The 57,262-nt window shown below is 58.6% G+C and carries 56 protein-coding genes (1 of these 56 cut by a window edge); 34 read left to right on the forward strand and 22 right to left on the reverse strand.

The genetic code is table 11. The annotated features are described in order from the left end of the window. The 7 genes from Q0721_RS12370 to Q0721_RS05840 all read right to left on the reverse strand — a co-directional run. The coding region (locus Q0721_RS12370; RefSeq protein WP_366519195.1) for an AbrB/MazE/SpoVT family DNA-binding domain-containing protein at positions 1–116 on the reverse strand (116 nt) is incomplete at its 3' end. A 233-nt stretch (positions 117–349) separates the two neighbouring features. Then, entirely contained in the window at positions 350–1,804 is a 1,455-nt protein-coding gene (gene gatB / locus Q0721_RS05815) for an Asp-tRNA(Asn)/Glu-tRNA(Gln) amidotransferase subunit GatB (RefSeq protein ID WP_299026762.1), read from the reverse strand. Continuing rightward, positions 1,801–2,736: a DUF4870 domain-containing protein gene (locus tag Q0721_RS05820; protein ID WP_299026765.1), complete on the reverse strand. Its 936-nt coding sequence runs from the start codon at positions 2,734–2,736 to the stop codon at positions 1,801–1,803. Before Q0721_RS05820 ends, gatB begins: the two co-directional genes overlap by 4 nt. 30 nt (positions 2,737–2,766) lie before the next feature. Continuing rightward, positions 2,767–4,365, reverse strand: coding sequence for an amidase family protein (locus Q0721_RS05825; RefSeq protein WP_299026768.1), 1,599 nt, complete (start codon positions 4,363–4,365; stop codon positions 2,767–2,769). Positions 4,366–4,374: 9 nt separating this feature from the next. Then, positions 4,375–4,698 carry an aspartyl/glutamyl-tRNA amidotransferase subunit C gene (locus Q0721_RS05830; RefSeq protein ID WP_299026771.1) on the reverse strand — a complete coding sequence of 108 codons (324 nt, stop codon included), beginning with the start codon at positions 4,696–4,698 and terminating at the stop codon, positions 4,375–4,377. A 114-nt stretch (positions 4,699–4,812) separates the two neighbouring features. Continuing rightward, on the reverse strand, positions 4,813–5,226 hold the full coding sequence (locus Q0721_RS05835) for a hypothetical protein (protein WP_299026773.1): 414 nt from the start codon (positions 5,224–5,226) through the stop codon (positions 4,813–4,815). A 145-nt stretch (positions 5,227–5,371) separates the two neighbouring features. Next, complete coding sequence (locus Q0721_RS05840; protein WP_299026776.1) at positions 5,372–6,226, reverse strand: EamA family transporter; 855 nt, start codon at positions 6,224–6,226, stop codon at positions 5,372–5,374. A gap of 35 nt (positions 6,227–6,261) precedes the next feature. On the opposite strand from Q0721_RS05840, the gene Q0721_RS05845 reads away from it, so the two are divergent. Further along, positions 6,262–7,293 carry a L,D-transpeptidase gene (locus Q0721_RS05845; protein ID WP_299026780.1) on the forward strand — a complete coding sequence of 344 codons (1,032 nt, stop codon included), beginning with the start codon at positions 6,262–6,264 and terminating at the stop codon, positions 7,291–7,293. A gap of 97 nt (positions 7,294–7,390) precedes the next feature. Further along, positions 7,391–8,530, forward strand: coding sequence for a LysM peptidoglycan-binding domain-containing protein (locus Q0721_RS05850; protein ID WP_299026783.1), 1,140 nt, complete (start codon positions 7,391–7,393; stop codon positions 8,528–8,530). A 98-nt stretch (positions 8,531–8,628) separates the two neighbouring features. Here Q0721_RS05850 and trxB read toward each other — a convergent pair whose 3' ends face one another. The 3 genes from trxB to Q0721_RS05865 all read right to left on the reverse strand — a co-directional run bounded on the left by trxB (position 8,629) and on the right by Q0721_RS05865 (position 11,711). After that, a complete protein-coding gene (gene trxB, locus Q0721_RS05855; RefSeq protein ID WP_299026786.1) occupies positions 8,629–9,600 on the reverse strand; it encodes a thioredoxin-disulfide reductase in 972 nt (323 codons plus the stop codon). A gap of 88 nt (positions 9,601–9,688) precedes the next feature. Further along, a complete protein-coding gene (locus tag Q0721_RS05860; protein ID WP_299026788.1) occupies positions 9,689–11,038 on the reverse strand; it encodes an aminotransferase class III-fold pyridoxal phosphate-dependent enzyme in 1,350 nt (449 codons plus the stop codon). Between the two features lie 70 nt (positions 11,039–11,108). Then, positions 11,109–11,711, reverse strand: coding sequence for a Crp/Fnr family transcriptional regulator (locus Q0721_RS05865; RefSeq protein WP_299026791.1), 603 nt, complete (start codon positions 11,709–11,711; stop codon positions 11,109–11,111). 154 nt (positions 11,712–11,865) lie between these two features. On the opposite strand from Q0721_RS05865, the gene Q0721_RS05870 reads away from it, so the two are divergent. The 21 genes from Q0721_RS05870 to Q0721_RS05970 all read left to right on the forward strand — a co-directional run bounded on the left by Q0721_RS05870 (position 11,866) and on the right by Q0721_RS05970 (position 30,866). Then, positions 11,866–12,300 (forward strand): hypothetical protein, encoded by a 435-nt coding sequence (locus Q0721_RS05870; RefSeq protein WP_299026794.1) that lies wholly within the window; start codon positions 11,866–11,868, stop codon positions 12,298–12,300. A gap of 14 nt (positions 12,301–12,314) precedes the next feature. Continuing rightward, positions 12,315–13,091: a hypothetical protein gene (locus tag Q0721_RS05875; protein ID WP_299026797.1), complete on the forward strand. Its 777-nt coding sequence runs from the start codon at positions 12,315–12,317 to the stop codon at positions 13,089–13,091. Between the two features lie 178 nt (positions 13,092–13,269). After that, the gene (locus Q0721_RS05880) at positions 13,270–14,754 is read left to right on the forward strand and encodes a hypothetical protein (protein WP_299026800.1); all 1,485 of its coding nucleotides are present in this window, start codon (positions 13,270–13,272) and stop codon (positions 14,752–14,754) included. After that, positions 14,751–15,683, forward strand: coding sequence for an SUMF1/EgtB/PvdO family nonheme iron enzyme (locus tag Q0721_RS05885; RefSeq protein ID WP_299026803.1), 933 nt, complete (start codon positions 14,751–14,753; stop codon positions 15,681–15,683). Before Q0721_RS05880 ends, Q0721_RS05885 begins: the two co-directional genes overlap by 4 nt. A gap of 24 nt (positions 15,684–15,707) precedes the next feature. Continuing rightward, positions 15,708–16,574: a heme o synthase gene (gene cyoE / locus Q0721_RS05890; RefSeq protein ID WP_299026806.1), complete on the forward strand. Its 867-nt coding sequence runs from the start codon at positions 15,708–15,710 to the stop codon at positions 16,572–16,574. Positions 16,575–16,577: 3 nt separating this feature from the next. After that, positions 16,578–17,183: a hypothetical protein gene (locus Q0721_RS05895; RefSeq protein ID WP_299026809.1), complete on the forward strand. Its 606-nt coding sequence runs from the start codon at positions 16,578–16,580 to the stop codon at positions 17,181–17,183. 38 nt (positions 17,184–17,221) lie between these two features. Further along, positions 17,222–17,926, forward strand: a complete 705-nt coding sequence (locus tag Q0721_RS05900) for a hypothetical protein (RefSeq protein WP_299026812.1) — start codon at positions 17,222–17,224, stop codon at positions 17,924–17,926. Positions 17,927–18,170: 244 nt separating this feature from the next. Beyond that, complete coding sequence (locus tag Q0721_RS05905) at positions 18,171–19,136, forward strand: MerR family transcriptional regulator (protein WP_299026815.1); 966 nt, start codon at positions 18,171–18,173, stop codon at positions 19,134–19,136. A 115-nt stretch (positions 19,137–19,251) separates the two neighbouring features. Then, positions 19,252–20,217, forward strand: a complete 966-nt coding sequence (locus Q0721_RS05910; RefSeq protein WP_299026818.1) for a MerR family transcriptional regulator — start codon at positions 19,252–19,254, stop codon at positions 20,215–20,217. Positions 20,218–20,226: 9 nt separating this feature from the next. Next, on the forward strand, positions 20,227–21,441 hold the full coding sequence (locus Q0721_RS05915) for an MFS transporter (protein WP_299026821.1): 1,215 nt from the start codon (positions 20,227–20,229) through the stop codon (positions 21,439–21,441). Positions 21,442–21,465: 24 nt separating this feature from the next. Then, positions 21,466–21,915 carry a hypothetical protein gene (locus Q0721_RS05920; protein ID WP_299026826.1) on the forward strand — a complete coding sequence of 150 codons (450 nt, stop codon included), beginning with the start codon at positions 21,466–21,468 and terminating at the stop codon, positions 21,913–21,915. Positions 21,916–21,925: 10 nt separating this feature from the next. After that, entirely contained in the window at positions 21,926–23,413 is a 1,488-nt protein-coding gene (locus Q0721_RS05925) for an NAD(P)/FAD-dependent oxidoreductase (protein WP_299026830.1), read from the forward strand. An 89-nt stretch (positions 23,414–23,502) separates the two neighbouring features. After that, positions 23,503–24,996: a phytoene desaturase gene (locus Q0721_RS05930; protein WP_299026833.1), complete on the forward strand. Its 1,494-nt coding sequence runs from the start codon at positions 23,503–23,505 to the stop codon at positions 24,994–24,996. 13 nt (positions 24,997–25,009) lie between these two features. Next, positions 25,010–25,942, forward strand: a complete 933-nt coding sequence (locus tag Q0721_RS05935) for a squalene/phytoene synthase family protein (protein WP_299026836.1) — start codon at positions 25,010–25,012, stop codon at positions 25,940–25,942. Positions 25,943–26,140: 198 nt separating this feature from the next. Then, on the forward strand, positions 26,141–27,406 hold the full coding sequence (locus Q0721_RS05940; RefSeq protein ID WP_299026839.1) for a diaminopropionate ammonia-lyase: 1,266 nt from the start codon (positions 26,141–26,143) through the stop codon (positions 27,404–27,406). A 151-nt stretch (positions 27,407–27,557) separates the two neighbouring features. Then, complete coding sequence (locus Q0721_RS05945) at positions 27,558–28,118, forward strand: 2'-5' RNA ligase family protein (RefSeq protein ID WP_299026842.1); 561 nt, start codon at positions 27,558–27,560, stop codon at positions 28,116–28,118. 34 nt (positions 28,119–28,152) lie between these two features. Then, positions 28,153–28,983, forward strand: coding sequence for a hypothetical protein (locus Q0721_RS05950; protein WP_299026845.1), 831 nt, complete (start codon positions 28,153–28,155; stop codon positions 28,981–28,983). A gap of 126 nt (positions 28,984–29,109) precedes the next feature. Then, the gene (locus Q0721_RS05955; RefSeq protein ID WP_299027124.1) at positions 29,110–29,505 is read left to right on the forward strand and encodes a YlbF family regulator; all 396 of its coding nucleotides are present in this window, start codon (positions 29,110–29,112) and stop codon (positions 29,503–29,505) included. Positions 29,506–29,531: 26 nt separating this feature from the next. Continuing rightward, positions 29,532–29,909, forward strand: coding sequence for a YlbF family regulator (locus Q0721_RS05960; RefSeq protein WP_299026848.1), 378 nt, complete (start codon positions 29,532–29,534; stop codon positions 29,907–29,909). 38 nt (positions 29,910–29,947) lie between these two features. Next, positions 29,948–30,223: a thioredoxin family protein gene (locus Q0721_RS05965; RefSeq protein ID WP_299026851.1), complete on the forward strand. Its 276-nt coding sequence runs from the start codon at positions 29,948–29,950 to the stop codon at positions 30,221–30,223. Between the two features lie 13 nt (positions 30,224–30,236). Further along, positions 30,237–30,866 (forward strand): hypothetical protein, encoded by a 630-nt coding sequence (locus tag Q0721_RS05970; RefSeq protein WP_299026854.1) that lies wholly within the window; start codon positions 30,237–30,239, stop codon positions 30,864–30,866. Positions 30,867–30,874: 8 nt separating this feature from the next. On the opposite strand, the gene Q0721_RS05975 is transcribed toward Q0721_RS05970, so the two are convergent. The 8 genes from Q0721_RS05975 to Q0721_RS06010 all read right to left on the reverse strand — a co-directional run bounded on the left by Q0721_RS05975 (position 30,875) and on the right by Q0721_RS06010 (position 42,091). Next, positions 30,875–32,146 (reverse strand): PQQ-dependent sugar dehydrogenase, encoded by a 1,272-nt coding sequence (locus Q0721_RS05975; RefSeq protein WP_299026856.1) that lies wholly within the window; start codon positions 32,144–32,146, stop codon positions 30,875–30,877. Positions 32,147–32,245: 99 nt separating this feature from the next. Beyond that, complete coding sequence (locus tag Q0721_RS05980; RefSeq protein WP_299026859.1) at positions 32,246–33,187, reverse strand: ADP-ribosylglycohydrolase family protein; 942 nt, start codon at positions 33,185–33,187, stop codon at positions 32,246–32,248. A 51-nt stretch (positions 33,188–33,238) separates the two neighbouring features. Further along, complete coding sequence (locus Q0721_RS05985) at positions 33,239–34,432, reverse strand: glycosyltransferase family 4 protein (protein WP_299026862.1); 1,194 nt, start codon at positions 34,430–34,432, stop codon at positions 33,239–33,241. Next, positions 34,423–35,577: a glycosyltransferase gene (locus Q0721_RS05990; RefSeq protein WP_299026865.1), complete on the reverse strand. Its 1,155-nt coding sequence runs from the start codon at positions 35,575–35,577 to the stop codon at positions 34,423–34,425. Before Q0721_RS05990 ends, Q0721_RS05985 begins: the two co-directional genes overlap by 10 nt. Then, positions 35,565–38,129 (reverse strand): SMC family ATPase, encoded by a 2,565-nt coding sequence (locus tag Q0721_RS05995; RefSeq protein WP_299026868.1) that lies wholly within the window; start codon positions 38,127–38,129, stop codon positions 35,565–35,567. Before Q0721_RS05995 ends, Q0721_RS05990 begins: the two co-directional genes overlap by 13 nt. Further along, complete coding sequence (locus Q0721_RS06000) at positions 38,126–39,451, reverse strand: hemolysin family protein (RefSeq protein WP_299026871.1); 1,326 nt, start codon at positions 39,449–39,451, stop codon at positions 38,126–38,128. The genes Q0721_RS05995 and Q0721_RS06000 overlap by 4 nt, the downstream gene beginning before the upstream one ends. A gap of 32 nt (positions 39,452–39,483) precedes the next feature. Next, positions 39,484–40,749, reverse strand: coding sequence for an exonuclease SbcCD subunit D (locus tag Q0721_RS06005; protein ID WP_299026874.1), 1,266 nt, complete (start codon positions 40,747–40,749; stop codon positions 39,484–39,486). 13 nt (positions 40,750–40,762) lie between these two features. After that, positions 40,763–42,091, reverse strand: a complete 1,329-nt coding sequence (locus Q0721_RS06010) for a C39 family peptidase (protein ID WP_299026877.1) — start codon at positions 42,089–42,091, stop codon at positions 40,763–40,765. Positions 42,092–42,251: 160 nt separating this feature from the next. On the opposite strand from Q0721_RS06010, the gene Q0721_RS06015 reads away from it, so the two are divergent. The 5 genes from Q0721_RS06015 (at position 42,252) to Q0721_RS06035 (ending at position 47,418) form a co-directional block, all read left to right on the forward strand. Next, complete coding sequence (locus Q0721_RS06015; RefSeq protein ID WP_299026880.1) at positions 42,252–43,838, forward strand: aldehyde dehydrogenase family protein; 1,587 nt, start codon at positions 42,252–42,254, stop codon at positions 43,836–43,838. A 76-nt stretch (positions 43,839–43,914) separates the two neighbouring features. Next, complete coding sequence (locus tag Q0721_RS06020) at positions 43,915–44,823, forward strand: CoA-transferase (RefSeq protein ID WP_299026884.1); 909 nt, start codon at positions 43,915–43,917, stop codon at positions 44,821–44,823. Position 44,824: 1 nt separating this feature from the next. Beyond that, positions 44,825–45,586, forward strand: a complete 762-nt coding sequence (locus Q0721_RS06025) for a CoA-transferase (protein ID WP_299026887.1) — start codon at positions 44,825–44,827, stop codon at positions 45,584–45,586. 26 nt (positions 45,587–45,612) lie between these two features. Beyond that, entirely contained in the window at positions 45,613–46,635 is a 1,023-nt protein-coding gene (locus tag Q0721_RS06030) for a D-2-hydroxyacid dehydrogenase (protein WP_299026890.1), read from the forward strand. A gap of 9 nt (positions 46,636–46,644) precedes the next feature. Continuing rightward, the gene (locus tag Q0721_RS06035) at positions 46,645–47,418 is read left to right on the forward strand and encodes an HAD family hydrolase (protein WP_299026893.1); all 774 of its coding nucleotides are present in this window, start codon (positions 46,645–46,647) and stop codon (positions 47,416–47,418) included. On the opposite strand, the gene Q0721_RS06040 is transcribed toward Q0721_RS06035, so the two are convergent. Then, the gene (locus Q0721_RS06040) at positions 47,415–48,506 is read right to left on the reverse strand and encodes an alanine--glyoxylate aminotransferase family protein (RefSeq protein ID WP_299026896.1); all 1,092 of its coding nucleotides are present in this window, start codon (positions 48,504–48,506) and stop codon (positions 47,415–47,417) included. The two genes, Q0721_RS06035 and Q0721_RS06040, sit on opposite strands and share 4 nt — an antisense overlap. A 478-nt stretch (positions 48,507–48,984) precedes the next feature. Further along, positions 48,985–49,971, reverse strand: coding sequence for a hypothetical protein (locus Q0721_RS06045; protein ID WP_299026898.1), 987 nt, complete (start codon positions 49,969–49,971; stop codon positions 48,985–48,987). A 300-nt stretch (positions 49,972–50,271) separates the two neighbouring features. On the opposite strand from Q0721_RS06045, the gene Q0721_RS06050 reads away from it, so the two are divergent. The 3 genes from Q0721_RS06050 to Q0721_RS06060 all read left to right on the forward strand — a co-directional run bounded on the left by Q0721_RS06050 (position 50,272) and on the right by Q0721_RS06060 (position 52,215). Continuing rightward, complete coding sequence (locus Q0721_RS06050) at positions 50,272–50,430, forward strand: hypothetical protein (RefSeq protein ID WP_299026901.1); 159 nt, start codon at positions 50,272–50,274, stop codon at positions 50,428–50,430. A 27-nt stretch (positions 50,431–50,457) separates the two neighbouring features. Next, the gene (locus Q0721_RS06055; RefSeq protein WP_299026904.1) at positions 50,458–51,192 is read left to right on the forward strand and encodes a hypothetical protein; all 735 of its coding nucleotides are present in this window, start codon (positions 50,458–50,460) and stop codon (positions 51,190–51,192) included. A gap of 123 nt (positions 51,193–51,315) precedes the next feature. After that, on the forward strand, positions 51,316–52,215 hold the full coding sequence (locus tag Q0721_RS06060; protein ID WP_299026909.1) for a prenyltransferase: 900 nt from the start codon (positions 51,316–51,318) through the stop codon (positions 52,213–52,215). Between the two features lie 96 nt (positions 52,216–52,311). On the opposite strand, the gene Q0721_RS06065 is transcribed toward Q0721_RS06060, so the two are convergent. Together Q0721_RS06065 and Q0721_RS06070 are read right to left on the reverse strand one after the other, a co-directional pair. Continuing rightward, the gene (locus Q0721_RS06065) at positions 52,312–52,908 is read right to left on the reverse strand and encodes a DoxX family membrane protein (RefSeq protein ID WP_299026912.1); all 597 of its coding nucleotides are present in this window, start codon (positions 52,906–52,908) and stop codon (positions 52,312–52,314) included. Positions 52,909–53,023: 115 nt separating this feature from the next. Continuing rightward, complete coding sequence (locus Q0721_RS06070; RefSeq protein WP_299026915.1) at positions 53,024–53,698, reverse strand: TetR/AcrR family transcriptional regulator; 675 nt, start codon at positions 53,696–53,698, stop codon at positions 53,024–53,026. Between the two features lie 110 nt (positions 53,699–53,808). Here Q0721_RS06070 and Q0721_RS06075 point away from each other — a divergent pair, with 110 nt between their 5' ends. The 3 genes in view from Q0721_RS06075 to Q0721_RS06085 are tightly spaced (at most 12 nt apart) and all read left to right on the forward strand, a layout consistent with a single transcriptional unit that may run on beyond the window. Beyond that, positions 53,809–54,537 (forward strand): ABC transporter ATP-binding protein, encoded by a 729-nt coding sequence (locus Q0721_RS06075; protein WP_299026918.1) that lies wholly within the window; start codon positions 53,809–53,811, stop codon positions 54,535–54,537. 12 nt (positions 54,538–54,549) lie between these two features. After that, positions 54,550–55,623, forward strand: coding sequence for an ABC transporter ATP-binding protein (locus Q0721_RS06080; RefSeq protein WP_299026920.1), 1,074 nt, complete (start codon positions 54,550–54,552; stop codon positions 55,621–55,623). Continuing rightward, positions 55,620–57,262, forward strand: the 5' portion of a protein-coding gene (locus tag Q0721_RS06085; protein WP_299026924.1) for an ABC transporter permease. Its footprint extends 766 nt past the window's final position; only the first 1,643 of its 2,409 coding nucleotides appear in the window; it begins with the start codon at positions 55,620–55,622; its stop codon lies beyond the right edge, outside the window. Before Q0721_RS06080 ends, Q0721_RS06085 begins: the two co-directional genes overlap by 4 nt.

Genomic DNA, 57,262 nt, shown 5'->3' on the forward strand with positions numbered 1-57,262 from the left:
TCGGCAACCTCCACACGGAGCAGGTCGCCATCAGAAAGCCCCACCTGACGACGAATAGAGTCTGGCAGGGTAATACGCCCATTGCTTGCTATTCGTACGACCTCATTTGCGGTCATCGAGCACCTCCGTTACCCCATTGCCACCACGCCTCCAGCCCAAATGGTGCAAGTAATTACAACAGGAAATGAGGGTTTCAGGACGCCGCCGAGTTCCTGACAAAACATAGTGCTGTAAAGCTGCCACGAGGCCCCTCATCTATAAGACGGCACGTTCTCCAGGCTAAAGAGACCGGTCCAATCACTCATCGGACGCCCATCCCCGCCTCGAGCAGCGCTCTGCGGAACCCCGCTCACTCTCCCTTCAGCAATTCCTCCAGGATCTGGCGCGCTAGGGTGGGGTCGGCTTTGCCGCGCATCTTCTTCATCACCTGGCCGACGAACCAGGCAATCAATGTGACCTTGCCCTTGCGGTAGGTGGCCACCTCGTTGGGGTTCTCGGTGATGACCTCGTGGCACACCGCACGAATAGCCTCGGCATCACTGACTTTGGCCAGCCCCTCAGCCTCAACAATCTCACGCGGCGAGCGCCCACTTTCCTCAACTCTTTGCAAGAGGGCCTTGGCGGTCGAAGTGTTGATGGTGCCGGCATCGGCCAGTTTGAGGATCTCCGCCAGGTAGGCCGGGGTGAGGCGCAACTCGGCGGCGCTCTTGCCACTCTCGTTGAGCATGCGCAGGATATCGTTCATTAAGTAGTTGGAAACCTTCTTGGGATCGCCGCCGTAGGCCTGGACTGCCTGCTCAAAGTAATCCGAAAGCGCCCGTTCGCCGGTCAAGATTTCGGCATCGTACTCCGGTAGCCCGTAGGCCTCGATGAAACGCTGGCGGCGCTCCAATGGCAGTTCCACCCGCTGGGCCAGGATAGCCGCCTTCCAGGCGGCATCAATGCGCAGAGGTAGCAGATCTGGCTCTTTGAAGTAGCGGTAATCGGCCTCGGTCTCCTTCGAGCGCATCTTGCGTAGCACGCCGGCGTCCTCGTCCCATTCCAGCGTCCAGGCCTCGATAGCATGCCCGGCCTCTACCTCGCGAATTTGGCGCTCAATTTCATGCTGGATGGCATCGCGCACGTTTTCAATGGAATTGACGTTTTTGATCTCGGTCTTGGGATTAAAGTAGGTGGCGCCCTTGGGGCGGATGGAGACATTGGCATCACAGCGCAGGTGGCCCTTCTCCATATCCGCCTCAGAGATGCCCAGCCAGCGTAGCAACTGACGCAAGCGAATCAGATACTGCGCCGCCTCATCAGCGGAGCGCAAATCCGGTCCGGTGACCATCTCCACCAACGGCACGCCGCAGCGGTTGAAGTCAATCCAGCGCCGCCCGTTGACGTTCTTCGTCTTACCCGCGTCTTCCTCGATATGCAGTTTGATGATGTTGACGCGGCGCACGTAGGCTGGGCGCTCGGGCGTAGCGGGCATGGGAACCTCCATGTAGCCGCCCGAGGCAAGTGGGCGGTCGTACTGCGAAATCTGATACCCCTTGGGCAGGTCGGGGTAAAAGTAGTTCTTGCGGTCAAAGTAAGAGACCTCATTGATCTCGGCATGCATGGCCAGGGCGAGTAGGGCAGCCTTCTCCACCGCGGCACGGTTGAGCACCGGGAGCACGCCGGGCAGGCCGGTGCACACCGGGCAGATGTTCGTGTTGGGCGGGTCATACCACGAATCCGCCTTGCAGGCGCAAAAGATTTTGGTCTGAGTATTCAGTTGGATGTGGGTCTCCAGGCCGATAATGGCCTCGTAGTCGGTCATGCGTGCAAACCTCCGGATGCAGATGCGGGGATGTGCAAACGTCGGCGCAGCCAGTGCCCTAGCCCGGGCAAGGTCACCTCATGCCCTTGCGCGAGGCGCAGGCCGGCCCACAGCCCTACGACCGTGTAAAGAAGGGAAAAGGCCAGAGTACCAAGCACCAACAGCCCGTAGGGAACGAGGAAAAAAGGCACCCAATGAGCGGCGGTGCTCTCGACTAGAGCCAGCAGGAATATCAACGGGAACACGGTTGCCGCTAGCATCAGGTTAAGGAAGAACAGTACCAGGTTACCAATGGCCTGATAGACGAATGATTGCAAGGCCTGAAAGCGTAATAGAGCCGAGCGCTCTTTTTGCGTCAGCCACACGATGAGCGGGATCAGCCAGCCGTAGAGGTTGATTAGCACGCCAGCGTAGGTTAGGGCGGCCATCCACCTGGCCTCGCGCTCGGGGTGAAGCGTTGGCGCGATTTCAGAGGTAGCCTCGGTCAACAGGGCGCGCTCCAAGCGTTCGCCCAGCAGGGGGTAGCGCACATCCTGCCCGCTTAGGCACAGGATGGCGGCAATTACCCCACCCAGTGTTAGCAGCCCCCAGGCAGCAGCCAGGCTGCCAAAGAAGAAGATGTTCGCAAGCACAAACAGCCCACTGCTCACATCCTGGGAGACGAAGGCCGAAAGCAGGGACAGGAGTATCGCCCCACCGGCATAGAGCCCACCCAACCCCACCCCTAACACGGCCAACACGATCAACTGTGCCACCTGGTAGGTGAGTGCTTGCAGGGATTGGAACGAGAGGTAATCCCCGCGCCGCGGGTGCGCCGCCCATAGCGCCGTAGGCACAAGCAACCCCCAGCCGGGGAGCAGCACCGCCGCATGCGCCAGCGCCGCCAGCCTACGCTCGCTGTTGGTGGTGGGAGAAAGAGAGAGATGTCTCATGGTGAGGTTCCTGAACAGGCGTCAAAAAGGTCACGCTACCAAGCGCTGCAGTACCTCAGGCCGCGCGCGGCGCCAGGAGGCCTCTTCAGTGGCGCGCTCAAACGCCCGCGCGATGCGCAACAGCAGCGCCTCACTGAAATCGGGACCAAGGAACTGGATGCCAATGGGCAACCCCTCATGATCCAACCCTGCTGGGATGGAGATACCGGGGATGCCAGCGTGATTGGCCGGGACGGTGAGTTGGTCAGCGTACTGCATCAATACCGAATCGCCATACACGGCGCCCACGGGGAACGCTGTGGTCGGCGTAGTCGGCGTAAGCAGAGCGTGCAAGCGGTATTTGCCCTGGGGATCAAACGCCTGTTCAAAATCGCGGCGGATGAGCGTGCGCACGCGTAGGGCACGTTGGTAGTACTGCGCGCTGTACTGGGCAGCACTGACATACATCCCCATTAGAATGCGCAGTTTGGGCTGCAGTCCAAACCCCTCATTGCGCGTTTTGCGGTACATCTCGTGCAGGTCCTGCACGGGTTGCGGGGTACGGTAGCCGTATTTGACGCCATCATAGCGGTGCAGGTTCGAGGCGGCCTCCACCCGGCTAATCACAAAGTAGGCCGGAATGCCATAGCGGGTGTTGGGCATGGGCACATTCTCGACAATCTCGGCCCCTAGATCAGCCAGGATATCAGCAGCACGGCGGACCGCCGCTTCAATCTCACCGGGGATGGGCTGCTGATCATACTCGCCCCGCACCGCATCGGGGAAAGTGATGCGGAAATAATCCGGTGAAAGGCCGATGCGCAACCCTCTCACGCCCTCTTCCAGCGCCGCCAGGTAATCGGGCACGGGCAGGTTAGCAGCGGTGCTATCGTGGGGGTCTGGGCCGGCGATCACCTGAAGCATGAGCGCAGCGTCCACCACATTGCGGGCAATCGGACCAGGGCAGTCCAATGAAGAACCAAAAGCGATCAGCCCATAACGCGAGACGCGTCCATAAGTGGGCTTGACCCCTACCACGCCGCAGAAGGCCGCTGGCTGGCGAATGGAGCCGGCCGTATCGGTGCCGAGCGAGAGCGGCGCCTCGCCCGCCGCCACGCTGGCGGTGCTTCCGCCGGAAGAACCGCCCGGCACACGGTCTAGTTTCCACGGGTTGCGCGGAGTAGGGCGAAAAGCCGAGGATTCGTTGGAAGAGCCGTAGGTGAATTCATCCAGATTAACCTTGCCCAGCATGAGCGCGCCAGCAGCTTCCAAGCGGGCCACTGGCGTCGCCGTGTACGGCGCCACAAAGTTAGCCAGGATGCGCGAGCCGGCGGTGGAGGGCGTCCCCTTGACGCAGAAGATGTCCTTAACCGTGAAGGGAATGCCCGCCAGCAGGCCAACCGGCTCGCCCGCCGCCAGGCGCCGATCCACGGTTTCAGCCTGGGCACGAGCGCGCTCAGCGGTCAGGGTGATGAAGGCGTGCACACGCTCGGCATCCTCAGGCTGGGGCGCCCCGGGTTCAAGACTGCCGGGACGGCCATCCACCTGGGAAATGCGCTGCAAGCAAGATTCTAGAACCTCCACTGCCGAAACGCGCCGTTGGCGCAGGAGCAGACTGAGCTCATGAGCGGATAAGTCACACAGTTCCATGGGGCCTCATCATTCCAGTGTGGTGTGGGGAATGTCCGGAACAACGACATACCCTTCCTCAACTTGCGGGGCCTGGTCAAGGATCTCCGCCACATCCGGGAAGGGCTGCCAGGCGTCCTCGCGCAACGGCGGGCAGATTTCGGGAGGATAAGGCACGCCGTGCGAAGTGATTGGCACACTGTCATCCAACGGAATGGCTTCCAGTTCATGGATGGCGCTTAATTGGCGGTTCAGTTCACGACGCAGGTATTCGGCTTGAGCCTCGTCCAGTTCCAGGGCGGCTAGGCGCACCAAATGGTCAAAGGTTTCAGGGGTAATGGTCTCAGCAGGCATAGGCTTAACTCTTACTTTCTCCGTTCTCATCCACAAGGATTTTACATCCGCCCACACATGCGCAGAAAAGCCCTCCCGCCTCTTCGTCGGGTAGAAAGGGCGGTGCGGTGAGGATTATGGACTCCCCTCGGTTGCGGTCGGTTCCGGTGGAGGGATCGGCGTATCTGTTGGAATGGGGGTCACGGTTGGGGTCAGAGTAGGCGTCCGGGTAATGGTTGGCGTGCGGGTCGGGGTTAGTGTAGGCGTGGCAGTAGGGATGAAATAAGGCGTGTAGGTTGGCGGAAGAGTCGAGGTTGGGCGTGGGGTGGGCATTTCTGCGCCCAGCGGCGGCGTGGGCGTCCACGTTGGGGGCAATTGGCGCAAAGTGGGAGTGCTGGTGGGGAGTTCCAGGCGTGGGGGCAAGGTGGGAGGAGGAAACGGGTTGAGAGGGGTGTAGGGATTTAAGAAGATGAACACAAAAACAAGCACCACGCCCAATGTAGCCAACAGAGCGAGGAGGGTGAGAACATTCCACAAGTCATCGCGCATGCGCGGGGCCTCCTCTCACCAGAGGTTGCAATCTCGCCGAGAATGGTCGGCAAGGTCAATGTCAGTATATCCAAGAATGGTGAACTGTCAAGCAAAGGCATTCGTTGGCTTGATGAGAGAGGCAATGAGCGAATGGCCACCCATTTTAGCCCGCCCCCAACAACAAAAGTGCTACGCCTGCCACCACTCCCCCAGCAGCCACCACTTGGGCGCGCGTGGGCTTCTCTCCTCCCATGATCGCACTCACCCCCACCACAAAAAGCGGAGAGGTGTCGGCCAGCGCCTTGACAACAGCCGGGGCGCCTCCTTCCAGGGCAAACAGAAGCGCCAACCACTGCCCAATGACCAACGCGGCGCGCAACGCAAGCCTGCGCACCCGTTCCGACCCCCATTCGAAAGGAGCAGGAGGCGCCAGGCGCCCCGTTACCAGTGCAATGATACCTGCCCGCACCAGGTAATACGTGGGCGGATTCGTCCAGCCCTGGGTGAAAAGAAGGCGCACCGGGTAGAGGCTCGCACCAAACAGTGCTGCCGCAGCCAGGGGGTAGAGCCAGGCTTTCATCGGCCTTGTGCCACGCCGCAACGCTCCATTCACTTGGGGTTGGGCACGTGTCAGCGCCAGCACACTGCCAGTACACACGACCACCCCTACCACCTGCCATGACTGAAGTCCCGCTGACTGACCCGGCACCCCTAGGGCAATCAGCAGGGTGAACAGAGGCGAAAGGGCTAGGAGTGTGGTGGCAGTGACGGCATCCAGGCCCACAAAGGCCTGGAAGTAGGCATAATTGGCCATTGCATCCAATCCAATGCTCAAGACCAGCCATCCTAGCGCCTCTGGCTGCCATACCAGCCTAAAATAAAAGGGAGCCAGGGGCAGCATCATCCCAAAGATGAGGGCAAAATTAAGCCCAAAAATCTCCCGTAGTTGGGAACGGCGCAGCAGATCGCGCGCCAGCCAGTTGACCAGCGCCCCCAGTATTGCGGAAAGGAGTGCCAAAAGGAAAGCCCTCACGCTGGTATAATCCTCTGCAAATGAGCACGCGCCTTTCGCGCCGCGAGTTTCTGCGCCTGATGGGCCTGAGCCTGGGCGCGCTGGCCTTCCGCCCCACGGAAGGCGCGTTTCGCGATGCCACCCAAGAGGACCTGCTGCGCGTCACTGTGCGTTCGGTCAGCGTGTACAGCCAGCCCTCGGATAAAAGCCGCATCCGCTTCCAGCGCTACCGCGACGAACTGGTCAACATCTATGCCGAGGTGGAATCGGAGGCCGGGCCGGCCTATAATCCGGTATGGTATCGAGTGTGGGGAGGTTATATCCATCGCGCCAATACCCAACGCGTACGCATCCAGTATCACCCGGTGCCGTCAGAACTGCCGGCCGCCCTTGTCCTGGCCGAGGTCACCGTGCCCTATACTCAGGCCCTACGTTACACCCGTGCCCAGGGCTGGCAACCATTATATCGTCTTTACTACGAATCCACACATTGGGTGGTCGGCATTGACGAAGGACCAGATGGCAGCCCCTGGTACCGCCTCAAAGACGAATTGCTGGAGATTGAGTACCACGTCCCAGCGCTACATCTGCGCTTGCTGAAGCCAGAAGAATTTGCCCCCATCTCCCCCGACGTGCCCCCCCACCAGAAGTGGATTGAGGTCTCAATTGCACGCCAGACCCTAACCTGCTACGAGGGAGAAACACCCGTTTTCCAAACTAAAATCTCCTCTGGGTTGTTCCGTTCACCCCCTGGGCAGATTCCCTGGGAAACCCCCAAGGGGGAATTCAACATCTTCTCTAAAATGCCCTCCAAACACATGGGCGAGGGCCGCCTGACCGGCAACCCAGAGGATTACGAACTGCCGGGGGTGCCCTGGACGTGCTTTTTCGAAGCCACCGGGGTGGCGTTCCATGGCACCTACTGGCACACTGATTTTGGCACGCCGCGCAGCCACGGCTGCATCAACATGCGCACCGCTGAAGCGCATTGGCTCTACCGTTGGACGACTCCTGTGGCCGGTCCAGAGGACATTGAGAAGATAGGCTACGGGACACGTGTTGTAGTTGTCTGAACCGGCTCCAAATTCCCGCTGCCCTTGTCAAAAAAGCGACTATGTTATAATACCCCCTGCCGCGAACCCCTACGGCATATTTTAAGGATGAAGGTCTATGAGTCCAGACGAAACGACCAAAACCAAAGTTTGCCCCATCTGTGGAGCACGCACCAGCGAGGGGGCAACCCGCTGTCTGGTGTGCGGCCACACCTTTACCCCTGAAGGAAGCAAAAAAGGCAGCCCGCTTCAGGGTCCCCGCCTTCCCGAAATTACGCTTTCTCTCCCGATTGCGTTGGGACTGATGGTCCTGCTCCTGGCCATTGGGGCGGGTACAGTCTTTGCAGCGCTGCAAAGTACAGGACGGGTGGTAGAACCCACGGCCACGCCCACCCTTACCGTGACCCCCACCATTACCCTGACCCCCACAGCCAGCCCCACCCCCACCCTGGAGCCAACATTCACCCCGTTGCCACCGCTTGAGTACACTGTGCGTAGCGGCGATAATTGCATCACGATAGCCTATACCTTTGGCGTCTCGGTCTCGAGTATCATCGCGCTGAACAACCTGCCAGTAGCGTGTGACAACCTGGTAGTGGGACAAAAACTGCTCATTCCCCAGCCTACCCCCACCCCCTCTCCTCAGCCAACCAACACTCTCAGCCCGGCAGAAGCCACTGAAGCCGCCTGTCAGAAACTGGATTATACGGTGACGGCCAACGACACCTTGAGCATTATCGCTGCCCGTTATAACGTTTCCATGGAGTCTATCAAAACCTACAACGGCTTGACCGGCGATATTGTGTATGAGGGGCAGGTGTTACAAATCCCATTGTGCGCACGGCTACCTACTCCCGGCCCCACCCCAACCCCTACGCCGCCCCCGCCTTATCCGGCACCGAACCTGCTCCTGCCGGCTAACGGCGCCGTCTTTACCGCCGCCAACGATACGGTAACCCTGCAATGGGCCTCCGTAGGTACCCTGCGGGATAACGAGGCCTACGCCGTCACCATCGAGGATCTGACCGAGGGCAAAGGGCGCCGCCTGGTGGATTATGTGACCGACACCAAGTATATCGTCCCGGCGGCATTCCGCCCGGTGGATACCGTGCCGCATGTGTTGCAATGGTTCGTGGTGCCGGTACGCCAGACCGGTACCTCTATAGACGGTAAGCCCATCTACGAACAGGCCGGTGCGCCCAGTGCCTTCCGCGTGTTCGTCTGGTGGGCAACGGGCGGCATCACCCCGGCCCCGTAAGACAAGACTTGCCGTTGCAACCCCCAAGGCTGCCCATGTTACGTATGGGCAGCCTTTTCTTGCGTCTTGTTAAGCGCCTCGGCGCGGTTCAAGGTCGCTTATCTCTCTTGCTCTTGCAAGAAGCGCACCACCATCATTGCCGCGGCAGCGCCCATGCCGGCAGAGGTAACCACCTGACGGAAATGCGGATCCATGACCTCACCGGCGGCAAACACACCGGGCACGCTAGTGCGCATCAGCGCATCGGTCTTGATGTAACCTTGTTCGTCCAGGTCGAGTTGGCCGCGGAAGAGCGCCGTGTTGGGTTTATGCCCGATGAAGATGAAGACACCATCAACGGGTTGCTCCCACGTTTCGCCGCTTTGCACGTTTTCCAGGCGCACGGCCTCCACCGCAGCGTCTCCACGGATCTCGCGCACCACGGTATTCCAGACAAAGCGGATTTTGGGGTTTTCACGGGCACGGCGTTGTAGAATCGCCCCAGCGCGCAACTGGTCGCGGCGGTGAACAATGGTCACTTGGCGAGCGTAGCGGGTGAGGAAAAGGCCCTCTTCCAAAGCGCTATCGCCGCCACCAACTACGATCACATCTTTATCCTTGAAAAACCATCCATCGCAAGTAGCGCAGTAAGAAACACCGCGCCCAGTGAATTCGGCTTCGCCCGGCACTTCAAGGTGATTAGGGCTGGCACCGGTGGCAATAATGAGCGCGCGTGCCTGGTAGTCCTTGCCGTAGGTGCGCACGCGGAAGGGGCGCTGGGAAAGATCTACGGCCTCGGCAGTTTCAAATTCCAGGCGCGCCCCAAAACGCTCGGCCTGTTTCTGGAACAATTCACCCAACTCCATCCCGCCCACCCCCTGGGGGAAGCCGGGGTAGTTTTCAATTGTATGTGTCAGCGCGGCTTGCCCGCCCAACTCGGTGCCAGTCAGCACTAGGGGAGACAATTCGGCCCGCGCGGCGTAGAGCGCTGCGGTTAAACCGGCGGGGCCAGCGCCGAGGATGATCACATTTTCCACGTCACTGGCTTGGGAGGATGAGGATGAAGCAACTGCACCCAGATTGATTTCCATGCTAACTTACCTCCATGATTTTTGGATGTTTACGCTCCAATTTGAAGATACCTTATACTTAGATGCACCAACATGGTTCAAAGTTGCTTCACCCCTCTACAGCGCGATCGGTGATCTGCAACCCTTCGTCCAAGATGGCAAACCCCTCAGCCAATTGCTCCGGGGTGATGATGAGGGGCGGGATGATCAGGACAATGTTCCAATGAGTGTAAAGAAACAACCCGCGCTCAAGCAGAAAGCGACGTAAAGCAACCATCTCGGGGCTGGTGCCGTTATAAGGAGCCAGTGGTTCACGCGTCCGGCGGTTGCGCACCAGTTCAATGGCTCCAAAGAGACCAATGGAACGCACCTCGCCTACGGAGGGATGGCGATCCATCAGTTCGGCCAGCATTTCGGCCAGCGCCTCACCGGTGGCGCGGGCGCGTTCTACCAGACGCTCTTCCTTCATCACTTCAATCGTGGCAATCGCCGCTGCCAATGAGATCGGATGGCCGTTGTAAGTGAGGCCACCTTGATAGACACGCTCGTTATAATAGGCGGCAATCTCCGGCTTCATCGCCACGGCCCCTAACGGGGCATAGCCCGAGGTCAGCCCTTTGGCCATGGTCATCAGATCAGGCACCACGCCATAGTGGTCCACAGCGAACCAAGCCCCCGTGCGTCCGAAGCCGCTCATCACCTCATCACAGATGAGCAAAATACCGTAACGATCACACAACGCGCGCACCCCTTCCAGGTAACCCCGCGGCGGGATGAGGACGCCATTGGTGCCGGTGATCGTCTCGATCAGGATGGCCGCGATGGTGTGTGGGCCTTCGTACTGGATAACCTCTTCGAGATGGTTGAGGTAGTCCTGGGTAAACTCAGCCTCGGGCAAGTCGGGTTGGGTGCGGTGAAAGGTGGAGCGGTAGCGGTAAGGGTCGAGGAAATGTACCACGCCAGGCATGGTTAGGGGCTCCCAAGCCAGGCGGCGCGGGTCGCCAGTGGCCGCAATAGCGCCGTAGGTGGCGCCATGGTAGGAGCGGTAACGCGCTAGGATCTTCCAGCGTCCGGTGTAACCGCGCGCCAGTTTGATGGCGTTCTCGTTGGCATCGGCCCCGCCCAGGGTGTAAAGGAACTTGGTCAGGCCGGGTGGGGTGATTTCGGCCAGCAACTTGCCCAACAACGCGCGTGGGCGGGTAGCCATATGCGGACCAGCAAAAGGCAGTTCCCGCGCCTGGCGTACCATGGCCTCGACCACGCGCTCATCCCCGTGGCCGATATTGACACACATGACCATGGAGTTGAAATCCAGGTAGCGCTTACCGTAAATATCCCAGAAATAGACCCCCTTAGCGTGGCTGATAGGGATAGGATCAACCTGCGCCTGAGCAGCCCAGGTCCAAAAGTTGTGTTCTAGGCACAGCGGCACAATTTCAGAGGCGGGAAGTTCAGACATAAAGCAGAACCTCGTGGGAGTAAACCATCAGCAAACGGCTTATTATTGGGGCTATCAAACGAGTCTTCCTCTAGGTGCCTTCAGCTAACTTCACCAGGCTATCACGATCCATCAACACCAGCTCGGTGCGTGTGACATCAATGATGTGGCGATCCGCCAGGTCGTAAAGTGTGCGACAGACCACCTCGCGCGTGGTGCCGATGCGCGCCGCCATGTCATCCAGAGTTAGTGTGCGTGGGAGGGTCGGACTTGCGGTGCTTTGGAAATGATCCAGAAGCAGGCGCGCCAGGCGTGCTGTTACCGGCTGAAACACCAGGCGCTCCAGTAGAACATTGGCCCGCCACATATACTGGAGCATCAAACGCGCTAACGCCCATCCAATTCCCCCTTTGGCGAGCAACGGATCCAGGGAAGAGCGTGACCAAAGGGCGACTGTGGTGGGCTGATTGGCTTCTAAAGAGACGGGAAGGGACAGGTCGGTCTCAAAGAAGGCTGGTCCCCAAAAAATATCGCCCCGGGCAAACGTCGTCACGATCAGAGAACGTCCCTCGGCAGAGACCTTTACGGCTTCGAGCTCCCCTTCAACAACAAGGAAGAGGTACGGCCAGTGATCACCCTGGGCTGCTAAGTACTCTTCCTTAGACAGGATACGCAGCAGAGCATGCTGAGCCAAAAAGGCCCTCTCATATTCTGACAAAGAGTCAAAAAAAGGGTGAGACGCCAACACATCGGCGAGGCTCATTTGAATAATTTTATCTCAGATTTTGCGTTTAGTTAAAGCCTTTGGGAAAGGCATTGTGCTATCCTTCACGTGTGAAGGAGGGGTTATGCTGCGAAAACACGGTTTGGGGTTTCTGATGGTGATCCTGATCATGGGGCTCGGTTTGGCAGCCTGTCAATCTGAGGGTAATCCCTGCCACCGCGATACGACTTCCCCGCCCTATCTGACAGCATTACCTACCGCTGTGCTGCCGACGGCACCAACACCCGGACCTTCCCCGACCCCGATTCTGATCGAGATTAGGGGGAAGAAAATTGCAGTGGATAAGGTGGTGGAGGGACCGCTGTGTCATGACGTCTGGCGCGGTACGGTCTATGTGACTTGCAATGTGCAGGTGAGGACCTGGGAAAAGCAACCCGATTTCCTGAAAGGATGTAGCCTCACCATCGAACCAGGAACGGTAGTCTATGTCGCAGCACACAACGATGCAGCTTATTACAACGGCTGTTCCTGCCACACCGGCGGAAATACTAATCCTTAGACAGGAGGTTGAAGATGAAAAATCGTCAAACATTGGGGGGCATTCTAGCGCTGATCGCCGCCGCTATGGGAATTATCGGGCATATTGTGCTCTTCCTGCAGTGGTATCGCATCGGGATGAGCGCCGAATCGGCCGAACCCGGGTGCGAGAGCCTGCTCAAATATGTCCATCCAGCCATGGCCGATTTCGGCTTGCTGGCAGGAGCGCTGTTCGCGGTGAGCGCCTACGGTTTTTTCACCCGGCGCAACTGGGCCTTCTTCCTCACCACCCTTGGCCTGGTACTGGCGCTATTGGGGTCGTGGTTTGTCAATGTGCCCTACATGGCCGCCGGGTTGCCGCCCATCTACTTCCCGCTCTTTTGGCCTTACCTACTGTTGTATTTTCTGTTTTTGCGCCTGGTCGGTAAGATCACCTGGCGACAAACCCTGCTTGCACTCTTTACCGGCATGGCCTACATCTTCTGCTGGATGAATGGCGTTTCAAGCACTAGCCGCATTATCACCCACGGTGATCCCATCTTTGTGTTGGTTCAGCGTCTGCATTGGGTGGCGATGCTAGGCTGGGCAGTTGTAACCATCGCCGTGATCCACAAACCCCGTGAGTGGGTGCGGGTGACCGGTTTGGTGGCAGCGACAACCGAATTGGTGGTAGGGATTCCTCTGGCTGCGGTAACGGCCCAGCAGTTGGGACGCTTCTCCCTCTTTGCCCTGGCGCCGTTGGCCAGCCTGGGCTTGCTGATTCTGTTCGCGTTGCCCAAGGCATGGGACTACTTTGTTCCTTCGAGTCAGTAACCCTGTACCGGCATAATGCCTGTGCCCCAAAGGCAGGGTGCCCTTGGGGCACTTATGTTTTTACACCCCTATATGACGCTATTTGACCTAAGTCAAAGATTCTAGCCGACTTTGTGACTATTATAACAAATAGGGCTCATCGGCGCCCGAACGCTAGAGCAGATGGGAGATAACGGCAATGCATGAATTTCGTAAGCGTGTAGACTATCTCTTTTCATCTACTAAAGGGCTGATCCTGCTTGCCATCGCCATGATTGCGCTGGAAACTGCCTTGTTTGGCCTGCTTTCTGGGCCGATGGCGGAATGGGGCGTACGCGATTGGGTGGTCAAAACCCTTGGTATGCGCCTTGTGCCAGCGGAACGCGAGGGACGCATCATCATTCTATATCATACGATTGCCATGGCCGTGATCGCGATTGAGACCTATCTGATCACAGCACTAGTACGCATGGCCCCTTTTTATCGCACTGCCGTGCGTCTGCTAATCACAGTAGGTTATCTCGTAGCCATGATTTTTGGCCTGGGGTTTGCCTACTGGGGGCATAACTGGGCCTTCCATGGCTTGTATATTGCCGGTCTAACCCTGATCTTCTTCGCCGGGGGGCTACTGTGTATCGGGTTGTGGCCATGGAACAAGGCTTATTATGTTCGCGATCCGGCCTACGCCCATACCCGTAGCGGTGTAGATTTGGAGCGGGTGGCTTTCTTTACCACAGCGCTGACCACGGTAATCTCGGCCGTGTTCGGAGCGGTGCCAGGGGCTTATTACGGCCACGGATTTCAGACATTTTTGGCCGAGGACATCATTCGCCTGCCCGAGAAAACGGGGTTTCAGTACGCCGTTATCGGCCACCTGCACATCATGCTGGCATTGATCGCGATTATGTTGACCCTGATCATCGGGCGGTGGCTAGACTTTAAGGGGGTTTTGCACAAAATTGCCATGCCGTTGATGATCCTAGGTACCGCTGTCCTCAATTTGGGGGTCTGGGGAGTGGTCACGCCCTTGGAACCCATTGCGCACATGATCATCTACGTTGGCGCCACGCCGGCCATGTTGGCAGCGCTGATGCTGGTGATCTTTGGATGGGATCAGTTGATTCGCGAGGGTACCCGTGATATCCCCAAACCCAGTGCGGGGCAAAAATTGCGCGCCCTCTTACATGATCCCTTGCGGTTCGGGCCACTGTGGCAGATGGTGTTCATGAATTTCACCGTCAGCGGGGTGGGCATTTTTGTGGCAGTGCGCCTGGACGAAATTTTCCGCCAATGGCCGGCGCGTGAGGAGCGTTTGATTTTGACCGGTCACTGGCACGTGCTCTCTGCAATTATTGCCACCATTATCCTGCTCTATTATGGCGATCTTATCGGCCTGAAGGGTTGGGGGCGTCGCTTATATGGTTGGGGAATTATCGTCTTCTCCGACCTGGCATTTGCCGCGGTCACCGTTTACGAAATGAAACGCTTGGTGATCAGCGAAGCCCACCAGCAGCCGCTGGTTAATACTGTTCTGCTGTTGGTGGATATTGGATTGGGAGGGGTGCTGGTAATCCTGGCATTGGTGCTTATCTGGCGGTTACTCGATCTATTCCGGCCGAAGGGACGCTGGACGGTCGAAGCCCAGCAAGCAGATCCAGTGATGAAAACGGAGGTCAAAGCATGAAGGGGAAGACATGGAGCGAGTTTTACGCATCTGGGAGATGCTGGGGCATAGCGCTGGTGCTGATGTTGGTGTTGACGGCGTGTCAGCCGGCAATGGCGGCTACACCTTTGCCGATGTACGATACCGGGGTTGACCCCAACGCTTGGGTGGTGGTACCAGCGGGATCCTTCTTATCTGGGCAATTCAACACCCCGATTAACCTCGAGCATGCTTTTGCTATCATGGTCACGGATGTCACCGTTGACCAATATGTCCGTTTTCTCAACCAGGCATTGGCCGATGGGACACTGCGCTTGCAGGGGGATCAAGTGGTGGGGTTTTATCCAGGGGATCCATTCCATGGGGCAAAACACGAGGAGGAAATCCCTGCCCAGGATTACCGGTTTGTCCCGCTCAATGACCCCGCTGCCCCTTTTGTTTATCAGGAGAACGCCTTTACGCCAAAGGCGGGGTATGCCCACCATCCGATGACCTATGTCTCCTGGTTTGGGGCATGGGGCTATTGCCATTATTACGGGTATCGCCTGCCGAGCGGACTGGAGTGGGAAAAAGCCGCGCGGGGCGAAGATGGGCGCCCATACCCCTGGGGGTGGGAACTGACGCCCGCCAACGCCAATTATTATTCCAGCGGCGATCCCTTTGAAGATATGCGCACCGTAGGATCACGCACAACTCCGGTTGGGTTTTACAATGGCAAGACCTACGATGGTTTTGTCACTCTGGATTCCCCCAGCCCCTACGGACTTTATGATATGGCAGGTAATGTGTGGCAGTGGGTGGGCGACATCACCCAAGGCATGCATTACCGCTTCATGCGAGGCGGCTCTAAGGACAATTACCCGCCAGACCTACGTGTGTGGGTCACCAATAACGCCACGCCTGTGTACTACGGGCCCGGTACGGGTTTTCGCTGTGTACGCGAACCCTAAAGCATATTGTTAGTGGAGGCAATCATGCACTCATGGCGAGTGGTGATCCAACAACGCATCAGACTCTATGCATCTCTTATTAAACCGCTACAGACCGGCTTGCTTTTAGCCACTGGGTTGGCCGGGTTTATGAGTGCGCGCTGTCCGATTCTTAACTTGGGCACCTTGCTGGCCCTAACGGGCAGTCTATTCCTAGCGATCAGCGGGAGTACCGTGCTCAACATGTGGTGGGACCGCGACATTGATGCGAAAATGCGCCGCACCTGCGGGCGCCCGTTGGCAGCCGGCATCCTTTCACCCCGCGAGACGTTCATTTTGGGCACCATCCTTTCAATTCTGGGCATAGGCTGGGCAGTTAGGCTCAATGTCACCTACAGTTGGATTGTTTTTACCGGTTGGTTCTTCGATGTGGTGGTGTATACATTGTGGCTCAAACGTCGCACCTGTTGGAGTATTTTATGGGGTGGCATTGCAGGGGGGATGCCGGTGCTGGCCGGACGTGCCTTGGGCGTAGGAGCCATTGATGGGATAGGGATCCTGCTGGCACTGGCGGTCCTCTTTTGGATTCCAACGCACATCATGACCTTCTCCATGCGGCGCTTCGATGAATACCAAGCGGCCCAAATTCCGACCTTCCCGGCACGCTATGGATTCAGGACAACCCGACTGATCATCTCCATCTCCAGCCTGTTGGCAACGGCTGCCATCACATTGGCAGGGGTTTGGCTGGGCATGGAATGGGGATACCTGCGCCTGTTAATCGTCCTTTCAGCCGGGCTGCTTTGCCTGGCCTTGATTGTCATGCTTAGACCCAGCGAGCGTATCCACTTCAGCCTGTATAAATACGCTTCGCTCTACATGCTTTCTGCCATGCTCCTCCTAGCCCTTTGACCTATGCGCACAAAATTCCATTACACCCTTCCTCTCACCCTAACAGCGCTGATCGCGGCCTGGCAGATCGCGGCAGGGCATCCCGGGAACACATCCCTGGCCATCTGGGCCTACACCTTCGGCTTTGGCGTCCTCTTAGTGGCCAGCCTGTGGTTAATCCTGATGGGGTTAGAGGTTTTAAGCCATCCTGCTGGGGTGTTAATCTCGGCGCTGATTCCCCTAAGTATCTCGCTAGGATTAGTTACCGAATACGCCTTGGCGTTTACTTGGGTCTATCTAGGTTTTGTTCTCGTTGGCTGGCTGGGGATTGCCATAACGCGGTTCATGAGAGTACACCCGCCTCTACGTATTGGGGCGGTGGCCTTTACCCATGGGGTAGCCGGGTTTTCCATTGTAGGTTTGCCTCTGGTAGCCCTCTGCCAAGGTCAGGCTGGGCCCTTTATTCTCGGCGTGAGCGTGGGGGGAGCGGTGATCAGTCTTAGCGGCATGCTCCTGCTTTGGCAGCGCATGGGACGGTTGTGGAGCAAATGGCGAGATCCCCTATCTGTACTCCCTTGGTCACTGTTGCTTTCAACCTTTTGCCTGGTCATCGGGCTCAATCTGCGCTAGGGCAGATATCCTAAGGTCATTCTAGAAGGAGGATAAGCATGAAAGCATTTCCCAGATGGATGCGCTATTTGCGGTTTCTGGCCATTCTCATGATGGGAATAACCGCCCTTTTCACCTTGACCAGTGGCCTGGGCACCAGTTGTGTGGCCATTAACCCAACCGGGTTTGGGCCTAATATGGCCCCGCTAGCCCGCCTTCAGTGGCTGTATATCCTGTTCGTGGTCATCACCACGCTGATCGGCCTGATGGGAATACGCGCGGTTCTTCTGCTGATCCGCGGGCGTAAAAACGCCTACTCATATACGATGACAGTGTTGATCGCGGGCTTAGTCATTGGCGTGATTCACATGATCACCTCACGCGCCCTACGAGGGAAATCCATGCCGGTTGATGCGGTTGTTGGTGTCACTGCCCTCACTCTCATTCTCTTTTTGCTCTTCCTCCTGCCCAGGCTACACCCTATGTTTATAAATTCAGAGGGGGAGAGTACAGGCCGTGGGGAGGATCAGATCGCCGCCTTCACCCTATGGGCCACGGGTATTTTCACATTGACCCTGCCCCACTGGATGGCCGCCACCCACACCTGGGACGGAGTAAATTGGGCTGCCACCTTCCCAACCCTGACGCTTCTAGCGGGGGTAGGACAAATTGGGCTCGGGATTTACTGGCTGTTGAGACGGCGGCAAGTTCGTGTTCGCCTCCTTTTCCCACGCTATCAGCCTAAACCCTCCTTGCGCCACTAATCCATTCCGTTGCAGAATCCCCCTGGCCCTGTCACCCTCTCCCGTGGCAGGGCCAGAGGCGTTTTTTTAGATCCCCACAACGTGTGGGTCGTGTGGGTAACCAAGGCCGCTATCGCAGTGGAGAAAACAACCCAACGGGAATTTTTCTCCACCAAACTATACAAAATACTCTTTACAAAGTTTATACAATATGCTAAACTATGTACAACAATCCATTGGGTTGGCGCTAAAGGAGCGAGATGCAATGCCCACAATACTAGAACTTTCCGACGAACCCAAGTACACCATCAAGGCCGTAAGTGCCCAAACCGGCGTCCGTCCGGTAACGCTGCGCGCCTGGGAGCGACGGCACGATGTGCTCACCCCCCATCGCTCTGAAAATCGTTACCGCCTTTACTCTGATCGCGATGTAGCCATCTTGCGCTGGCTCAAAGATCGCACCGACAACGGCGTGAGCATCAGCGAGGCAGTGACTGAACTACGTCAGATGATCCGCAACGGCTTGTGGCCTGAAGTTATCCCCGTCACGCCCCAAGCGCCTACTCAGCCCGCGGCGGTGGCGCCCGAGATCTATGCCCAGCAACTTTACAAAGCCCTGATCCGACACGACGAAGCCCGCGCCAGTGAGATTCTGCGTGAAGCCATGAGCAGTTACCCTCTGCGCCCTCTGTTTGAACAGGTGCTGATCCCCTGCCTAGTCCAGATTGGGGAAGCGTGGTATCGGGGGGATATTCGCATTACCACCGAGCATTTTGCTAGCGCTTTTTTGCGTGGTAAATTACTGACCCTGTTCCAGACCTATCCGGTGCGGCGGGGTAGCCCCTTTATTCTGGTTGGCGGTGCGCCTTACGAACAACACGAACTCGGCGCGCTGATGCTGGCCATCCTGTTGCGCAGCGAAGGGTATCGCGTGGAGTATCTGGGGCCGGATATCCCGCTGGAGGACTTGGTAGACTATGCGCGTGAAGAACGCCCGACCCTGATCATCCTGACAGCCACCTCTGAGGAATCTGCCCTGGCCATGCGCCGCCTGAAGGAGAAGTTATCCCGCCTTCGCCCAGCGCCGCTATTTGGCTATGGGGGCGCAGCCTTCCTCAATAAACCTGATCTAATCCAGCGCGTACCGGGCATTTTCCTGGGCAAAACCCTTTCAGAGGGGACAGATAAGATTCGTGACTTATTGAGCACATCCGCGCGGACCACTCGTTAGACACGCCGGGCATAAGCATGCAGGCTTGTACAAAGTAGGTACAAGGGGTGTGTTTCATGATAAGATTTGATTACATTTACTGTCTATAAAGGTAGAATTGCGATATAAAAACCGGATGGATAAACCCGAGTTATCTCACGATCCGCACGCACCCGTCTATAACATCAAAGCGGTCTCACGTTTGGTGGGATTGCCCTCGGTTACCCTGCGTGCGTGGGAACGTCGCTACGGCCTTCCCCGCCCCCGCCGTGGTCACCAGGGTTATCGTCTTTATTCCGAATACGACCTTCACCTACTGCGCTGGCTCAAGCAACAAGTGGACACCGGGATCAGTATTGGGCGGGCGGTGGAGTACTGGCACGAGTTACGTTCCATGGGCCGCGATCCAGTAGCCGAGCAAACGCGCTTTTCCCCAACTGCACAGCCCATTTCTCCTAACCATTTAGCGCGCGATCTCTACGCGGCGCTGACCCACTTCGACGAAGAAGCCGCTGCCGAAGTCCTACGCCGCGCCTCGGCGCTCTACACTATTGACCAAGTGCTGACCGAAGTTGTGCAACCCATGCTGGTAGAAATTGGTGAGGCTTGGCATCGCGGAGAGTTACCGATCGCCGTGGAGCATTTTGCTACCCAATTTTGCCTCCAGCATCTGATGAGCCTGTTGGCTGCCTCTGCACCGCCCCGCCACCCTGGGATCATTGTCGCCGCCTGCGCTCCGGGCGAGACCCACCAAATTGGTTTGCTCATGCTGGTGGTAATGTTGCGCTGGCGCGGTTGGGATGTGAAGTATTTGGGGCAAGATCTGAAACTGGAGGGCATGGCCGAGGCACTGGGGCCGCTCAAGCCGCGCCTGTTGCTCTTCTCTGCCACTCGCCCAGAAATTGCCCTCAATCTCTTGGATCTGCCCACGGCTCTCGCGGCGTTCCCCGATCCCAAGCCTTGGGTGGTGTTGGGTGGTCAAGCCTTTGAAGGCCTGCGCCTACCCAAAACGATTCCCGCTGTGTATCTGCAGGCTCCCCTCCTTGAAACAGTAACGCTGATTGAACGTTTGATGCAAGAACACACCCCTAAAACCTCTTGAAGGTGACCTATGTTACAGAACAACCGACGTCTTTTTTCAATTTTCCTGATCGTTTTTATTGATTTGCTGGGTTTTGGACTGATTTTGCCGCTCTTACCCTATTACGCCGAAACCTTTGGCGCCACCGATTTTCAGGTGGGCCTTTTGGTGGCCATCTACGCGGCGGCACAGTTCATCGCCACTCCTATTCTGGGGCGACTTTCTGACCGCGTAGGGCGGCGACCAGTACTGCTGATTAGCATCGCCGGCAACCTAGCCGGGTTTATCATTTTGGCCCTGGCGCGCTCACTAGAAGTGCTGTTCCTGGCGCGTGTTCTGGCCGGCTTCACCGGGGGAAACATCAGCGTTGCCCAGGCCTATATCAGCGATGTCACTGATGCCCGCAGCCGGGCCCGTGGCCTGGGGCTAATTGGGGCTGCCTTTGGGCTGGGATTTATCATCGGCCCAGCTTTAGGAGGGTTCCTATCGCAGTGGGGCTTTGCGGTACCAGCGCTGAGTGCGGCTGCCCTCTCCCTGCTGAACCTCATCCTGGTAGTGGCTTGGTTGCCCGAATCTCTCACCCTGCAAGCCCGTCAGGATGCCCGCGAACGCCCGCCGCTGACATTGCAAGCCATGCTGGAGGCCCTGCGCAAGCCCTTGGTGGGGCCTTTATTGCATACTCGCTTTTTCTTTGCACTGGCATTTTCCATGTTCCAAACCATCTTCTCGCTTTACGCCCTGCGCCGCTTCAACTTGGGTGCACGTGAGACGGGCTACATTTTGGCTTATGTGGGGTTGCTTTCGGTTTTGGTCCAAGGGGTGGTGGTTGGTAAACTGACCCAACGTTTTGAGGAACGCACCCTCATTCTAATCTCTACGGCTCTAATGGCCCTCTCTTTACTGGGATGGGCATTGGCACCCAGTGTGACAGTTCTTTTGCTTATCTTGGCGCCAACGGCCCTCAGCGGGGGAGTGCTCAATACAGTCATTAATAGCGCCATCAGCAAAGTGGTTCAACCCGTTGAAGTCGGTGGCACGTTGGGGATTGCCTCCGCATTGGAAGCCCTGACGCGCATTATCGCTCCAGCCGTGGGTAGCCTCCTGCTGGCCAACCTGGGGACATGGGCACCGGGTGTATTTAGTGGCTTGCTGTTGGTGTGGCTCACCACTTACGTCTGGCGTTTTGTCTACCACGTACAACCGCTGGTGCAGCCGGCGACCGTTGGGCTGGAAAAGGTCTCTTAGGTTGAAGCGTCTCTCGAACTAAAGATGCCCGAATTTCGTACACGCTACATTGTGAAAGCGCCATTGGCGGCCGTAGCCGATTTCCACTGGCAAGAGCAGGCCTTAGCACGGCTCACCCCGCCCCCTTTGCGGTTGGAGGTGCTCATGCGCGAGCCGCTGGCCGAAGGATCACGCTTGCGGTTCCGCCTGCAATTGGGGCCTTTGACAGTTAGGTGGGAAGCCCGCCATATTGACGTGGACCCCCAACGGGGATTTACCGATGAACAGGTGGAGGGGCCACTGTTGACTTGGCGACACCGGCACGCTTTCCTTCCTCTGGCCGATGGTCACACCCTGATCGAGGAAGAGGTAAGCTACACCTACAAAACCGGCTGGCGCCACGCGTGGACACGGGTGGTTTTTGCCCCTCTTGGATTGCGTTTTTTGTTTGCCTACCGTCGCTGGGCGATGAAGCAGGCGTTGGAACGGAGGTGAGGAACAATCCATGAAAGGGGGAGTAAGGCGATCCAAAGAATCGCGTACAGTTCTCATTATAGGCGCAGGAATGGGGGGGTTGACGGCAGCAGCGCTGCTCCTTAAGGCAGGCTGGCGGGTGATTGTATTAGAAGCCCAAACCTACCCTGGAGGCTGTGCGGGAACGTTTTTTCACCGCGGTTATCGCTTTGATGCTGGAGCAACATTGGCAGGCGGTTTTGATCTCACCGGTCCGCACACTCGCCTGGCCCAAACCCTGGGGCTGACCTGGCCGGTGGAAGACGTGGACCCCGCATGGGTGGTTCATCTTGACGGGCACCAGATCTACCAGTGGACAACGCGTGAAGCGTGGCGCGAGGAACGGGTGCGTTACTTCGCAAAGGAAGAGCCGTTTTGGCAAACCCAAGAACGTGTGGCCGAGGTAGCCTGGGCGATCTCTCAGCGCTATTTTCCGTGGCCACCTCTAAATCTTAGCGATTTACTTGCCCTTGCGGGCACAGTTACCCCTGCGGTTATTGGAATGGCGCCGTTGGCTTTCAGGTCGGTGGCGGATCTCTTACCCCGTTCAGCTTCCCCTCGGCTGCGTACTTTTGTCGATGCCCAGTTGCTCATCTCCGCCCAAACAACGGCGGGATTTGCCAATGCGCTGTACGGTAGCGCGGCACTCGACCTCCCGCGGCGCGGGGTACGCTATGTGCGTGGTGGAATGGGGGAGTTAGCCAAAACACTGGTAGCCTGGATTCATGCCCACGGCGGCGAGGTACACTATCGCCATCCCATTGAGGCTGTAGTGGTGCGGCGGGGGCGTGCCGTCGCGGTGGTGACGAAAGCGGGGGCGACGTTTGAAGCCGATCTTATTCTGGCCAATATGACCCCATGGTCATTGAGTCACCTGCTTAACGGGGAGATGCCAGTCAGTTTGCGCCGAGATGTACGGCGACGTTCACCCACCTGGGGGGCATTCACTCTGTATGTAGGGGTGCGCGCCGAGGCCTTGCCATCTACCGTCCCCACTCATCATCAGGTCATTCTTGATCCCAGCGCGCCGTTAGGCGAGGGTAATTCGGTGTTTATCTCTATTTCGCCGGTTGAAGATCCCACCCGCGCGCCAGCCGGTATGCGCGCGATCACACTCTCTACCCACACAGCAGTGGCGCCGTGGTGGCAACTCGACCCCGAAGCCTACTTGCAGCGGCGGGAGGTCTATACCCAGCGCCTGTTGGAGGCCCTCGAAGCGGTTTTTCCGGGGATAAAAACGGCGCTTCACCTTTGCCTACCGGCCACCCCCCGCACCTTTGCCTTTTATACTCGCCGCTGGCAGGGCATGGTGGGAGGGTTTCCACAGACCTCACTTTGGCGAGCGCGTGGGCCGCAAACGGGTATCCCGAACCTGTGGTTGGTAGGTGATTCTGTCTTCCCCGGTCAATCTACGGCGGGAGTGATCCTGGGTGCGGCACGGGTAGTGGCACACCTGCTGGGACAACCCATCCTGGTTTAGGCTGGAACTCGACAAACCCTTTACGCACTGCAGGCAGCACTCTAAGCCTATGCTATAGTTTAAGCAACTACATCACGGAGGTGGATGCTATGTCAAAAAACGTCATTGTCATCGGATCGGGCTTTGGGGGGCTGGCAGTGGCCATCCGCTTGGCTGCGCGGGGGTTTAAGGTTACCATCCTGGAAAAGCGGGATAAACCTGGCGGGCGGGCTTATGTCTATGAATTAGATGGCTTCAAATTTGATGGCGGCCCTACCGTCATTACGGCGCCGTTTTTATTCGATGAGTTGTTCGAACTAGCCGGGCGCAAACGCGAGGACTACGTGACCTTTGTGCCGGTTAATCCGTTTTACCGTATTTTTGACGCCGAGGGGCGCTCGTTTGAATATAACAACCAGTCTGAGTTAATCTTTTCCCAAATTGAAAAGTGGAATCCAGCCGATAAAGAGGGGTATCGGCGCTTTCTGGAAAGCACCCGCCCTATCTTTGAGAAGGGTTTTCTGCAATTGGCCGATAAACCCTTCACCCGCCTGAGCGACATGCTCAAAGTTGCCCCGGACTTGGTGCGACTACGTGCTTACCTAAGTGTTTATACTTATGTCTCTCAATTTGTGCAAAATGATTTTCTGCGCCAGGTCTTCTCCTTCCACCCTCTCCTGATAGGAGGCAACCCATATGATTCTAGCAGTATCTACGCCATGATCCATTACCTAGAACGTGAGTGGGGTGTTTACTTCGCCATGGGCGGCACGGGGGCGCTAGTAAACGCGCTGGTGCGCCTGTTTGAAGAACTGGGCGGACAATTGGTGCTTAATGCGGAGGTGGATCAAATCTTGGTGGACGAACCGCGGCGACGGGTGCGTGGAGTACGGCTAAAGGACGGCACTACCCAGGCGGCGGATATTGTGATTTCCAATGCCGATGTGGCGTTTACTTATCGCCATCTCATCCCCGAGGCTTACCGGCGCAAATACACCAACCGCCGTATCGAAAAGATGCGCTACAGCATGTCGCTGTTCGTAATCTACTTTGGCACCCGACGGCGCTACTTGGATAGCCGCTTGGCGCACCATAACATCATTTTAGGCCCGCGCTACAAGGGCCTGTTGGATGACATCTTCCGTCGCAAGGTGCTGGCCGAAGATTTCTCACTCTACCTACACATGCCGACCCTCACCGATCCTTCGCTGGCTCCAGAAGGACATGAGGCCTTCTACGTCCTTTCCCCCGTGCCACATCTGGGCGGCCAGGTGGATTGGGAACGCACCGCCGAACCTTATAAAAACCGCATCCTGGAATTCCTGGAGGAAAACTACCTGCCCGGCCTGCGCGAGAACCTGGTGGTAGAGCACTATATCGACCCGCTCCACTTCCGCGATGTGCTCAACAGTTATCTTGGCTCTGCCTTCTCAGTGGAACCGATTTTGACCCAATCGGCTTGGTTCCGGCCCCACAATCAATCCGAGGAATTCTCTAATCTCTACTTCGTAGGCGCTGGCACCCATCCTGGCGCCGGCCTACCGGGCGTGGTGTCTTCCGCGAAAGTAGTTGAAAAACTGATTCTTACCCCAGCCTCCCATTGATTAGGATTGCACCATGAGCCAGCCTCCTCCCTCTCACCCGCCTGCTCCTATGCGCTTGGCTGAAGCGTTTGCACTGACCGAAGCGGTCATCAAATCACACTCGCGGACTTTTCACTTTGCCACCGCGTTGTTGCCGCGCCAAGAGCGGCAGGCCATCCACGCTTTGTACGCCTTCTGCCGAGCCACCGACGACCTAGTGGACTCGCAATGTGCCAGCCTGGATGACCTGGAACGCTGGCGGGCGCAGGTAGCGCTGGAGCCCGAAGAACAACCTAATCCCTTGCTGTTGGCCTGGGGCGTGGTACGCCGCACGTATGGGGTGGACCGACGTTACGAACAGGCGTTGATTGATGGGGTGGCCATGGATCTGGCTTACTGCCAATACCCCTCCTGGGAAGACCTACGGCTGTATTGTTACCGCGTCGCCTCAACGGTGGGCCTTCTGGCCATCCCCATCATCGGTCTCGCGCCGGGTGCCACTTTTGAGCAAGCCGCCCCTTTCGCGATTGAACTAGGAATCGCGTTACAACTAACTAATATCCTACGCGATATAGGAGAAGACGCACGCCGGGGGCGGCTTTACCTACCCCAAGAAGACTTGGTGCGATTTGGCCTCCAGCGCGAGGACATCTTGAATGGCGTGTTGGATGCCCGTTTCGTTGCATTGATGCAGTTTGAGATCGCCCGTGCACGTGATTTATATCGCCGGGCGCTACCCGGAATCCGTCTTTTGCACCCGCGCGCTCGTCCCGCCGTGGGTGCCGCGGCGTTGCTGTATGCCGCCATTCTAGACGAGATCGAGCGAATCGGCTACCAAGTGCACACCCGCCGCGCCCACACCTCCACTTGGCGCAAGATTCGCCTGCTGCCTGCCATCCTCATGCAGATCCAACGTCTCCCCCCAGTGGAAACCGCGCTGCCCTCTGAGTTCACCACCTCTTTTTAATTCACCGCAATATAACGCTCACCCGTGGAAGCATTGGGGAACGGTTGGAATGGCTTTGCCACTCTAGGGCCTCCTATTCCGCCTCGCCGGTAACGGATTACTCAAAAGCTCCACAAAGGCGAATCCTCTCCCTATCCCACAACAGAGTTTGGGGTTATACTTTTAGAAAATTTGTCAGACAATTAAGCGAGGTGGTTTATGGGCACTGAAAAACCAATTGAATGGGTGATCAATGCGCGCGCCCGTGGTGATTTTGATCCACAGGTGGTGCAGGCATTGATTCCGTCCGATGTGCCCTGGCGGGCACGGCGTTTTCATCGCCAATTGCCGGGTTACCGCATGAGCCCGTTGGTGGGACTGCCTAATCTGGCTGCGCGGCTCGGTCTGGGGGGCATTTGGGTCAAGGATGAGTCGCAGCGCCTGAATCTGCGCTCGTTCAAGGTGCTCGGCGGTTCTTACGCGATCTATCAATGGGTACGTCAACGCTTGGGCATTACCGACCGTGAACTCTCTTTCACTGAACTAACCAGCGGCGCTCTGCGCGAGCGCTTGGGGGAGATTACCTTTGCCGCAGCAACCGATGGTAACCATGGACGGGGTGTAGCCTGGTCGGCGGCCCAAATGGGCTTTAAGGCGGTCATCTACGTGCATAAACTAACTTCGCAGCAACGCATTCAGGCGATCGAGCAGACTGGCGCCAAGGTGGTGGTCATTGACGGCACCTACGACGATGCCGTGCACCAGGTCAATGAGGATGCCCAGCGCTATGGCTGGGTCGTCATCTCCGACACTGCCTGGGAAGGCTACGAGGATATTCCTAAGTGGGTTATGCAGGGTTACACCACCATGCTCAGCGAAGCCCAGGAGCAACTGGCTGCGCAGGGATTGAGCAAGCCCACGCATGTTTTCGTCCAGGCTGGCGTAGGCTCTTTAGCAGCGGCAACGTTGGGTTATTACGCCAACCTGTTTGGGGCCGAGCGCCCGCTTTCGGTGGTAGTGGAACCGACCAAAGCTGCTTGCCTTTATCTTTCGGCAAAAATAGGAGATGGTCAGCCGCATAAGTTCGAGGGCGAGTTAGATACGATTATGGCCGGCTTGGCCTGCGGCGAGCCCAATCCGCTGGCTTGGCAAGTGCTGCAGCACATTGCGGATGTCTTCGCCATGTGCCCCGATTACGTGGCCGCCAAGGGCATGCGGGTCTACGGGGTTCCCCTGCGTGGCGACCCAATGATCATCTCCGGCGAATCTGGCGCGGTGACGCTGGGAGCGCTGCTCTTCATCATGGAATACCCCGGTGCACGGGAGTTGCGCGAGTTCCTCGGCCTTGGCCCAGACTCGCAGGTACTACTGATCAACTCCGAAGGCAACACCTCCCCGGATGACTTCCGCTATGTAATGTGGGAAGGCGGCAATCCCGTGCCAGATGAGTATAAGATCTTCCGCAGTAGTGTGCCTGGGGGATAAAGTCCCCACTCACGCTGAAAATCCCCCTACCGCTCACCAATGGTCACGCTTTTCGGCTACAATTGAGATACAATGGGTAAAATTTCAGCCAGCGCTTTGCGGTGGAGAACGCGCAGCAAAAGCGATGAGAGGGCGAGCGGTATGAAGCGGGATGAGCTTCGCGGTTGAACTTTACTTGGACCCGGCTACCGAGGTCATCATCCGCCAGGTGTGGGATCGGCTGGCAGATGCCTGGGTAAGTGCCTCCATGCGTGAGAGTGGCTACCGCCCCCATGTATCGCTAGGCGTTAGTGAAACGCTTGACCTTGAGGGCGCCAGCGCCGCACTCGAGGTGCTAGCCCAACAACAATCGCCTTTTACAATGACGTTTTCGAGCCTGGGCATTTTCCTCAACGCTGAGGCGACGGTCTTTTTAGGGGTCACAGTCACGCCAGCCTTGCTCGCTTTTCATAGTGAGTTTCAGACTCGCTTCCAGCCTTACGCGCGGGGCCTGTGGGGCCACTATCGCGTGGGTGCTTGGGTGCCCCACTGCACGCTGGCTTTCGGCCTGCCTCTGACCCAAGTGCCCGCGGCGGTCGCTATTGCGCAGGAAATGACGCTGCCTATTCAAGCCCAGGCGCTTGCCTTAGGCATCACGGCTGTTTCGCCATCCCATAGTGAACTGTTACGCCTTTTCCCCTTGGGTGGCCGGGCCATCCTCACCGTTCCATAGCCCAGGGAAGTAGATCGAGTATGGGAGGTTAACAATGCGCCAAATATCTCGTCGCGCTACCGGATTAATGCTGGTCAGCACGGCCATTCTGGGCGTATTAATCAGCCTGGTTGGGGTAACAGGGGTGTGGTGGATGCGCCCGCCATTGACCCGTGCGCTGACCTCGAGCGTGGGGCTGGCAATCGGTGCGTTGGAAACCACTTCCCAGGGGTTGACGGTGGTAGCACAGTCCTTAGACCTGGCCGATAATAGTGTTGCCCGCCTGGAAGAGGCCTTTACCACGCTGGTCACCTCTCTGGGGGACACGGTCAAGATGTTGGATGCACTGGTAGCGCTGAGCGGACGCGGTTTGCCCATTACGGTACAGGCCGCTCAAACCTCATTGCGGGCGGCCCAGGTCAGCGCACAGGTGCTAGAAAGCATGCTGGCTGCGGTGACCTCGATCCCTTTCTTCCCCGGCCCACCCTACAAACCGGAGACACCTTTGCACCAAGCCCTGGGAGAAGTGGCCACCAGCCTGGATGGACTGAACGCCTCATTTGCCACCATGGAGACAAGTCTGGAACAGACGGGCAGCAACCTAGGGCGGATTGAGACCGAGATCCAACGTATGCAAGAAGATATTCAGCACATCCGCGAAAGCCTGCAGGACGCGCGGGCTGTGGTTGGGCAATACCAGGAGACAACCGCACGCCTGCTGGAACGCCTGCGATGGCTGGAGGCAAACCTTCCCCGCTTGACCACACTGGCCGCAATTGGCTTTACCATTTTCTTGGTGTGGTTGGGGTTTAACCAAGTCGGGATATTATTGCAGGGGGTCGAGCTCCTGCGCGCCAGCTCCGCTCCCGAGAACCACAAGTTGTAATGCCGAGCCATTCTCAATGTCCCCTACAAAAAGTGACATTCCGCACTGGACAACAAGAGCAGGATCATCTAAAATTGTATTCATTCTTTAGAATAAGAAAGTCCTAGGAGTAAAGGTTCGTTGACCATGGATAAAACCCCTGAAGTGATTCCCGTCAGTGATACCGTGATTCAAGCCCAGGTGCACGCTCTGGCCACATTGATCCAGGAGACAGAGGCGTATCGGGCGTTTATACAGGCTTACCAAGCGGCGGTGAACGATGCTTCGGTACAGCGTCTAGCGGCTCAAATCCGTGAACACAATCGCGCCCTACAATGGGCCGAGGGCGATTTTCTAGCGCACCAACAGGCGCTGGAAACGTTACAAGCAGAAATGAACGCCCTTCCGCTCATGCAGACCTACCGCCAGGCCGAGGCCGAGCTGGTGCGACTGTTTACCGCTGTGGATCAGGAGATTAGTGCAGCGCTGGGGTTGCCGTTCGCCCGCAACGCCCGCCGCAGTGGATGTGCATGTGGCCGCTAAGCGCATCGGAGAGGAGAGACGAGAAAATGTTAAGTCCAGAATTAACCGCTACCGCACGAGCACTTGGGGAAAGCCTACGTCAGCACCCGCTGGTGCAGGCCTATCATGAGGCTGTGGCACGCTATGAAGCCGATCACGAGGCCGTTGATCTCGAACGCCGCCTGTATACCCTTTACGCCGATCTGGTGCGCCGCCAGGAAGAGGGTGAAACCCTCGCGCGCGCCGAGGTGCAATTCTTCAACGATCTCAAACAGCGGGTTTTTCAGCACCCCAGCATCCGAGCGCGCGAAGAAGCCCTAGCCGCACTCAGGCCTTACCTCGCAACCATTGCTGACGAGTTGACCTCACGCTTGGGTGTAGATTACACGGCGGTCGTCCTCGCGGCGGGGGATGAATCGGACTAACATTGCCTTGCCTAAGGAACCACGGAAAGGGTATGCTGATGCTGGATGTGAAAGTCTTAGGACCGGGATGCGCTAAATGTTACGCTCTCGAGCGCGCGGCGCGAGGCGCGTTGGAGCAATTGCTCCAAGAACAGCCTAGTCTAAACGTGCGCTTTGAGCACATCGAAGACCTGTTGGCAATAGAGCAGTATCCGGTGCTGTTCACCCCAGCTCTGGTGGTGAATGAAAAGGTGGTTTGTGCTGGACGGGTGCCGAAACGAGAAGAGATTCTCACCTGGTACCGCCAAGCATTGGGTGTCCCAAGCGGAAACTGAGTACAATAGGGGTGTGCGTCATTTGTTTCTGACCCTACTCTGGGTGCTTTTAGGGGTTGGGTGTACAGTTGCCACCCCCATTTCCCCCCTTGCCAGCCCGACCACCCTTCCGCCAACCCCGACGGCTATACCTTCGCCCACCTCAAGCCCTACCTTGTGGCGACCAGCCCCAACGCGAACACCCCAGTTTGCGCCACCCCCAACTGCCGGCACCTTGGAACGGGGCGATTTAATATCGGTGGTACGTGCTCTGCGCTACGCCCTGGAGGCCAATCACCCTGAGCGGCTGAGTGACCTGATCGGCACCGAAGGAGCGGCGTTCGTACCGTTCGCCGTCGGAGCCCGGCCGCCGGGGTATAACAATAGTGAGGAGGTGGTAGCTGCCGTGACCCCTGCGTTGGCGATCCGTCGCCCCACTTGCCACGGCTACAATCCCCAGTACGGCGAGAGCCCCGCCAAAGCCTTGGTCGTCTTTGAGGATTTGGCGTTGGATTGGGAAGGGCTACACCTCAGCGGGCAAGATGCTGTAGCAAGCGGATTCGTCTTCTACCGTCGCGCCACGGGTTGGGAGCTCACCTTTATCGTCCCTTTGCCGGCGTGGGCGTGGGATGAACTGCAAGCCACCCTGCAACCCTGCCCGTGAGAGGCTGTTCAGGGCACGGGAATGACGCGGTAGACGCGCATGCCTTTATCATCGGAGACATACATGGCGCCCTCGGGCCCAAAGATAACATCGGCCGGGCGGCCATAAGTTGCGGCATCCCCACAGGGCTTGCCGGGTGCTCGGAAGCCAGTCACAAACGGCTCAGCGGCAATGGGTTGCCCAGCTGCGTCCAGCAAGATGCGTTCTACCTTACAATCGCGGATATTGGCTGAAGTGGTGTTCCAGGAGCCATGGTAGGCCACATACAGGCTCTGGCGGTAAGCGGGCGGAAAGAGCGCGCCCTCACCCAGGGTCGTGCCCAGGGGGGCACTGTGGGCGGGGGCGGTGAAGCGTGCTGCAACAGCCTGAGCGCAATCAAGGCCGCTCGGTAACGCCAAGCGTTCATCGCGCACTTCTGGCCCGCTCACCGCTCCCACATCGGGTGTGTAGCAATAAGGCCAGCCGTGCCAGGCCCCACGCTGCACCGGGATGACGATTTCTTCCGGGGGCAGGTCATCACCCAGCCCATCGCTGCCGTTATGGTCAGCCCATAACACGCCGTCAGGCGTCCACAGAAAATCCACGCTGTTACGCAACCCCCACGCCCACAGTGGGTGACGCCGCGAGTCGGGGTCGGTGGCAAAAGGATTGTCGTCGGGGATGGTACCATCCGGGTTAAAGCGCAGGATGGCCGCCCGACGCGGATCCTCTTCCTCGCACACGTTACAACTGGAACCCACACTGACATAGAGTTTTTCATCCGGGCCAAAGTGCAGGGTGCGGCTGGCATGCCCCACGGGTGGTGGAATGTTATCGGTCACCTGTTCGCGCGTTTCCAAACGCCCATCGCCATCCCCATCGCGCAGGCGCTCGATACGATCTCCCTCAGCAACATAAAGCCACCCGGCGTGCCATTCCAGACCATGGGGCAGGTATAACCCGCTGGCAACAATCTCGGTGGCGTCGGCACGCCCATCGCCATTGCGGTCGGGCAAACGGGCGATCTGGCCGCTGTTCATCAGGCTGATGTAAAGCCAGCCATCCGGCCCAAACGCCATGAAGCGCGGGCGGGTGGGAAGACCCTCGGCGAAAATGCGGATGGCAAACCCAGGGGGCACTTGAAGACGTTGCGCCGCCTCGTCTTCAGGTGGTAAAGCCAAGCCCTTGCCAATTAGCGGGAGGTAGAGCGTGGTTCCTCCCCCGCTTTGCGCGGTGACGCTGCCGCTTAGCACCCCCCACCAGACACTCACCAAAATCCCGATCACCCACCACCGTCCCATGCCCTACCTCCACCGCAAACCGTCACCGACCATAAGACGCAAGCCCCGCTGCACGGGGTTACGCGATTTATTATATCCGTTTTATCTTAAAATAAGGGGTTAGGGTTGCGCCTGCAACATGGCCAGGCGGTCGGCCAGGTTAACCAAATCCTGCCACCCCCAATTGTGCCCGCTTTTGAGCGGGTATTCGCCGTGCAAGGCCGTGCGCCATTCCTCGGGGATGGCCTCCACGCCATAGAGGGCACCGGCCAGGGCGCCAGTGACAGCACCGGCGGTATCGGCATCTGCCCCCAAGTTGACCGCCTGGATGAGAGCTTCTTCAAAGGTATGGCTATTGAACAGGCTCCACACCGCTGTTTCCAACGTGTGACGCACCCATCCGGTGTTGCGCAGTTCTTCGCGTCGCCGTCGTGGCGCCAAGCGGATAGCATGCGCCAGCCCCGCCGGCAAGGGGGACGCCTGTACAAAAGCCGTCTCCAGGGCGGCTTCCAGGTTGGCACCGGCAACGAGTCGCGCCAGCAGCGTATTGAGAAACACGCACGCCGCCACACATTCGGCATGGCGGTGGGTGACCCGGCACTGAAGGACACTGGCTTGGCGCAGGGCCTCCAGATCGCGCCAGAAGGCCAGCGCCACCGGCCAAGAGCGCATCAAAGCCCCATTGCCTGCGCTCTCGGGGCGTTCGCGAAAAACGGCTTCGGCAGCTTCTTCCCAGGACTCGCCTGCCGCCAAGCGACTGAGCACCGCCTGCGTGTGCACGCCCACATCAGGGGGCTCACTACAATACCACTCGGCAAAGCGTTGGGCCAGGTCATCCGGATCCAGGTAGCCACGTTCCAGCAAGGTGGCCGCCACGGCTAAGGCCAATTCGGTGTCATCGGTAAAGTGCCCGGCGGGCAGCCGCCCAGGGCGCATGGACCGAATTAGCGCACGCGGATGGGAAGCAAGCCCAAATTCCAATGGCATGCCCAATGCATCACCCACCGCGGCGCCCACAGCGACCCCACGCCAGCGCGATCGTTCACGTCCTTCTTCGCCCATGAAAACCTCTTAATGAGACCCATATAAATAAAGATGGGAACGAGGGTGATTCTAACCGGAATCGCAGAATTGAGGGAAAAATTCTTGCATCTGACGGCGCACTTGATTTACCTCAGCACGCTCGCGAATCAATGCCCGGTTGATCTCAGCGGCGTGCTGGCGCAGGTCTGGCATTTCCAGCGCCAGGACAAGGGCCTCGGCAATGCTTTGCGGGCGGCGCCAATCCACCAGCAGGCCGTTGACCCCCGGCGTCACCCATTCCCGCAGACTCTGCAGATCTCCCAGAACCGGGAAGCAGCCCCACGCCATGGCCTCCAACAGAGTATTCGGGGTTCCATCGTGCGTTGCCAGCGAGATCATCACCGGCGCCCGCGCGAAGAGATCCCACAGTTGACCCTGCGGCAAAGTGGGCAAGAGCACTACCGTCTCATCCAGGCGCAGGCGGCGCACCCACGTTTCGGCCTGGGGTTGGCCAGCCATACCTGGGCACAGGAAACGCACCTCAGGCAAGCGCTCACGCACGAGCGGAATGACCTGGAAAAACACATCGCTTAGCACGTACTGGCGGATGCCACGGGGATTGAGTACCCAGCGTGCTTCGTCACCCTCCAGACGCGTCGCCCAGGGCTCCCCCAGCCGGGTACGCAGGGTCGGCAGGCGCTCCAGATCCAACCCGCCATTGCCCGGCACCACTAGGGACGGCTTGCCTGAATCAAATCCCCACCAGTAGGCCAGATCACGATCCCGGCGACAATCGGTCATGAGCGCCGCCGCCCGGCGCAGGGCACGCCGGGTCAGGCGCGCCATCCAGGGAGAGCCGCGCGCGTGCAGGGTCAGGTCATTGCCCCAAATGGAGAGCACCAGCGGCGCTTCTGGAGGGGCATAAGTAGCCAGCATCCCTTCGTAGGGAATGCGCAGGGCGTGGATGACTTCCGGCTGCAAGCGGTGCACCAGTTGGCGCAGGCGCGGCGCATATACTCCCAACGTTAGTGGGCCTAGCCAGTAGCGTAGCCTTTGCAACGGTTGGCGCAAGTGTTTGCGGAAGGCGGCACGCCCCTGGCCAGTCGGTGAAACCCCGCCGGCGGCGCCAAATGCTACCGGCAGCACCTCAAAGTGCTCTACCTCGGCGGGCGCGGAGCAAGGATAAGTGGACACCAGTGTTAGGCGCCATCCCAATGGACGCAACATCCTCAGCCAAGCGCGGGTGATCGGACTACGGCCATCGGCAATGAGCATCAGGTGCATGGCGTTCCCCTCGCCCCATGGCGGTAAGCCCAGGCTAGGTGGATGGCCCGGGCAAAGGCAGTCACCATGGTCTCTAAGTTAATTTCTTCATTCACAACGCGGAAGGATTCGGCCCCCATCTTCCGTAACCGCTGCGGATCAGCCAGGGCCTCGGCTAGGACAGCGGTTAGCGCCGGCAGATCATCGGAGGGCACACGCCAGCCGTTGGTCGGGCGCACGAGATCTTCCTGGGTGCCATCTCCGGCAGCAACGATCACCGGCAGGGCATGCGCCATGGCCTGCTGCACAGCCAACCCGCCTGTCCCCGGCAGGACAAAGAGATCGGCCTGCTCAAAGATCGGGCGGAGGGTCTCACCCTGTCGCGCCCCCAAAAACTCGGTCCGTGGGTACACTTCTCGAGCCAATGCCTCCAGCGCGGGGCGTGCCGGTCCCTCGCCCACGATGAGCAAGCGCGGCTGAAGCCGAGGCGGTAAGTCAGCACACGCCCGTATGAGCACATCCACTCGTTTGCGCGCCTGTAGACGTCCGACAAAGAGTACTGTCGGACGCCCATCGCGGTACTCGAGGGGGCGCGTCGGCGGCGAACCGGCCGGCCGTGGGGTGGCGGCATTAGGCGCCACAACGATGCGCGTCGGGTCAAACCCTAAAGCAGCATATTCCGCAGCACCGCGCCGACTGTAGGCAATCAGAGCGTCAAACTGCGCCAGGAAGCGCCGCCGCCAGGCACGGCGCATGTTGACCAATAAGGGTAACGCCTGGCCTTGAGGGGCGCCCAGCCCCCAGCCAATCACCACCCCACCCCGATGCCTCATCCAGCGTATCGCCATGGGGGTGCTCAAGTAACGCGGATTGGCCTCGACGATCAGGACCTGGGGTTGCCAGTCTTCTAACCAGGCGCGCAACCCGCGCTGCCAACAGAGATACAGCGGACCGCTGAAAAGATGAACATTGCGTGCGGAAAAGAGGGTCACCCCCTCGACCTGGCGGGCGCTCTCGATGGCTTCCTGGGGGCGGGGCTGCCCGGCAAACAGGCCTAACCCACCACCACAAACCCGCGCCAAGGTAGCGAAGAACGGCGCGCGATAGGTGGGAAGCACACGTTGCTGCACACCAACCCGCCAAGGAAGGCGATTTATGTCATCCATAATCGAATCTGTGATCCGCTTGGGGTTTTCTCGACCTCCAGACGCGCGGGGAAAGCATCTTTAAGTTCATCCAGATGGGTGATCACCAGGATTTTGGCAAAATCATTGCGTACAAGGGAGAGAGCTTCAACCAAGCGCTGACGGCCTTCTGCATCCTGGCTACCAAACCCCTCATCAATGACCAGCGTCTGCAAACGCGCCCCCGCCCGCATGGCCAGCACCCGCGCCAGTGCCAGGCGGATGGCAAAGTTAATGCGAAATGCCTCGCCCCCCGAGAACATCTCATAGGGCCGCGTCCCCGTCCCGTCCCGGATGATGATATCCAGGGTCTCTTTCTTCTCGCCCACCTTGGTCTTATACTCCGCCTGCGTCTCGAAGGAGACCGACATTGTGCCATTGCTGAGGCGATCGAGCAATTCATTGGCCTGGGCTTCGATCTCCGGCAGTGCCTGCTCGATGAGCAAAGCCGGTACGCCGTCCTTGCTAAACGCACGTTCAAGGGTCTTCAAACGGGCAATCATACGCCTGACCTCATCGCGGCGCACCCGTAGATCATCCAGCCGTTTTTTGAGTTGAGAAAGCACCTGAACTTTCTGCCGGGCAGCTCCCACCTCATCCCGCAGTTGATTCTCACGCAGCTTGAGGTCGCGCACTTCGCGCTCCAATGCATCCAGGTCGGGTAACTCGGCAGCGTCGCGCCGATAACGGGCTTCGGCTTCACGATATTGGGTTTCCAAGGCGGCTACCTCGCGTTCGCGCTCCTCGCGTTGCGCGTCCAGGTTGGCGATCTCGCGTTCCAGGCTGCTGACCTCAGCGCGCGCTTTTTCCAGGTTGCGCAATACCTCTTCGCTGGCCCGCAGAGCCTGTTCGCGCTGACGGGCGGCTTCATGCTCTGCCGGGTCATACCCCAACTCACGGCACTGGGCATCCAGAGCAGCCAGCGCCTCGCGCGCTTCAATGGCAAAACGCCCTTCCTTCAAAGCAAGGGCTACCTCGGTCAAACGCGGCGCCGCAGTGGTCTGCCAGTCCTGGATCTGGCGACGCACCAAGTCCAAACGTTCTTCTTCTTGGGCAACTTGTGCGGTGACGGCTTTAACCCGTTGTTCGACCTGATCTAACTCACGTATTTGCACATCCAGCGCCTGTATCTCCCCGCTCAGGACCTGAAGGCGGGATTTGTTGGCGCGGAAACGGTCTCCCATGGCTTTACCCTCCTGTTGGAGGTTCTGGATCAGGCGCTGGCGCTCGGCGGGGGATAGAGGCTGGCCACACAAGGGACAGGTGGCCCCGCTCACTGCTTGTAAGGTCTCAATGCGTACTTTGATCTCATTCATCTGCACGGTGAGCAGTTTGTTCTCGGCTTCAAGTTCGGCTTTTTCCTGGGTGTAAGCCTCTTTTTGGCGTTGCAGTGCTCCGCGCTGTGCCAAGTGCGCTTCCAGCGCATCCAGCTTCTGACGCTGGGCCGCCAAATTGGCTTCCAAAGTTGGGAGCAAAACTTGCAGGCGGCGAATCTCGCGCTCCTGCTGTTCTAGGGTTTGATATTCACTTTCCAGACGCGTTTGCTCGATAGCGATGGCCTGGCGCAAGGCCTGGCGCTGGGCTTCTAAATGGTGAAAGCGCGCGGCCAGGTTTTCCCAAGTTTCCAGGTCTTGGCGCGCCACCTGCCACGCTGCGTAAGCAGCTTCAATTTCTGCCGCTTGGGTTAAGAGACCTTGCGCCGCTTCCCACTGGGCTTTGCGTTCGGCCACCAGCGCCAAGTGGTTCTCCAGCGCCTGGCGAGCCTTTTGCCATTGTTCACGGAGCGTTTCAACCATACGTTGCTGCTCGGCTAGCGCGGCAGCCACCTTTTGCGCCGAAACCAGTACTTCCTCACGGGCACGGCGCAGGGCTTCGGCCTGCTGGAGTTGGGCTTCTAGGGCCGCCAGGGCAGCTTTGCGTTCTTTCTCTTCGGCTAATTCACGTTCGATCTCCTGAATCTGCCCCTCGATTTGTGCTCCTTCCTGCTCCGCTTCTCGCCGGCGGGCAGCAGCGGCTTCTTTAAACTCATCCCACACATCCAGCCCCAGAATGCTCATCAGAATCGCTTTGCGTTCACCGGGACTTTTGACCGTGAATTGATCCGCCTTTCCCTGGAGGAAGAAGGAGGCATTGACAAACGCCTCATAATCCATGCGCAAGAGGCGCTGAATCCGTGCCTCGGTGTCCTTGATCTTGCTTTCAGTGAGCGGCCGCCAGGTACCATCCTCAGCGCGGACAAAGAACTCCAGCAGGGTGGACTTACCGCGTAGGCGCGCACGCTGAACACGGTAAAGGTGCTCCTCGTACTGAAAATCCAGCACCACTTCGGCGCGGTCTAACTGATCGTGGATCACATCGTCTTGACTTTTGGCGCGGGCTACACCAAACAGCGCCCAGGTGATGGCATCCAACAGCGAGGACTTGCCGGCCCCATTATGCCCGCTAATACAGGCCATATCGAACAAGGTGAAATCCACTTCCTGAGGCTGGCGATATGATAAAAACCCCTGCAAACGTAGACGCACCGGGATCATACTTCCCCCTGCACGGAAGGTGAAATACGCGAGACCAGCACCTTATCAATGCGTCGTCCATCCATGTCCACCACCTCAAAACGCAGGCCGTCCCACTCCAACACCTGCCCGACAACCGGAATGACCCCCAACTGACTCAGGATAAACCCTGCCAGGGTCTGGTAACCCACCCGCTCCTCGTCGGGGAGGGTTTCCAGATCCAGAAGTTCCTTAAACTCATCAATGGGCAGTAGCCCATCCATCAGCCAGGAACCATCTTCGCGCTGCACCCACAGAGGCTCTCCGCTCTCATCCGCCTCCCCCAGTTCACCGACAATGGCCTTAAACAGATCATAATGGGTTACCATGCCCAGCACGCCGCCATATTCGTCAATCACCAGGGCAATGGAAACCCCGGCGCTCTTAAGGGCTTCAAGGACCTTCAGCACGCTCATGCTGTCGGGAACAAAGAGCGGGGGTTGAATCCAGGGGGAAAGGTTGAAGTCTCCGCCGCGCAACGATTGGGCCAGCACATCTCGCGCTGAGATCACCCCTAGCACACTATCCAAGTCACCCTGTGCCACTGGAAAGCGAGTGTGACGGCTACGGAGCACTTGTTCGAGAATCTCCTGGGGGCTTTCCTCTAGGTCAATCCACTCGATCTCGGTGCGTGGGGTCATAATGGCATCTACGGTGCGATCCCCTAGCCGAAACACGCCTTCCACCATACGTTGCTCGCTGCTCTCAAAAATGCCCTCCTGGGTGCCCTGTTCAATCAGCCCGCGAATATCCTCCTCAGTGAATTCCGGCTCTTTCGAAGGGTGCACTCCCAACAGACGCAATCCCACCTCGGTAGAAGCGCTCAACAGGCTGACTACGGGTGCGGTGAGTCGTGAGAGCGCCAGCATGGGCCGGGAGACCACCGTGGCGATCTGCTCCGGGTAGTAGAGGGCCAGGCGCTTGGGGATGAGTTCTCCCAGCACCAGCGAGAAGTAGGTAGTTGCCAGCACCACCAGGGCTAACGCGAGGGCCTGGCTGTAGGGTGCCAGCGCCGGCCACTGTGTCAGCCAGCGCGCCAAATCGCCGGACAGGGTGGCCCCACCCAGCGCACCCGCCAAGATACCGATCAGCGTGATCCCTACCTGAATGGTGGAGAGAAAGCGATTGGGCGATTCGGTCAGTTCCAAGGCGGTTTGCGCCCCTCTCTCCCCTTCTTCGGCTTGCTGTTGCAAACGCACCTTGCGCACGGAAACCAGAGCCATCTCCGACATCGCAAAGAAGCCATTCAGAAGGATCAGCAGAAAAATGACGAGAACTTCCAAAATACGGTTACTATCATCCATTGCGCTTGACAATATCTAAAAATGGGCTCCTGCTAAATCAATTCGCCTTCCGCCTGGGCCAGCACCTGCCGCGCCAGATCTTGCAGGGCTTGAATTTCATCCGGCGGGAGTGAAAGCGACTTCCAATACACCTCCAGCAGTTCGAGCGGCGTGCGTTGCGCGATGGTTGCATCCCCGGCTAGGCGCAGGCGCATCTCTGCGCGTGGGCGACGTACCAAATGCACTTCCAGGGCGGGTTCTAGCCACTTGCGCAGCGCTGCCTCGTCAATCAGTGCCTCCCAGGCGCGCGGGTATTCCAGCACCAGGCGCACAATGGCCCCCTCGAGGGCCTGAGGTGCAGGCAAGTGCCGGCGAATGGTCTCCATCACTACGCTGGGCAGGGGCTTCTCACCCCCCTCTCTTTCCAGTTCACTTAGGTCCACTCTTTTATCCACAATTGGACGCCCCGGTAACGGGCGCCAAGTGTAACGGGTGGCTCCACGCTCCACCTCCACCAGCACAAAACCCTTTTCATCCGCGGCCTCCCCAAAATCCACGCGTTCAATCGAACCCGCGTACACTACCGCCGGATAGCCCCCCGGATTCAGATCCTGATGCTTGTGGATGTGCCCCAAGGCCACGTAATCCACCTTGGGATGCAACAACAACCCACGCGGGATAACAAAATCGTGCCCCAGCATGATCAGCCGCTCGCCTCCGTAAACCGCCCCCTCCACCGAAGCATGCGCGGTTAGGATGAGAGGCAAGGTGGGATCCGCCCGTTCGAGCAACTGCTCTACCACCGAGATCAGCACCTCCTGCAAACGCTCGTAGATCCGTTCTGGCTGGCTACCGCTCAATTCCTCCAGGCCCATCAGCGTGGAGCGGGAAATCCAGGGGATGGCCAGCACCTGCAACGGCAAGCCCCACACATCGGCAGGCCCGAGCAAAGCCAAGCGCCCCAGCACGCGTACGTTGGGCACTTCGAGCGTCTCAAATTCTTGGAGGGTATGTGCACGTCCCAGCGCCGGCGAGATATCGTGGTTGCCCACTAGCAACAGCGTGGGAATGCCGGCCCGTGAAAGGCGCATCATCCGCTTGCCCCACTCGCGCTGGAACGTGGGAACCGGCGTTCGATCTTTATAAGCATCGCCAGCAAACAACACCAGGTCTACCTGTTCACGAATGGCGGTCTCGACAATAGTATCCAGGGATCCCAGAAAATCCAGCACGCGGATTGGCAAGCCCGTTTGTGGGTCTTGACGCCCTCGATTGGCGATATCAATATGAGCATCGGCAAAGTGCAGGATGCGCAGCATAATCTCCCTTTCCTCAGGGTTGAAGATGCATGGCTTGGGCCATTTCCACAGCTGGGATGAAGCCGGGGTGATATTCCAGGGCCGTGCGCACGTCTTCGGCCGCCCCTGCTGTATCCCCCAACGCCAGACGCGCCCGTGCCCGCCAGATAAACGATTCCTCGATATACGGCTGATCTGCCGCACCGATGGTGGTGTCCGCCAGTCGGATGACATCCCAGTAACGCCCAGTATAATAGTAGGCAAAGTAAGGGCCGGTCTGGTACCACATGATGCGCCAAGGACGTTTATCCTCTGGCAGATTGGCCATCAGGGTGAAGGCCTGATCGTAGGCATGCGCCGCGCCGGCATAGTCCTGTAAGTTGACCAGGCTGGTGCCATAATTGAAAAGCGCAAAAAACTGCTCCAGACCGCTCAGGGCGCTGGCCTCATAGGAGGCAACCTGCATGGCCCGGCGGTAGGACTCCGTCACATCGGCGTAAGGACCTAAAACTGCCAGCACCTCGGCCTCTCGCTCCGGCGGGTAAACCACCAGAAACACGTAATTGAAGGAGCGCCATTGCCAGAGCAAGTCATCATACGTAACCAGATAATCGGGCGAGAAGTAGGCATCTTGGGTGATGAAACGCTGGGTAGCATCCTGATACCCGCTGACCACGGTGTAGTGTCCCATCCAGCCCAGCCGACCGTTGTAATCGCGCAAATAGACTCCCTTTTCGATCATCACAGGGAAACCGGCTGCCACCAAACCCTTGAGTAGATCTAGTGTGCCTCCCGCCCGCACCAAAGCGCGCAGGCCGGTATATTTCTCAACATAGTCGGCCAGTTCATACGGCATGACGTTTTTATCTTTTTCAAACGGCTTGACCACCCGGCCGATGTCAGTGCGATCACCTTGCCAGCCCCAATAGGAAAGCGCTATCGCCAGGGTCGCCGGGGCACAGTAATTCCACAGCCCATGCTGATCGTAATAGCGCCCACCACTGATATACGCTTCCGGCGGCAGGGGAGTAGGGGTTGGCGTGGGCAGAACGGTGGGGGTGGCGGTGGGGTGGGAATTGACTGCCTCATCAATAGGATGTGACGGGGTTGCCGTGGGCGGCAGAGCAGTGGGACTGGAAACTAAAGGCATGGTGGGCAACGTGGATTCGGGTACGAACACGGCTTCTTGCGGGGGTTTGAGAGCATAGCGCACCTGCACCCGCCAGGCTTCCAAGTGCCACACCACCCGCTCACGTACGCCCGGGACCATCCATACTGTCCCCAGTCCCACACCACCTATCAGCAGAACCAGCCCTAAAAAGCGCCAGAATCTTGACACATTTTTGATTATAACACCGCTCATCCACCCCTCCCGAAGACCGGCTAATCAGGATAAACGTCCTGCCAACTGCCTGACACCCTGGCTTTGACTTGCCTACCCGCCCTGACTATACTTAATACTGCCTGAGCGGTTCAGGCACACCCCAAATTTTCCCTGTCTCACAAAAGGAGGGCGTTAGTTTATGACCGCCGAAAGCACCTTTAAGTTGACCTATGCCACGATGTTCAATCCCCCTGAAGAACTGCACACCCGCTTCGAAGATGCTCTGGCACGCGTCAAGGCCAAACTGGGGCAAGAACACGGCATGATCATTGACGGCAAAGAGGTTTTTGCCGCCAAGAAATTCGAAGACCGTAACCCCGCCAATACCGATATGGTGCTGGGAGTCTTTCAACAAGGCACGGCGGACGATGCACGGGCCGCGTTAGCGGCGGCCCGCCGCGCTTTCCCGGTTTGGAGCCGCATGGCGTGGCAAGATCGCGTCGCCCTGATTCGCAAGGCCGCCGATCTGATTGACCAGCGCATCTATGAGATCGCCGCCGTCGTCTCGCTGGAAGTAGGCAAGAACCGCATGGAAGCCCTCGGCGACGTGGCTGAGACAGCGGATCTTTTCCGCTATGCCTGTGATCGCATGGAAGCCAATAACGGCTTTATCGTCGAGATGGGACGTGACCCCCTGGTCGGGTTCGAGGCGCGCAACCTTTCAGTGCTGCGCCCCTATGGCGTGTGGCTGGTCATCAGTCCCTTTAACTTCCCCTGCGCGTTGACCGGTGGGCCTGCCGCGGCGGCACTGGTCACCGGCAACACCGTGGTGATGAAGCCCGCCAGTGATACCCCATGGAGCGTGCGCCTGATCGCCGAGTGCTTGCGCGATGCCGGCCTGCCCGATGGGGTGATCAACTACGTCACCGGCCCCGGTAGCACGCTCGGCCAGGCTCTAATCGACAGCCCCGAGGTGGATGGCATTACCTTCACTGGCTCATACGACGTGGGTATGCACATCTACCGTTCATTTGCCCAGGGGCGCTGGCCACGCCCGACCATCCTCGAAATGGGCGGCAAGAACCCGGCCATCGTCAGCCGCCACGCCAACCTGGAAGATGCAGCAGCGGGGATTGTGCGCTCAGCCTTTGGGTTGCAGGGACAGAAATGCTCGGCCTGCTCGCGCATCTACATCGAGGCCCCGGTGTATGATCAGTTAGTCAATCGCCTAGTGGAACTGACCAACAAGTTAAGCATCGGTGACCCGACCGAGCGCAAAAACTTCCTTGGCCCGGTGATTAACCGCAAATCCTACGCTGATTACCAGGCCTTCTGCGAGGAACTGAGCCAGGTCGGCACCATTCTGACCGGCGGCAAGGTGCTCACCGAGGGTGAATATGCCAAAGGTTACTTCTGCGCCCCCACCCTGGTGGCAGATGTGCCGCTGGATCACCGCCTGTGGAAATACGAGATGTTCCTACCCATCAGCACCATCGCGAAGGTCGAATCGCTGGAAGAGGCCATGCGTCTGGCTAATGACGTGGATTACGGCCTCACCGCCGGTTTTTACGGCACGGAAGAAGAGGCCCAATGGTTCTTTGAGCACATCGAAGCGGGCGTGGTGTACGCCAACCGCCCGCAGGGCGCGACCACCGGCGCCTGGCCCGGCTTCCAGCCCTTCGGCGGGTGGAAGGGTTCTGGCTCTACCGGTAAGAACGCCGGCGGTGTGCACTATCTGCAACTCTACATGCACGAGCAATCGCGCACACTCATCCGCCGGCTCTAAGCTAAGATCACGTGGGGGCTGTCTGCGGTGACAGCCCCCACCCCAACCTGCAGAAAGGACGTCCGGTCAATTGGTCATGTCCCCCGACAAACGCTGTTCCCTCGCTGAAGCCATTGCCGAATTTGTACATGATGGCGATTGCGTCTATGCCGCTGGCTTTACCCACTTGATTCCCTTTGCCGCCGCCCACGAGATAATCCGTCAGGAGCGACGCAATCTTGTCTTGGCCCGCGCCACTCCCGACCTGATTTATGAACAGATGATTGCCGCCGGCTGCGCGCGCAAACTTATCTTTTCTTACATGGGCAACCCCGGCATCGGTTCACTGCGCATCGTGCGCGCCGAGATCGAAGCCGGGCGACTGGAATGGGAGGAGTACTCCCACTTTGGCATGATCTCGCGCTTGCAAGCCGGCGCCGCCGGGCTGCCGTTTATGCCCATGAACCCCACCGCGGCGGGCGACTTAGAACGGGTCAATCCTAATTATCGCCGTCTGCAAGACCCTTACACCGGGCGCGAGGTGGTCGTGGTGCCTCCCCTCAACCCGGATGTGGCCATTATTCACGTTCAGCGCGCTGACCGTCGCGGCAACGCCCACATTTGGGGCATCATTGGGGAGCAGAAAGAAGCCGCTTTTGCCGCCCGCCACGTCATCCTCACTGCCGAGGAGATTGTGGAAGAGGAAGTCATTCGCTCCGACCCCAACCGCACGCTAATCCCCGAATTTGTCGTGGACGCGGTATGTCACGTGCCCTACTGCGCCCATCCCTCCTACACCCAGGGTTACTACGACCGCGATAACGCCTTCTACTTGGCTTGGGACAAACTGAGCGAGTCGCGCGAAGCCGTGCAAGCCTGGCTGGAGGAATGGGTCTTTGGGGTCAAGGATCGCTGGGAATATTGGCACAAATTGGGTGAAGAGACCCATCACCGCTTGGCCGTGAAACCGCGTTGGTCGGCGCCGATTAACTACGGAGACTACTGAGATGAATACCTACACCGCCGCGGAATTGATGACAATCAATGCTGCGCGCCTCTTGCGCGACCATGATGTAGTTTTCGTAGGGGTGGGGCTGCCCAACCTGGCCTGCAACCTGGCTCAGCGCACCCACGCACCCAATCTGGTGTTAGTGTATGAAGCCGGGGTTATTGGTGCCCGCCCCTCGCGCCTGCCGCTCTCAATTGGGGATCCCACCTTGGTCAGTGGCGCCGCTTCGGTGTGCAGTATGTACGACATCTTCAGCCTCTACTTGCAACGCGGTTTGATTGACGTGGGCTTTCTTGGGGGAGCACAGATTGATCGTTTTGGCAATATCAACGCCACCGTCATCGGGGATTATTTTCACCCCAAGGTGCGCTTGCCCGGCTCGGGAGGCTCGATGGAGATCGCTGCCTGGGCCAACCGTTGTTACATTATCACCCCTCATCAGAAGCGTCGCTTCCCAGAACGGGTGGATTTCTGCACCTCGGCCGGTTTTCTGAATGGACGCGCCGAACGCCTCGCCAGCGGTGTGCGCGGCAGCGGTCCTCAGGCTGTGGTAACCGACCTGGGCATCCTGGAGCCGGATGAGAACGGTGAACTGATCCTGACCGCCCTCCACCCCGGCGTGACGGTAGAGCAGGTCCGGGCCAATACCGGGTGGCCGCTCCGGGTGGCAGCCAACCTGCGCACCACTGACCCTCCTACCGCCGCAGAATTGCGCATCCTGCGTGAGGAACTGGATCCTCAGGGGATTTACATCCGCTGATCCCAGTCGAAATCTGGAGGATCTGCATGGCAACAACCCCCATTCATGTGCTCATCACGGTAGCCTTCCCCGAACCTCTGGTGACGATTCTGCGTGAGATCTCGCCGCGCCTACGCCTGAGCGTGCACCCGGCGCGTCACCCAGATGAGATTCCTCCCGAGGTGTGGGCCCAAGCGGAGATCCTCTACACCGACTCTGTCCTGCCCAGACCCGAGCAGGCTCCCCGCCTGCGTTGGGTCCAGATTCACTACGCCGGCATTGACCACCTCCTCAACGCCCCACTTCTGCAAAACCCTGCGGTGCAAATCACCACACTGAGCGGTGCCGCCGCTTCTCAGGTAGCCGAACACGCCCTGCTGATGATGCTGGCCCTGGGGCATCACCTGCCAGAGGTGTTTAACCTGCAGCACCGCGCCGAATGGCCCGGTGACCGTTGGGAGCGCCTGGCACCGTTGGAATTGCGCGAGAGCACCGTGGGCATTGTCGGTTATGGCAGTGTGGGGCGCGAGATCGCCCGTTTGCTACGCCCGTTTGGTGTGACCCTGCTGGCAACTAAGCGCGACGTGATGCACCCGGAGGACGAAGGCTACACTCGACCGGGCTTAGGTGACCCCACCGGTGACCTTTTCACTCGCCTCTACCCCATCCAAGCCTTGTCGTCCATGCTGCGCGGCTGCGACTTTGTGGTGATCTGCCTGCCGCTCACGCCAGCCACGCGCGGAATCATCAACGCTGAGGCCCTGGCGGCCATGAAGCGCACCGCCTATCTGATAGATGTCAGCCGGGGCGGCGTGGTAGATAGCGCCGCCCTGCTCCAGGCCTTGCAAGAACGGCGCATCGCAGGCGCCGCACTAGATGTCTTTCCAGAAGAACCGCTACCCGCCGAGAGCCCTTTCTGGAAACTGCCCAACGTGATTATCACCCCTCACATCGCCGGAGTCAGCCGCCACTACATGCAGCGAGCCGTGGAATTGTTTGCCGAGAACCTGCGCCGCTACCTAAGCGGTGGCGTGTTGCTCAACCGCTATCAGGGACAATGGGGTTACTAGGGTACAACCTTGGTCAAGACAGCAGGAGACATTAAGGTCATCTTCTTCGATCTGGGGCACACACTCATCTTCTTTGAGGGCGACCTGAACGAAGCGCTGGCCGAGGGCACGCGGGCCATGTTGGAGACCCTCCATGCGCGCGGCTACGCCCTGGATGCGGCTGCCCTAGCCCCTCTCTTCTTACACCGGCTGCAAGAGTACTACTTCCGGCGCGACCAGAGCCTGATTGAGACTCCTACCACCACCCTCCTGCGCGAATTTCTGCGCACCTACGGCTACCCCGAACCTGCACCCGCAGACCTGACGGAGGCGCTGACAGCGTTTTATGCTCCCACAGAGGCGCGCTGGCAACCCGAGGCAGAGGCTCAACCCACTCTGGAGGCCCTGCATCAACACGGTTACCGCATGGGGCTGATCTCCAACGCTGGTGACGCTGCCGATGTCCACCGCCTTGTAGATAAGGCCAGGCTACGGCCTTATCTGGAACATATCATCATCTCGGCGGAGGTGGGCTGGCGCAAGCCCCACCCGGCCATCTTCACCCATGCCCTACATGGTTTTGGGGTCCGGGCTTCTCAAGCGGTCATGGTGGGTGACCTGCTTTGGGCAGATGTGTGGGGTGCGCAGCGGGTTGGAATGCGGGGCATCTGGCTCACCCGCCACGCCGGCTCAACGGTCCCCACCACCCTGCCTGAACCTGTCCAGCCCGATGCCGCCCTGGAACGCCTGAGTGAGCTACCCATACTGTTGGAGCACTGGCAGAAGAACAGCCCGCCTTCCTAAAGGGCGCGCACCACATGCTCAATGACATCTAGCGCCTGGGTAACCAAAGCCATGTCCGCCTGGCTGCCCATGTGCCCCAGCCGGAAAACCTTGCCCGCCAGTGGCCCATAAGAACCGCCCACCACCAGCCCATGCTGACGGAAGCGCGTGTCTAGCTCCGACCAAGAGATACCCTCAGGAACGTACACCGCTGTCACGGTTGGAGAAGGCACAGCATCCGGGCGCGGTAGCAAGCGCAACCCCATAGCTCGCAAGCGTTGGCGGCAGTAAGCCGCTACCTGCTCGTGGCGGGCAAATACGTTGGTCAACCCTTCTTGCAAGAGAAGATCCGACGCGACCTTAAGGGTCGCCACGCCGTGCCAGTTGGGCGTGTAGGGGAACTCAAAACGCGCCTGAGCATGACGGAAGGGCTTCAGTGCATCGTAACCTACATAATCCACCTGCTCAATGACCTCCCACGCGGTTTCGCTCACGGCCACAAAAGCCATCATTGGCGGTGCGGAGAGCACCTTCTGCGAGCCACCCAGTGCCAAGTCAATACCCCAGGCATCCACCTCAACTGGTGTCCCCCCAATGCTGGAGACCGCATCCACGTAAAACAGCGGCACACCGTATTTGGCCTTCAAGCGTCCTACCTCTGCCAGGGGATTGAGCGTGCCCGAAGGGGTCTCGCAGTGCACGGCAGTGATCATCTTGGGTTTGAATTCAAGGATGGCCGCCTCGATCTCTTCCCAGTTGCTCAGAGTCGCATCGTAAGGCAAGCCGAGGATCTTGACCTCAGCACCGAGGGCTTGCGCCATCTCGGCAATACCATAGCCAAAGACGCCGGTAGCCAACGCCAACACCCGCTCCCCCGGACGCAAGGTGCTTTTGAGCGCCCCCCACAGCGCCAGCATCCCCTCGCCGGTCTGGATGACAATCCGATTGCGAGTAGCACATAACTGCTGTAGGTTCGCCTCAGTCTGGTTGTACAAGTCAAGAAACTCGCGTTCCAGATCGCCCGAGCCGTAATCCACTTGCAGCGCAGCCAAAACCTCAGGCGGCACCCGTACCGGGCCCGGTACCATGGGGATGGGATATGTTTCCATCGCAGCCTCCCGGGTTGTTAATTACCAAAGATAATCATTATAGCAGGATCGGGTTGTCTATGTGGGCTTCGAGGCGCAGGCGCTTGAGCGCCAATGCACAATAAGACGGGTCTATCTCAATGCCAATGCCCTTACGACGCAAGGTGTAAGCGATGATTATTTTATTTTACCATTCAACACCCCTGACCAAAGCTACGGGCTCGCCCCGGCGCCACACCTCAAAGGGCATCCGAGCCAAATGGAACGGGCATGTGGGCGTGGCTTGTCCCATGCTCATCCAACGCATGCTGTCCAACTCTAGGTTGGGGAGGAGGTGAGCCATGGTTGGATATGAAGAAGATACTCCATTTATGCTGTGGGCGGTTTCATCGCCCTCTACGAACGTTCATCCTCGCTCCACTGCTCGCGAGTACCCTGTTGTCCGGTACGCCAACCCCTCTGACAAGATGGCAATCCACCTCACCCAGTCCCCTAGATGTCATTGTACTTCCTGCATCGCCTGAACGAAGCGGAGCAGGAATTCGGCCTCCTCGTACTTTTCATCTGCCGGCTCGTACCAACCAAAGGTCAATTGCAGAGGCATACTGTCCTGCCCCTTACCATACACGGTCAGGCGCTTGAGGCCGGCCTCCGCGGTGATAAAGCCTAGTGGCATGACTGCATACCCTTCTATCTGACTGAAAGGGTTGTCCGGCGAACGATAGAGCCAGCCCATGAGATAGTCTGGCGTGAGTTCGAGATAATCCAGCGAACTGATAACCTGTGTTCTCAAACCTTCCACAAAAGCCCGTTCTTCCGCTTTGCTCGGGTCAAAGATGCGGATGTGGCGAAAGGCCGGGTTAGGGCGGCGCTCCCAGGGGAATTTCTGGTACAGGCGGAAGCGTCGGTTGTTATGGCGGGTACGCCACAGGCATTCCAACAAGGTGGAGAAGAAGGCAACGGCAACAGGTTCCGCGGCAGAGAGCTCAAAACCCCAGGCTCCTTCTGCTGGCAGCACGGCAAGTGTATCCACAAAGTAAGGCGCCGGAAATAGGCGCAGTACCTCCTCGCGGCGTGCCTCGCGCAGGTGAATTATCTCCCCGCCGGGCGAAAAAGAAACACGGGCGTTGTACTCGCCCTGGCCGCTGAGACCGGCAGAGATTTGAGCTTCATATGGCTGGCCGAAGTCCACCTCCCGCCAGCGCAGCCCTATACGCCAGCGAAGGCGATTGCCTTCCAGCATGAGTTCGCCACGCCCCCGTTCAGCCAGACGTAGGAGAAACGGGTAGGTCACCACGGCGATAACCAGCCCAGGGATGAAACCACCCAAGCAGAGCAGCGTTCCCAACCAGTTGGGCATGTCCCAGCCCATTAGCGCCGGAACGCCGACAACCAAACCGCCCCACACGCCCAGGCAAATCAAGGTGGGCAGGAGGACGGTGTACCAGCCGCTTTTGTAGGGAAGAATCAAGCGATGGGAGGACATGTGTTTAATCCTTTTATAGCACAAACATAAATCCGGGCAAAGCGGATAAACGCAAAAATTACAGAGGTGGTAAGAAAAGTTGTTCCTCTGGGTATTATGTTCTATGCCCCGAGATATTCGTCTACGTCCTCGGGGACGAGAGTCATATCGGTGGGTAATATGATCCCAACCATCCCACTTATGTCTTTGAACCTTTCTCACCTAATTCGCCACGCCTAGAGTCATGGAATTTCCTCTTTTGAATGCCCATGTTATCCGAATTTCATCTCTGCTTAATCCGCCTATGCCATAATGGAGACTGTGAAGACCCCACTTCATCGTTTTACTCAACGCCCAACCTCACGCCACACCTATCCTCGCTTTTGGGAAAGAGCCATCCCCATCTTCCTCGTTCTGATCGGCCTCGCCATCCTGATCTTGCTAGGAGTTGGCCTGGCCGTGGTGCTGGGATGGTTGTAACCCCATCTTGTTTTATTGGAGGCCAACATGAATTTCGTCACCACTGTGTTACCGTTTCTTTCCAGCGCAGTGAGCCTGCTCTTTGCTCTGCTGGTCTTGTGGCGCTTCATGCGTAAACGAGGGCCCCATCATTTGTTATGGGGGATTGGCATGCTCTTCTACGCTATCGGTGGGTTCTGTGAGGGGTACTACGGAGCCTTTGGTTGGAACCCGCTGATCTTTCGTCTGTGGTACCTGTTTGGGGCAATGCTGGTGGCCGCCTGGTTAGGGCAGGGTACGGCTTATCTGCTGATCCGCCGCCGTGGGGTGGCCCATATGTTGATGGCAATCTTACTCATAGGCTCTATTTACGGTGCAATACGTGTCTTCAGTGCCGAACTTGACCCAGCGCTGATGTCGGGCGGGCTGCACACCGCTAGCGAGTTAAGCGGGCGCGCCATCGTCACCCCCGGCGTGCGTACGCTGACACCTTTCTTCAACCTCTACGGAACGGTATTGCTAGTGGGCGGCGCGGCCTACTCGGCCTGGCTCTTCTGGCGCAAGCGGGTGCTGCTTCATCGCACCATTGGTAACGTATTGATTGCCATCGGCGCCCTGTTGCCTGCGTTTGGCGGCACCTTCAGCCGCATGGGCATTCCTGGCGCCCTTTACATCAGCGAATTCCTCGGCGCTGTACTGCTCTTTGCGGGTTTCCTGCGGGCTACTATGCCGCTCCCGCAGTCGGCCGAAGCACCTCAGGTCTCTCAGACGGTCACGTCATAACAGCTCACCCATGGCACGCTTGACGCTGTGCCCGTCTCTCACGATAATAGAGGCGCACCTGCTGACAAACAGATAGCGCCAGCAAGCCCTTTGCTCAATCTTTCGATGATGGAGAAGCACACGATGACTTCATTGAAAGCTCTGCTTGGCCCTATGCGTGTTCCTTTCCTGCTACTGACCCCGGCGTGTGTACTTTTGGGGATAGGCACGGCCTACTGGCAAACCGGCCACCTGGCCGCTTGGTGGCAAATGGCACTGGTGCTGATAGCCGCCTTGGCCGCCCATATCAGCGTCAATGCCCTCAATGAGTACGTGGATTTCAAAACCGGACTCGATCAGCGCACTCAGCGCACCCCCTTCAGTGGCGGGAGCGGCACTCTGCCACAGCAGCCAGCCCTGGCTCCGGCGGCATTGTGGATTGGTCTGATCAGCCTGCTTGGGTTGGGTCTGATCGGTGCCTATTTTGTGACCTTGCGCGGATGGACGCTGGCTTGGATCGGCCTGCTGGGCATTCTGGTCATTGTAACCTACACCCCACTGATCACACGCCTGCCAGCCCTGTGCCTGATTGCCCCAGGACTGGGCTTCGGCCCACTGATGGTCATTGGCACGCACTTGGCTCTGGGTGGCGAGCTTTCGGCCACCGTTGTGGTCGCCTCGCTGGTACCGTTCTTCCTGGTCAACAACCTGCTTCTGCTGAACCAATTCCCGGATGTGGAGGCCGATCGCAGTGTGGGGCGTCATCATTTCCCGATCGTGGTAGGACGCCAACGCAGTGCCTACATTTACGCCCTCTTTCTGGGGCTGGCGTATCTCTCCATCGTAGCGGGGGTAATCGGGGGCGTGCTCCCCACCCCCAGTCTGCTGGGCCTGCTAGCCGCCATCTTGCTGCCGCGCGTGATCCGGGGGGTGCTGCGCCATGCCAACGAACTACCCCAACTCATACCCTACCTGGGCCTGAACGTTGTCCTCAACCTGGTGACGCCGGTCCTGGTAGCGGTGGGGTTTTTCCTGGCTGGGTAACAACCCGTCTTCACCCACCCAAACATGAAGCCCTTGGGGCTCTAACCCCCAAGGGCTCTTTCATGGTGTTTTAAGGCAAGCGCGTGGCCTACAACTTCACGGCGTCCCTGCGCCGGGCGCAGTCGTCGAGCCGCCCCCGGAAAATACCCGCCCAGGACGCCAGGGTGTGCCCAACAAGGGCAGCAACCAGCGGTCTAGTCCCCACCATCCCGCCGTCTTCCAGGCCAGGATAAGAAAGATAGAAAGGGTGAACAAAACTGGGTTGATGCTAGCGGTGCCGGCCATCATGAAGTTCCAGTTCATGAAAGCGCCAAAGAACGCGGCAATACCTACGAACGCACCCAAGATGAGCGCTGCCCCGACCAACAGTTCGCCAGCCACAATCAACTTGGCAAACCAGGTGTAATGTCCGCCGTCCAGCAGGGCTTGGATAAAAGCGCGGTACCAGTCAAAGGCAATGGCCGGGCGGGCCGGAGGCTCTGGAACGGCCACGGCGCGTTCCCAAAAGCCTTTCAGCGCCGCACCGGTTTGCACCCAGGCCGGATTGCCGATTTTACCCAGCCCTGAGGTCAGCCAGGTATAGCCCACATACACCCGCACAATCAGCCATAACCACGCCCACGAAGGGCTGCCAAACAAGCGTTGAATAAACGGGGGATCGGTAATCTCAATGACCTGTCCGTGCTCAGTCATCTCATACCTCCTGGCAGGATTTTATTCATATTATCACCCAATTAGTAAAGTTATATTAAAAGCCCCAATATTTCCCTAAAATATCGCATTGGATACGGTCATAAAAAATGGGTTTTTACCCGTCCGTTGGGGATGGCGGCAAGGTCAGATGACCGATGCCTTCGTAGAACAAATGGTAGAACATCGCTGCCATCTCTTCGGCGCCATAGGGCATGCCGCTTTCCAGCCACCAGGTCAGCAGAGCCAGCAACGCACCGGCAAAGTAATTCGCCAGCACATCCGCCGGCAACGCAGGCATCTGGTGAGGGCGATGGGCTTCCAAGTAGGTGAGCACTGCCTGGCAGATCATAGCGTGAATGCGTCTGGAGATCGCCGCTGTGCCCTCCCCACGCAGGATCACGCGGTACAGCGTGGCACTCGCCGCCGCGTGCTCAAACACTAGGGCAATGGCGCGCTGCAGCCAGCGCGCCGCGGCCTCAGAACCTGCCTCCAAATGCGGGGGCGCAAAGGCGCTCACTTGTGCCAGCAACTCATCTACCGTCTGCCGGATGCTATCCAGCAGCAAGGCTTCTTTATCCCGGTAATGTAAGTAAAAGGTCGCTCGCCCTAGGTTGGCGCGCTCGGTGATGTCCTCCACCCGCAAGGTCTCGTAGCCGCGCTCCAGGATCAGCGCCAGAAGTGCCTCGCGCAGTTGCTGGCGGGTACGCTGAATACGCCGATCAGCACGGCGGTCGCTGTCTTCCGTAGCCTGAAAGGCATCCCCAGGGTTAGCAAGAGGTACTCGGCTCATGGGCTGATTGACAAACCTGACTTACGGCATATAATTATAGACACTTCGTCCATAATTGGACACATTATCTATTTTATCACAGACAGACCTGTTTCTTGACACCCAGACCCATGGCGAGCCTCCTCACCTCCGCCCCTGCCTCCGCCACCCCCATCATCTCCCTGAGGGGGGTCAAGAAGGCTTATCACACTCCCGCGGGGGATTTCTGGGCGTTGCACGGCATTGACCTTGAGGTCTATCCGGGCGAATTCGTTGGCATCATCGGCAAATCTGGGGCAGGAAAGACCACCCTGCTCAACATGATCAGCGGGATTGACGCGCTGACAGAAGGCGAAGTGCTGGTCAACGGCGTGCGAGTGCATGACTTGGATGAAGATCGTCTGGCGCTGTGGCGCGGCCGCACGCTGGGCGTGATCACCCAGAACTTCCTGCTCATGCCCACCCTCACCTTGCTGGAGAACGTGCTGCTCCCAATGGATTTCTGTGGCCTATGGCAGGGGCGCAAGTCGGCGGAACGCGCGCAGGAGTTGCTGCGTCAGGTAGAACTTGAGGAACACATCCACAAGTTGCCAGCGGCCATTTCCGGCGGGCAGCAGCAACGCGTGGCCATCGCTCGCGCCCTAGCCAACGATCCCCCCATCCTGCTCGCCGATGAACCCACGGGACGGCTGGATTCAGGCACGGCGGAGGGGATTCTACATATTTTCGAGCGCCTGGTTGCCGCGGGCAAAACCATCGTGATGGTTACGCACGATCTCAGCCTGGAACGACGCTTCTCGCGCGTAGTGTGGATGGCTGATGGGCGACTAGTAGCGAATCGCCAGATCGCGTTGGGGTAAGGAGGGAACGCCATGCACCTGACCCAACCCGTCATCGCCCTGAGTCAACCCAGCGCCGAGGAAGCCCTCATCCACCTGAAAGAGGTGTGGAAGGTCTTCAAGATGCCTGCGGGGACATTCGAGGCGCTCAAGAACATCAATCTAAGCATCCGCAGTGGCGAATTTGTCAGCGTGACTGGCAAATCCGGTAGCGGCAAATCCACCTTGGTGAACATGATCACCGGAATTGATCGTCCTACGCGGGGTGAGGTGCGTGTCAACGGCACGCTGCTTAACACCCTGAGCGAAGGGGCGCTCTCGGTCTGGCGCGGCCACAACCTAGGCATTGTGTTCCAGTTCTTCCAGTTATTGCCGATGCTCTCCGTGCTGGAAAACGTCATGCTGCCGATGGACTTTTGCAATCGTTACGATCCAGCCGAGCGGGAGGAACGCGCCATGGCCTTGCTGCGCCGCGTAGGGCTCGAAAAGGTGGCCCACAAGCTCCCGGCAGCGCTTTCGGGTGGGCAGCAGCAATGCGCCGCCATCGCTCGCGCCTTGGCCAACGATCCCCCCATCCTGGTGGCCGACGAACCCACCGGCAACCTAGATTCGCGCACGGCCGTCCAGATCATGGAGATTTTCACCGACCTGGTCGCCCATGGCAAAACCCTGGTCATGGTCACCCACGACCTCCGCCTGGCCCAGCAAGCCCACCGCGTATTGGTCATTTCCGATGGAGAATTGATCCACCCGGCCATTGTGGCCCGCTGGCCACACCTCAGCCACCCTCGCATGCGCCTGCTCAACCGCCACCTACGCAGCTTGCGTCTGCCCCCCGCTACCCCCTTACCGGCCTGCCGCTGGGCAATGGTGCTGGAGGGCAGCCTGCACCCGCACCCGCGCCGCCGTTCCTTCCTAGCCCGTCTTACGCCGCTTGAGGTAGGGCAATGGCGCGCCTTCTCCCGCGCCGAGGAAGCAACCACTTACGCTGCCGGCAGCCGTGGGGCCCTAGTGCTCCTGCTGGATGAGGCCGCTTGGGAGAGCCTGCGCCGTGACGCCCCTGACCTTATTGCCACCCTGCAGACTCGACACGGAGGCCCGGCATGATACGACCCCGATGGCGCAAAGTCATCAGCGATCTCGTCGGCAATTTGGGGCGTTCGCTCCTGGTGGTGCTTTCGATTGCCGTGGGGTTATTTGCCATCGGCATCCTGATCACCAACCACCGTGTGATCGCCGAAGATATGGTCACCGGCTATCGCGCCGTCAACCCAGCCAATATCATGCTGGTAACCACTCCCTTTGACGATGATCTGGTAGAGCGGGTCAAAAGCGTGAAAGGCGTTCGTGATGCGCTGGGAGTGCACAGGGTCAGCCTGCGCGTGCAGACCCGGCAAGGGAATTGGCTGCCGATGGACTTCAACGCCATCCCCGATATGAATACTCAGGCCATCAACCAGGTGCATCTCCTGGAGGGCGTCTGGCCACCGGACGATAAGGAAGTGGTGGTTGAGCAATCCAAATTGAGTGAAATTGGGGCTGGAATGGGCGATTGGATCACCGTGGAATTGCCCTCTGGCAAAACGCGTCGCCTGCGCATCGTGGGCATCGTCAAGGATTTGACCTTGGGCGCTGCGGCGGGGGGTGGGGGGTTCTTCCTGGCAGCCCCTCAGGGTTATATCACCCCGTCCACCCTGCCCTGGCTGGAACAGAGCGAAGCCTGGAACACCCTTTACGTAACGGTGGAACAGGGTGACGATGAAACTGCCATCCGCCAAGTGGCGCAAAAGGTGCGCCGCGAGGTCGAAGCCCAGGGGGTGTTTATCTTCAGTTCGGCGGTGCGGACGTCCAACAACCATCCCAACCGCATTTACGTGGACGCGGTGGTAGGGGTGCTCTTCGTCCTGGGCGCTTTGGTGGTCTTCCTGAGCGGCTTCCTGATCACGAATACACTGAACGCCCTGTTGGCACAGCAGATGGTGCAAATTGGAGTGATGAAACTGATCGGGGCGCAGCGCTGGCAGGTGGCGGGCATTTACCAGGTGCTCATTCTGATCTACGGGGTGCTGGCCTTGATCCTGGCTTTGCCCCTCTCAGCCCGTTTTTCCTACGTCCTTTTGGAGTACCTGGCCAACCGCATCAACTTGCAATTGCAAGGTTTTCGCATCGTGCCCCTGGCGATCCTTGTCCAGGTGGTGCTGGCGTTGGCCGTGCCCCAAGGAGCGGCGCTGCTGCCCATTTTGCACGGCGTGCGTGTGCGCATTCACGAGGTGATCAGCGGCATCCGCCCCAGCGAGGCCGTTCAAACCCCTCACTGGATCGAGCGGCTGCAAAAGCGCTTCCGCGCGCTACCGCGACCGCTCCTTATCTCCCTGCGCAACACCTTCCGCCGTACCCAGCGCTTAATCCTAACCTTAATCACCCTGACCCTGGGGGGCGCGATCTTCATCGCCACCTTTAACACCCAAGCAGCTATTGAACGCTACATCCGGCAACTTTCGCGCTACTTCCTGGCCGACGTCAACCTAACCTTTGAGGCGCCCCAACGCATCCAGCGGGTGCAGAACGACCTAGCCCAGGTACCCGGCGTAGGGCACGTCGAGGGCTGGGCCTACACCCGTGCCGACCTGATGGGTGCCGGGGATGAAGTCTTGGATACGGTGCAGTTGATCGGCGTGCCCATCGAGACCACCCTGGTCACCCCCATCCTGCGCGAAGGACGCTGGTTACAGAGCGGCGACCGCAA

It is taken from the genome of uncultured Thermanaerothrix sp. (assembly GCF_938028735.1).
Lineage (GTDB): Bacteria > Chloroflexota > Anaerolineae > Anaerolineales > Anaerolineaceae > Thermanaerothrix.

Coding starts and splice junctions, on each gene's coding strand:
- gatB (WP_299026762.1), bottom strand. CDS start 1,804: ATGACCGACTACGAGGCCATTATCGGCCTGGAGACCCACATCCAACTG.
- Q0721_RS05820 (WP_299026765.1), bottom strand. CDS start 2,736: ATGAGACATCTCTCTCTTTCTCCCACCACCAACAGCGAGCGTAGGCTG.
- Q0721_RS05825 (WP_299026768.1), bottom strand. CDS start 4,365: ATGGAACTGTGTGACTTATCCGCTCATGAGCTCAGTCTGCTCCTGCGC.
- Q0721_RS05830 (WP_299026771.1), bottom strand. CDS start 4,698: ATGCCTGCTGAGACCATTACCCCTGAAACCTTTGACCATTTGGTGCGC.
- Q0721_RS05835 (WP_299026773.1), bottom strand. CDS start 5,226: ATGCGCGATGACTTGTGGAATGTTCTCACCCTCCTCGCTCTGTTGGCT.
- Q0721_RS05845 (WP_299026780.1), top strand. CDS start 6,262: ATGAGCACGCGCCTTTCGCGCCGCGAGTTTCTGCGCCTGATGGGCCTG.
- Q0721_RS05850 (WP_299026783.1), top strand. CDS start 7,391: ATGAGTCCAGACGAAACGACCAAAACCAAAGTTTGCCCCATCTGTGGA.
- trxB (WP_299026786.1), bottom strand. CDS start 9,600: ATGGAAATCAATCTGGGTGCAGTTGCTTCATCCTCATCCTCCCAAGCC.
- Q0721_RS05860 (WP_299026788.1), bottom strand. CDS start 11,038: ATGTCTGAACTTCCCGCCTCTGAAATTGTGCCGCTGTGCCTAGAACAC.
- Q0721_RS05870 (WP_299026794.1), top strand. CDS start 11,866: ATGCTGCGAAAACACGGTTTGGGGTTTCTGATGGTGATCCTGATCATG.
- Q0721_RS05875 (WP_299026797.1), top strand. CDS start 12,315: ATGAAAAATCGTCAAACATTGGGGGGCATTCTAGCGCTGATCGCCGCC.
- Q0721_RS05880 (WP_299026800.1), top strand. CDS start 13,270: ATGCATGAATTTCGTAAGCGTGTAGACTATCTCTTTTCATCTACTAAA.
- Q0721_RS05885 (WP_299026803.1), top strand. CDS start 14,751: ATGAAGGGGAAGACATGGAGCGAGTTTTACGCATCTGGGAGATGCTGG.
- cyoE (WP_299026806.1), top strand. CDS start 15,708: ATGCACTCATGGCGAGTGGTGATCCAACAACGCATCAGACTCTATGCA.
- Q0721_RS05895 (WP_299026809.1), top strand. CDS start 16,578: ATGCGCACAAAATTCCATTACACCCTTCCTCTCACCCTAACAGCGCTG.
- Q0721_RS05900 (WP_299026812.1), top strand. CDS start 17,222: ATGAAAGCATTTCCCAGATGGATGCGCTATTTGCGGTTTCTGGCCATT.
- Q0721_RS05905 (WP_299026815.1), top strand. CDS start 18,171: ATGCCCACAATACTAGAACTTTCCGACGAACCCAAGTACACCATCAAG.
- Q0721_RS05910 (WP_299026818.1), top strand. CDS start 19,252: ATGGATAAACCCGAGTTATCTCACGATCCGCACGCACCCGTCTATAAC.
- Q0721_RS05915 (WP_299026821.1), top strand. CDS start 20,227: ATGTTACAGAACAACCGACGTCTTTTTTCAATTTTCCTGATCGTTTTT.
- Q0721_RS05920 (WP_299026826.1), top strand. CDS start 21,466: ATGCCCGAATTTCGTACACGCTACATTGTGAAAGCGCCATTGGCGGCC.
- Q0721_RS05925 (WP_299026830.1), top strand. CDS start 21,926: ATGAAAGGGGGAGTAAGGCGATCCAAAGAATCGCGTACAGTTCTCATT.
- Q0721_RS05930 (WP_299026833.1), top strand. CDS start 23,503: ATGTCAAAAAACGTCATTGTCATCGGATCGGGCTTTGGGGGGCTGGCA.
- Q0721_RS05935 (WP_299026836.1), top strand. CDS start 25,010: ATGAGCCAGCCTCCTCCCTCTCACCCGCCTGCTCCTATGCGCTTGGCT.
- Q0721_RS05940 (WP_299026839.1), top strand. CDS start 26,141: ATGGGCACTGAAAAACCAATTGAATGGGTGATCAATGCGCGCGCCCGT.
- Q0721_RS05945 (WP_299026842.1), top strand. CDS start 27,558: ATGAGCTTCGCGGTTGAACTTTACTTGGACCCGGCTACCGAGGTCATC.
- Q0721_RS05950 (WP_299026845.1), top strand. CDS start 28,153: ATGCGCCAAATATCTCGTCGCGCTACCGGATTAATGCTGGTCAGCACG.
- Q0721_RS05955 (WP_299027124.1), top strand. CDS start 29,110: ATGGATAAAACCCCTGAAGTGATTCCCGTCAGTGATACCGTGATTCAA.
- Q0721_RS05960 (WP_299026848.1), top strand. CDS start 29,532: ATGTTAAGTCCAGAATTAACCGCTACCGCACGAGCACTTGGGGAAAGC.
- Q0721_RS05965 (WP_299026851.1), top strand. CDS start 29,948: ATGCTGGATGTGAAAGTCTTAGGACCGGGATGCGCTAAATGTTACGCT.
- Q0721_RS05975 (WP_299026856.1), bottom strand. CDS start 32,146: ATGGGACGGTGGTGGGTGATCGGGATTTTGGTGAGTGTCTGGTGGGGG.
- Q0721_RS05980 (WP_299026859.1), bottom strand. CDS start 33,187: ATGGGCGAAGAAGGACGTGAACGATCGCGCTGGCGTGGGGTCGCTGTG.
- Q0721_RS05985 (WP_299026862.1), bottom strand. CDS start 34,432: ATGCACCTGATGCTCATTGCCGATGGCCGTAGTCCGATCACCCGCGCT.
- Q0721_RS05990 (WP_299026865.1), bottom strand. CDS start 35,577: ATGGATGACATAAATCGCCTTCCTTGGCGGGTTGGTGTGCAGCAACGT.
- Q0721_RS05995 (WP_299026868.1), bottom strand. CDS start 38,129: ATGATCCCGGTGCGTCTACGTTTGCAGGGGTTTTTATCATATCGCCAG.
- Q0721_RS06000 (WP_299026871.1), bottom strand. CDS start 39,451: ATGGATGATAGTAACCGTATTTTGGAAGTTCTCGTCATTTTTCTGCTG.
- Q0721_RS06005 (WP_299026874.1), bottom strand. CDS start 40,749: ATGCTGCGCATCCTGCACTTTGCCGATGCTCATATTGATATCGCCAAT.
- Q0721_RS06010 (WP_299026877.1), bottom strand. CDS start 42,091: ATGAGCGGTGTTATAATCAAAAATGTGTCAAGATTCTGGCGCTTTTTA.
- Q0721_RS06015 (WP_299026880.1), top strand. CDS start 42,252: ATGACCGCCGAAAGCACCTTTAAGTTGACCTATGCCACGATGTTCAAT.
- Q0721_RS06020 (WP_299026884.1), top strand. CDS start 43,915: ATGTCCCCCGACAAACGCTGTTCCCTCGCTGAAGCCATTGCCGAATTT.
- Q0721_RS06025 (WP_299026887.1), top strand. CDS start 44,825: ATGAATACCTACACCGCCGCGGAATTGATGACAATCAATGCTGCGCGC.
- Q0721_RS06030 (WP_299026890.1), top strand. CDS start 45,613: ATGGCAACAACCCCCATTCATGTGCTCATCACGGTAGCCTTCCCCGAA.
- Q0721_RS06040 (WP_299026896.1), bottom strand. CDS start 48,506: ATGGAAACATATCCCATCCCCATGGTACCGGGCCCGGTACGGGTGCCG.
- Q0721_RS06045 (WP_299026898.1), bottom strand. CDS start 49,971: ATGTCCTCCCATCGCTTGATTCTTCCCTACAAAAGCGGCTGGTACACC.
- Q0721_RS06055 (WP_299026904.1), top strand. CDS start 50,458: ATGAATTTCGTCACCACTGTGTTACCGTTTCTTTCCAGCGCAGTGAGC.
- Q0721_RS06060 (WP_299026909.1), top strand. CDS start 51,316: ATGACTTCATTGAAAGCTCTGCTTGGCCCTATGCGTGTTCCTTTCCTG.
- Q0721_RS06065 (WP_299026912.1), bottom strand. CDS start 52,908: ATGACTGAGCACGGACAGGTCATTGAGATTACCGATCCCCCGTTTATT.
- Q0721_RS06070 (WP_299026915.1), bottom strand. CDS start 53,698: ATGAGCCGAGTACCTCTTGCTAACCCTGGGGATGCCTTTCAGGCTACG.
- Q0721_RS06075 (WP_299026918.1), top strand. CDS start 53,809: ATGGCGAGCCTCCTCACCTCCGCCCCTGCCTCCGCCACCCCCATCATC.
- Q0721_RS06080 (WP_299026920.1), top strand. CDS start 54,550: ATGCACCTGACCCAACCCGTCATCGCCCTGAGTCAACCCAGCGCCGAG.